Here is a 54975-nt window from a genome sequence, read left to right as displayed (position 1 = left end):
AAGGCCGCCGACACGGTCGTCGGCCCGGACGACACGGTGCTCGTGCCGCGCGGCAGCGAGAAGACGGACTGGGAGGTCGAGCTGGCCGTCGTCATAGGCCGTACCTCGCGCTATCTGCGGACGGACGAGGAGGCGCTGGCGGCGGTCGCGGGCTATGTCTTGACCAATGACGTCTCGGAGCGCGAGTTCCAGAACGAGCGCGGCGGGCAGTGGGACAAGGGCAAGAACTGCGAGACCTTCAGTCCGCTCGGCCCCTGGCTGGCGACCCCCGACGAGATACCCGACCCCCAGGCGCTGGGCATGCGGCTGTGGGTCAACGGCGTGCTGATGCAGGACTCCAGCACGGCACGGCAGATCTTCCCCGTCGCCCATGTGGTGCGGTACGTGAGCCAGTTCATGACGCTCTACCCCGGGGACGTCATCAACACCGGCACCCCTGCCGGGACGGCGCTGACCCGGTCGCAGCCGAAGCCGTCGTACCTGCGGGCGGGGGACGTGATGGAGCTGGAGATCGACGGCCTGGGGCGGCAGCGGCAGCAGCTCAAGGACGCATAGCCGGGCCGTACGGGCGCGGGCGCGGGCACGGCCGTGGGCCGTCCGGGCGCACCGCTGCGTGTGCTGCCGGGTTCCCCTCCGAGCGGTGGGCATATTTTCGGATATGCGCAAGGGAGAGTGCGGCGGAAGACGGCGGCCCACCCGCCCGGCGGCCACGGTCACGGCCACCCTGGCCGCCGTCGGGGGCGTGCTGCTGGCCTGCGCCTTCACCGCCCCGGACCGCTCGGACCCGCTGCCGGGCGGCCCCGGCCCCTGTGTGCCCGGCACCTGCCCGGCCGCCTACCCGGAGCCGAACAGCGGGCCGGTCGCCGGCCGGGACAACGGCGTGAACGTCTTCGTCGGCGGCGACTACCTCGTGCGCCAGGCGGCCGGCGCGGCCGAGGGCCGCGTGGTGACGCTCGGCAGCTTCTCCGTGCTCAAGGGCGCGGGGGCCGAGCGCCTCTACCGCGTGGGCGCGGCGGGCACGGGCTCCCGGGTGCCGCCGGACGACGGCTCGCCGTTCCTGCGGGTGGGGGGTGACATCAGGGTCGCGCCGACGCAGCGGCTGCTGGCGGAGGAGGGCGCGGTCGCCGGGACGGTGGTGTACGCGGGGCGGCTGACGGGCGCGGTGGGGCCCAGGTCCGTACGGGACAAGGAAGCGGTGACCGCCTACCGTCAGCTGCGCGACGACCTGACCGCCGCGAGCACGTGCTACGCCTACGACAAGGGCGTCCCCCGCAAGGCCACGGGCACGGCGGTCAACGAGGGCGCCCGCACGCTCTTCACCGGCGACGGCACCTCCGCCCTCCAGGTCTTCAACGTCCCCTTCGACCTCGCCCGCCGGGACGGGGCACCGCAGGACCTCTCCTTCGCGCGGATCCCGCCCGCGGCCACGGTCCTGGTGAACCTCACGAACCCGCGCGGCGAGAGGCGGACGGTGAACACCTCCGCCGAACGGCTCACCGGGGTGCGGCGGGACCGGCTCCTGTGGAACTTCCCCGACGCGAAGGACGTCCGCCTGGCGGGCGGCGGCCGGCTCGACGGAGCGGTGCTGGTGGGCCGCCGCTCCAGCACGACGCATGTGACGGTGCCCATGGTGAACGGCCGTGTCTTCACGGCCGGTTCGCTGTCCCACGAGTCCGGCGCGGGCGCGGCGGGCCAGTCCGTGCACGCCTACCCCTTCGAGGGCAGGCTCCCCGAGTGCGGCACGGGACCGACGGCCGACCCGGACACGGTGGAGCCGGCCCCGTCCCCGGTGCCGAGCGCCCCGGCGGTCCTGCCCCCGGCCCAGGGCCCGGGCGCCGCCCCCGCGGAAGCCGCCGTTGCAGGGGACGGCCGCGGACCGGCCCACGGCGGACCGCCGATGGGCCGCGCGATGACCGTCGGTGCGCTGCTGACCGCCGCGGGCGCGGCCCTGGCCCTGGCGGTGCTCTACCGGACACGGCGGGAGAGCTGAGCGCCGACCGGGACGGGAGGCGCGCAAGGGGTTCTCCCCAGAAGTGGATGAACGCTGCCCGGCAAGGGGAGAATAGGTGCAGACAGCGACCTAGAGGGATGTGTCCTGACTTCTCTCATGTGTCCTGTGAAATAGGGGGAATTCATGAGTGTCAAGGGCACGAAGGTGACGGTCCTCGGCTTGGGGGCCATGGGCACGGCGCTGGCCGATGCCTTCCTGGCGGCGGGCCACCAAGCGACGGTCTGGAACCGAACACCCGGCAAGGCCGACGCCCTGATCGCCAAGGGCGCCGCGGAGGCGGCCTCGGCAGCCGAGGCGGTGGCGGCGAGCCCGCTGGTCGTGGTCTGCCTGGCGACGAGCGAGGCCGTCCGCAAGGTCCTCGACCCCGCGGCCGGCGCCCTCACCGGCCGCACGCTCGTCAACCTCACCTCGTCCTCACCTCCGGACGCGCGGGAGACGGCCGCCTGGGCGGGCCGCCAGGGCGTCGCCTACCTCGACGGCGTGATCATGACGACCCCGTCCGGCATCGGCAACCACGACTTCCTCCAGCTCTACGCCGGCCCGCGCACCGCCTTCGACGACCACCGCGAGACCCTCGCCGCACTGGGCGACGCGGTGTACCTGGGCACCGACAGCGCCCTGCCCTCCGTGTACGACGTCGCCCTGCTGGCCCTGCTGTGGTCGACGCTCACCGGCTGGCTGCACGGCGCGGCCCTGATCGGCGCCGACGGCCCGGGCGGCAACGTGACGGCGGCCGCGTACACCGAAGTGGCCGGCCGCTGGCTGAAGTCCGTCCGCGCCTTCATGAGCGGGTACGCCCAGCAGATCGACGCGGGGCGCTACCCGGGCGACGGATTCCCGCTCCGCCTCCACCTGGAGATGATGGAACTGCTGACCCACGCGAGCGAACTGCGCGGCGCCGACTCGGGATTGCCGGAGCTGTTCGAGGGGCTCACGCGGAGGGCCGTCGCGGCCGGGCACGGGGACGACAGCTTTGCGCGTCTGGTGGAGTTCGTGCGGAAGGGGAGCCGGGGTTAGGGCGGTTGTTCGGCTCTGCGCCGTCACGCGGAGCATTCCCGGCCTGGGCAACGTCACATCCTTGTAGTTCGGCGGTCCCGGTCAGCGCTCGGGTGAGAACACCGACCGGGGCCAATGGGGGGACCGCGGCTACGTGATCAGGCGCGGTACCGGATTGTCCGGGGAGTCGAGCCAGACCCGCTCGCCGTCTCCGTCCACGGTGAGCCCGAAGCGATCGAAGCCGGGGCGTTCGTTCTCCTCCCACCAGCGGTAGGCCGCTTCCGTCTCGTCCCACAGGCGGCGCGGGCCGGACTGGGCTACGACGTACTCACTCACCCCCGATTCGTAGTCGGCCGACGCCCACGACTGGGTGTCGGTGCTGTACGTCCACAGCGTGTACGTGCCGTCGTCGTACCGCTCGGCACGCCAGAACGCGCCGGGCACGTGCAGCCCGATCACGAACTGTTGGAGCCACTCGCCGATGTCAGCGGGGGAAAGCCTGGACGTGCTCCTGACGCCGCCTGCGGGCCACTCCTGGCCCTTCAGGTAAGCATCGAAGGGCGGGCGCTCCGGGCGCTGCTGCCGCAGGCGCATGAAGGCGCTGGAGCGAGTGAACAGGCCGTTCGCCGTACCGTCCTCGCCGACGACCAGGCGCACGATGTACTCGCCGCCGTACTCCGTGCCCCAGGGGGTGACGATTACCCCGCCGGGGCGGGTCTGCTCGACCCACGTCCTGGGGACCTCCCCGACCGAGCACGTGGCGATGATCCGGTCGAACGGGGCACTGCCGGCGTGGCCCGAGCGGCCGTCCCCCACGAGCGCCAAGGGCGCCAAGCCGGCGCGCCGAAGATTCTCAACGGCGGCGTCGGACACGTCCGCGTCGTATTCGATACTGACCACGTTCGCGCCGCCGAGCCGGTGCGCGAGAAGCGCGGCGTTCCATCCCGTACCAGTACCGATCTCAAGGACGCGATGGCCTTCCCGCACGCCAAGGTCAGCGAGCATCGAGAAGACCATGCGCGGCATGGAACTGGAGCTTGTGGGCGTGGTGCCCAAGCCGTCCCCGCTGTGCCGGCCGTCGTCCCACTGCGTCGTGAGCGGTATATCGGAGTACACCGCCTCCAGCCACGCAGCCGGGTCCTTGGCCCGGTCCACCAAGGCCGTCTGCCGGGTGCCGTCTGCGATACCCGGCCAGATCCGGTCAGGGACGAACAGCTCCCGGGGGACTGCATGGAACGTCGGCAGCCAGTCAGAAGTCAGCGCACCCGCTTCCACGAGCGCAGAGGCGAGCCCCGAAGGGCCCGCCTCCTCCGTGCGTGTGGTCACGTGCGCCGCCTACTTACCTGTCGCGGGGCCGGAACCGTCGGACGTGTTGCCGCCCTCGTCCGAGCCGCCGCCACCGTGCTTGGCACCGCTGTTGCTGTCGTCCTGCCGGCTTCCGCCCTGCCCGTCTCCGGAACCTCCGCCACGCTTACCCATGGATCTCTCCTTCGTAGTCGGATTGGCGATCCGTGCAGGACGCTAGGGAGTCCTGTGGCGCAGTGCCTAACCGCTTCTACGGAATTCCATGCCGATTAGCCGAGGGCCGCGACAGCGGCAGCGATCAGCGTACGGGCCTCGCCTCCGTGCACGGCGAGGCGGGCGTACTCCGTGAACGCCTTCAGGTACTGCTTCACCTCCGACGGGGCGGTCACGTTGACCTGCGCCGTCAGCAGCTCGACCTGAGCGACTTCTTCGTCGTAGACGCTGAACGTCTCGATCATCCACATGCGCCGCTCGGCAGAGAACGGGATGACCCCGAGGGAGACGGACGGAAAGGCCATGACCGACAACAGGTTCCCGAGCTGCCCCGCCATCGTCTCGGCATCACCCACGCGATGCCGCAGGGCCGACTCCTCGACGAGCAGCGCGAAGCGGTGGTCTCCCTCACGTATCACATGCGAGCGAGCCAGGCGGGCTGCTACGGCCTCGGAGACGTCGTTGGGCGTCGCCCGGAAGTCGGCGATGGACGACAGCAGCGCGCGAGCGTACGCCTCCGTCTGAAGGAAACCGGGGATGACATTGGAGCAGTAGACCCGGAACACCCGCGTTCGCTCGAACAGCGGGACGTAGGACTCCTGGAGCCGGCGGAGGCCCGTGCGCTGCAACCGTCGCCACTCGACGTACATGGAGTCTGCCGAGCGTGATGCGGCGATGATGTCGGCTGCCTGATCGTCCGCTCCGCAGGCGCGGCACCACGCACGGATGTCGTCATCGCTGGGCGGGGTGGTTGCGTTCTCAAGGCGAGAGACCTTGGAGGCGTACCACCCCGTCCGTCCGGCGACGTCCTTGGCGTACAGCCCCGCATCCCTGCGGATCTCCCGCAGACGGTCGGCGACGGCTTTACGGGCAGCCTCGACGCTGGATGACGGGGAGACGGGCATGTGCGGTGCGTGCCGTCAGACCCGGTAGTCCTCGTGGGGGGTCGCCCGCTCCCACACGGCTTCGAAGGCATCAGCGCACAGCTTCGCCACGCGCGGCTCGTCGGTCACCTCGTCGCCGAGGTACGCGCCCTCACCGGAGAAGTGCCCGAAGCGCACCAACTGATCGTCGAACACCCAGAAATCATTCCCGGGCAGCGCGATGCCCGACGCCTGGCGGCGAGGGAGCCAGCGGATCTGCTCACCCGCCGCGACATTCGTGAACGTCCCGTCGTACAGGTACCGGGTGTACTCGCTCACCGGCTCCGACACGATCCGGGCGCGGCGGAAGACCACACCACGAGCCGTGGCCTCCTGCACCATGTCCAGCCACGGCCGCCACCACGACGCCCGGTCGTTCGGATCAGGCCGGTGACCGGCCTTCCATGCGGTGACGCGGGGAGCCTCGTCCGGGTCGTCGTAGAAGTCCCTCATCTCCAGATGGACTGCCGATCGCTTGCAGCCCGCCAGCAGCTCACTGAACGGCGGCGCGCTCCGCCTCATCGCATGCCTCCCGAATCGCGGCGACCATGCTCAGAGGCAGCCGCACAACCGTCTCGTAGTCAGGGATCGGACCCGCCTTCCGGCACTCCTCCTCTGTCTCCTGATCGGCCTTGCGGCCCTGGAACAGCAGTTCCCGGCTGTCCAGGTCCACCCACGCCGTCGGGCAGTTCGCGCCGTCGGTCTCGGGGTCCTTGGCGATGAACCGTAGCTTCATGCCTGCCTCCCATGCACAGGGGCTTCTGCAGCCTTCCGTGCACTCTCGCCCTGGTGTGGTGACTCGTCAAGAGTGCACCAATCTATGCCGAGTTGAGACAATCGGCCTCCGTCATCCGGTCAGGAACGCCCGGTCCACCCGGGGGCATCACCGATGCCGGTGAACGAGCTGACAGTTCCCAACCCCAGTTGGATCCTCAGAGCTTGTCCCTTCTCAGGGCGTGAGTGAAAGCGTTGAACTGGGTGGGACTGAAGCGGAGCATGGGGCCATTGGGGTGCATTGAGTCCCGTATATCTACGGCGCGCAGAGCTGAGTGGGCGGATATCTCCACACAGTTCTGACCGCCCGAGCTGTAGCTGCTCTTCTTGAACCTGAACTCGACCTGGTCTGTGGATCCTGTCAAGACATCTCCTCGATGATCTCTCTGATGAAATTCTGGGATTCTTCCATGCTGAGTGCCCGCCTCCTCAGTTGGCTGAACGCGAGGGCGTATCGGCCGACGTGGGCGTCTTCCTCCAAGTAGACGGATGTCGTGAGCGGTTCCAGCGCCACCACGGGCTCCCCCGCATCGAAGTGGAAGATGGTGTACGAGCCGTCGATCCCAGTGTGCGCTCCAGTCCGGAAGGGGAGAACCTGTAGTTCGACGTTCGGCTGCCGTGAAGCGTTGAGCAGGTGCTGCAGCTGAACCTGAAGAGTCGTTCTTCCACCTGTCTCACGCCTCAGGCAAGCTTCGTCCAGGACGCAGTGCATCGCCAAGGGGCTGCCGGAGGGGCCGACCTCCCGCGGGTGGGTGAGTACCCTTTGCCGCTTCATGCGAAGTTCTGTAAATGTCCTTACCTCCCGCGCCGTGCCCCACATGCCGCTGCCGTCGACGACAGCATGGGCATAATCGAAGGTTTGCAGGAGACCCGGAATGGCAAGTGCCGCGTAGGTGTCAGCGCGAGTGGCGATCTCCTCCAGCTCGATGAAGTCGGCGAAGGGTTCGCGGATGGCGTCCCGGTACTGTGCAAACAGGTTCTTCTGGCGAGTGGATGCGGCGAGCTTCGCAATTCCGCGAATCTCGGCAATTTGGGCTTCGTCTTCGACTCCGTATGCATCGAAGAACTTCTCAAGATCCGCTCGATACTTCCCGTTTTCAATCTTGCTCAGTGTCGGTGCGCCGGAGAGGCCCAGCAGCTTGGCGGCGTCCGGGAGATTCAGCCCGGCTCTGATGCGGAGTGTCTTCAGGATCGATCCCAGTCGACGGCGCATCAGGGTGGGTGTGGCATCGGACACTTGATCACCTCCTTGCCTGGTGACTCTACCGACGCCAACTGGCCTGGCATATGCCAGAGTTCACCCTCTCGGGGCAGTCTGAGGCCGCAAGGTTGCGGCTAAATGTTTCGAACCTCCATGGTGATGGGCGTCGGCGGAACGCGGGACCGCTGCTCCGGCGGGAGGCGGGCTCAACGTGGGAGGTGTGGCAGATGACGTACAGGCCAGGCGCATACGTCGTGGACACTCGCGAGAACAGACTCGCGCAGGTGATTGGTGGCACTGGTGTGCACGTACAAGTGCAGGAGCCTGGCGGTGGGTCGAAGTGGGAAGCGCCGGCAAAGGCGCTGCGGTTGGCGACAAGGGCCGAACGCGATGCCGCCGGGCTGTGCAGAAGCGCGTCGCCAATTGACTGCGCCGAGTGCGTCGAGCTGGAGGCTGCTCAGCGCGCAGCCGTTGACGGCGGCAGCAGGGTGAGTGCCGTGGCGGCGACGGTCGCGGTACGGGACCATTTCCGTCAGGCCCACCTGCCGTCCAGTGGGGGCGAGTGGTGAACCGCCTTCTCGCAAGCAATTGCCAGCACCACTTGGGGTGGACCCACGACGGAGGCGTATCGCGCTGCAATCAGTGCGGCGTCCGCCGCTTCGCCGAATATGGAGCGCTGAGGCTTCCCGGTCTGCCCCAGGCCATCACGCTCACCGAACGGGACCGGCCCACCGCCGACAAATTGGCGGCCGGGTACGTCTTGCAGAGCATGGCTACGACCAGGCGCGTTGTTGGATACGCCACGATTGAGGCAGCGAACGGGCCTCGCCTGGGGCGCCGCTCCTGTTGCAGTCGTCCCGCTGGACATTCGGCTGCCGGTGAACAGCGCCCCGAGGGCCGCGCCCCGTGGCTAGTTTTCGACCCATGGGTGATCACTGCACGGTCGAGGTCGGCGGTGTCCGGCTTGCCTACCGGGTCTCGGGGCCGGTCGACGCCCCGGCGCTTCTGCTCCTGCACGGACTGGGCGAGGGCGCGGCCGACTGGGACGGTGTGGTGGCCGCCTTCGTGCGCGACCGGCGGGTGTACGCCCTCGACCTGCGCGGTCACGGGCTGAGCGACTGGCCCGGCGCGTACTCGCTGGAACTCATGCGGGACGACGTGCTCGGCTTCCTCGACGCGCTCGGACTCGAACGCGTGGACGTGATCGGGCACTCGATGGGCGGGATCGTGGCCCACCTGCTGGCTGCTGCACAGCCGCAGCGGGTTGACCGGCTCGTGGTGGAGGACGCCCCGGCCCCCGTACCCCGTGAGCCCACGCCCCGCGCCAGGCCGGAAGGGGAACTCGGCTTCGACTGGGACGTGGTGGCGGCCATCAGGGGCCAGATCGACCGGCCCGAGCCGGCCTGGCTGGCGGACCTGGGCAGGATTTCGGCGAGGGCCTTGGTCCTGGGTGGTGGTCCGCTCAGCCACGTTCCGCAGGACCGCGTCGCTGAATTGGCCCGGCGTATTCCCGGCGGGCAGTTCGTGAGCATTCCCGTGGGGCATCTGATCCACGCCGCGGCGCCGGAGGCGTTCAGTGAGGCGGCCCTGGGGTTTCTGCGCACTCAGGACACCTCCGGGCGATCGTCTGATGCGTGAGTGCCGGATGACTGCAGGTGATCGAAGGGCGCTGTGGCGGTTACGGACGTGAGCGCCAGTTGTGACGTGGCTAGTGCTGTGACCGAGAACCTTCGCCGGGTTGCCGATCGCTCCAGGACCGGCTATCGAACGGGTTCTGGGGCGGTGGCGGCCTGATCATCGAAGTCCTGGCGGGCTGCCAGGATTTGCTGGGCGTGCTCCACGGACCATGCGCCGATGGCGCTGGTCAGTCGTCCGGCCTCGACCCCGAGCTCGGTGAGTCCGTACTCCACGCGAGGCGGAACGGTGGGGTAGACCGTGCGGTTCACGAGGCCGTCCCGTTCCAACGCGCGCAGGGTCTGGGTCAGCATCTTCTGTGTGATCCCGTCCAGGAGGCGCCGCAGTTCGCTGAAGCGCATCGGCCGGTCGTACCGACGGAGCGCCCCCAGGACGTACAACACCCACTTGTTGGCCAACATCTCGACAACGGTGCGCGAGGGGCAATCACGGCGGTAGGTGGCGGCCCAGCCCTCGGAGGCCTCACTCATAGCGGTTTCCATGAGGTACCTAGATATCAATCAGGTGCCTACTTCACAAGAGATACCGATGCCGTTGAGGATAGTGATCGCAGCCGGCCGAGCCCAGCCAACAACCCGAGGAGAGTGCCGTATGACTACCCGTATGCGCGCGGTCAGCCAGCACAGCTACGGCGGCCCGGGAGTTCTGGAGGTCGTCGAGACCGGCCTGCCGACGTCAGGTCCGGGCGAGGCGCTGGTACGCGTCTACGCGGCCGGAGTGAATCCGGCCGACTGGAAGATTCGTTCCGGAATGGTGCGGAAGTTCGGTGCTCCGCCGTTCACCCTGGGACTCGACCTGTGCGGGGTGGTGGAGGCAGTCGGCGAGCAGGTGACACGATTCCGGCCCGGTGATGAGGTATACGGCTGCGCATTTCCGCCGCACGGCGCCTATGCCGAGTACGTCGCCGCACCGGTGGAAGCGCTCGCCGCTGTGCCGGCGAGTATCGACCATGTGCACGCCGCAGCACTGCCGGTCGCGGCGCTAACCGCCTGGCAGCCGCTCGTGCGGGTCGCCGCCGTCGGCACCGGGCAGCGGGTACTCATCCACGCGGCGGCCGGCGGGATCGGCCATCTCGCTGTACAGATCGCCAAGGCACGCGGCGCATACGTCATCGGCACCGCCCGGGAGAGCAAGCACGCGTTCCTGCGCGACCTCGGCGCCGACGAACTTATCGACTACACCACCACCGACTTTGCGGCGGTCGCACGTGACATCGACGTGGTCCTGGACCCCATCAGCGGGGACTACGGACCCCGGTCGCTGGACACGCTCACGCCGGGCGGAATCCTCATCGACGTGCGGGGCTCCGGTCCCGGCCGGGTCGCGGTCCGGGAGCAGGCCAAGGCGCGCGGCCTGCGGTTTGTCGAGTTCGGATTCACCCCCTCCGGCGCCGATCTGGAGAGCATCACCGACCTGGTGGAACGCGGCAGCCTCCGAGTCGCCGTCGATCAAGTCCTGCCACTGGAAGACGCAGCCAAAGCGCACGAACTCAGCGAGACCAACCACGTGAAAGGCAAGATCGTTCTCACTCCCTAGTGCTGTGAGCGCATTGGTTCGCCGGGTTGGTCAGGCTGCCGGCGCGAGGGGGTGTCCGCCCCAGCGCCCTTCTCGCTGCGGATGCGGGCGCGTTCCCTGCGCTGGGCGGCGAGCACGTCGGGGTGGCGGGCGTCGGCGTTGCGCCAGCGCAGGTAGCAGTGCAACGCCAGGATGCCCAGCGGGCCGAACTCGTCGAAGGCGAACACGCGGTCGGGGAAGTGCTCCAAGACGTGCTCGATGCGGTCCGGTTTGCCGTCGCGATCCCGCACATCCAAGCGCGCCGCACACCAGGAAGCCGCCAGCAACCCGGTGAACCTATGCGGTCATAGCACTAGCATGGCGGGATGAGCGACACCACATCCGATGACGCCGTCCCGAGCCGGCCGCCGACTTCGCGGCCCGGAAGGCCCATATCAGTGCGTACGCTCAGGCGTGCGACCCGGTGGGAGACGTTCGCCCTTCTCGTTGTGCTGCTCATCGTCGTCTTCGCTTTCGCCTAGGGTCCGTTGCGAAAGTGTGTGCGGGGACGGAAGGGTCGTAGTACTTCTGGGAAGTCCCAGAGACGCGCCTGCTCACACTTGGAGTCGTCCGATGACCGTTCGTCGTGTCGTGCCCAACATCCAGTCGGGGGCCATGGAGGAGAGCCGGGAGTTTTATGGCCTGCTGGGCTTCGAGGAGGTCATGAACCACGGCTGGATCACGACGCTCGCTTCCCCGTCGAGTCCGGCGGCGCAGGTCAGCTTCATGGCCAGCGACAAGACAGCGCCGGTTACCCCCGATATGAGCGTGGAGGTGGACGACGTGGATGCCGCCTATGCGGTCATGCAGGAGAGCGGTGCGGAGATCGTCCACCCCTTGCAGGACGAGGAATGGGGGGTGCGGCGGTTCTTCGTCCGTGACCCCAACGGTCGTGTGGTCAACGTGCTGAGCCACCGCTGACGCCGCCCCCGTCCCAGGAACGGTGCTGGTTACAGCCACTCACTGTTCCGACGCCGGCAGCGGGACGGCACCTGGCCCACTGGTCATTCGTCAGACACCACGTCCCACAGGTCTTGATCACTTCATGGCCGAGATCCACGTTCGCAACAGACCCTAGCCGTACAGCTGATCTCCGTACCGCGGGCCGTAGTAGCGCTCCAGCTCCTCGAGCGAGTCGTCCGGCCGCTCCAGCGCCTTGGAGATCCGGGCGCGCGAAGGCAGTGCGTCCGGGTTCCAGGTCTCCGGCTTCCACAGGGACGAGCGGAGGAAAGCCTTCGAGCAGTGGTAGAAGACCTCCTCGATCTCGACGAGCAGGGCGAGTTGCGGGCGGTGGCCCTTCACGACCAGCTCGTCGAAGAACGGGGCGTCCTGTACGATGCGGGCCCGGCCGTTGATGCGCAGGGTGTCGCCCCGGCCCGGGGCCACGAAGAGCAGCCCCACGTGAGGGTTGCTCAGGACGTTGAAGAAGCCGTCGGCACGGCGGTTGCCGGGGCGTTCCGGCAGCACGATGGTGGTGTCGTCGAGCACGAGCGTGGAGCCGGGCGGGTCGCCCTTGGGGGAGACGTCACAACTGCCGTCCGTGGCGGACGTCGCCACGAGGCAGAAGGGCGACTGCGCCAGCCACGCCCTGTCGTGCTCGTGGAGCCTCTTGCGGACCTTCTGTGCGGCCGCCTGGTTCGGCGGGCCCAGCAACTCCCGTAGTTCCTCGGCGGAGGTGATCTCCAGTATCTCGGCTGTCCGGGCTGTGCTCATGGTGGTGCGTCCTCCCTGTGGTTCGGGATCGTGCAGCACCGAGCCTAGGTCACGCCCTGTCCACCTGTGATCCCGTCACGTGGCCCCGTCCAGCGTCACCGTGCCGCCCTGCTCCGCCGACTCCTTGGCCGCCTCCAGCACCCGCAGCGCCGCTGCCGCCTCCGTTGCCGTCACCGGTGGGCGGCCGCCCGTGCGCAGCGCCTCCGTGATGGCGGCGTAGTACGCGGGGTAGTCGCCGGGCAGGGTCGGCACGGGGTCGCCGCCGCCGGTCTGCGGGGACTCGCCCGCGCCGAGCCGGCCCCACAGGGTCTCCGGTTCCATGCCCCAGGCCGCGCCGTCGCCGCCTGGGCGCAGCCCCTCGCGCAGGGCGGCCTCCTGGGGGTCGAGCCCGTACTTCACGTATCCGGCCGTGCTGCCCAGCACCCGGAAGCGCGGGCCGAGTTGGGACGTGGTGGCGCTCATCCACAGGTGCGAGCGGACGCCGTTCGCGTGCGTGAGGGCGATAAACGTGTCGTCGTCCGCCTCGGCGCCGGGGCGGCGGATGTCGGCCTCGGCGTACACGCGGACGGCCGGGCCGAACAGGGTCAGCGCCTGGTCGACCAGGTGGCTGCCCAGGTCGTAGAGGATGCCGCCGATCTCGGCCGGGTCGCCGGACTCGCGCCAGCCGCCCTTGGGGTGGGGGCGCCAGCGCTCGAAGCGGGACTCGAAGCGCTGGACGCGGCCCAGGGTGCCGTCGGCGACGAGCTTGCGGACGGTGCGGAAGTCGTTGTCCCAGCGGCGGTTCTGGAAGGCGCTGAGCAGCACTCCGCGGCTGTCGGCGAGTGCGGCCAGCGACTCGGCCTCGGCGGCCGTCGCGGCCAGCGGCTTGTCGACGACCACCGGCAGGCCCGCCTCGAGCGCGGCGCGGGCGAGCGGGACGTGCGTGCGGTTGGGGGAGGCGATGACGACCAGGTCGAGCCCGTCGGCCCCGGCGAGCAGCTCCTCGGCCGTGTCGACCGTACGGGCCCGGGGGTGCTCGGCGAGGGCCTGCCGCTGCCGCTCGGGGTTGGCGGTGACCACCGTGTCCAGCACGAGGCCGTCCGTGGCGGCGACGAGCGGGGCGTGGAAGACGGAGCCCGCGAGGCCGTAGCCGATCAGACCGACGCGGAAGGGGGTGTGCGGGGCTTGCGGGGCGGACGGGGTGCCGGTGGTGTCGTCATCCATGCCCACCACTTTGGCAACGCTGTTGCGTAAGCGCAAGTGGAGGGGAGAATGGGACCTGTGAGCAATCTTGGAGCCAACCTCGCCGCCCTGCGCGACCACAACGCCGCCGTGGTCCTCGGGCTGCTGCGGGACGCGGGCGAGCGCGGTGCGAGCCGTGCCGAGCTGGCCGCGCGGGCCGGGCTGACCCCGCAGGCGGTCAGCAAGATCACGGCGCGGCTGAGGGAGGCCGGGCTGGTGGACGGGGCGGGGCGGCGGGCGTCCACGGGTGGGAAGCCGGCGGTGACGTTGCGGTTGGTGCCGGGGGCGGCTTGTGCGGTGGGGGTGCATGTCGACCGGGATGCGGTGAGTGGGGCGCGGGTGGATCTGGCGGGAGCGGTGGTTGCGGTCTGCGCCGCGCCGCTGGTGCCGGGGGCGGGGGCCGGGGATGTGCTCGATGCGGTGAGTGGGGTGGTGGGGGCGCTGGCGCCGGGGGTTTCTTTTCCCCACCCCGCCCCTTCCCGTAACCGGGGGGCTCTGCCCCCCGGACCCCCCGGTCCTCAAACGCCGGACGGGCTGGATTTTGCGTCGGACGGGCTGAGTTGCTCCCCCCTCGGCGTCGGTGTCGCCGCCCCCGGCCCCCTCGATCACCGTGTCGGCGTGCTCCAGCGTGTCACCGGATTCCCCCGGTGGGACGGGTTCCCGCTCCGGGACGCGCTCGCCGAGCGGCTCGGGCTGCCCGTCGTGCTGGACAAGGACACCAACGCCGCCGCCCTCGGGCTTCTCCGGCGTCGCCCGCACGGCGCCGGGTCCTTCGCCTACCTCCACTTCGGCACCGGCCTCGGCGCCGGGCTCGTGCTCGGCGGGGCCGTGCACCGGGGTGCCCGGACGGGGGCCGGCGAGTTCGGGCATCAGGTGCTCCAGCTCGACGGGCCCGAGTGCCGCTGCGGCCGCCGTGGCTGCCTCGAAGCGCTCGGCCTGCGCGCCGTGGCCGACGGGGACACCGAGCGGGCCGCCCGCCTGCTCGGCGTCGGCGCCGCCAACCTCGTCCAGCTCCTGGACATCGACCTCGTGCTGCTCGGCGGCGGCACCGTGCTGGCCGACCCGGAGCCGTACGTACGCGGCGTACGCGCCGAGGTCCCCGCCACCGTCCCCGTGGCCGTCACCCCGGGCGGTGCCCGCACCGTGGTCGAGGGTGCGGCGGAACTCGTGCTCGCCCCGTTGTTCGGGCGCTCCGGGCAGGGCTTCGCCCTCCGGTCGGACGAAGCGGCCGTGGGCCCATCGGGCGGAATCTGACGCCCGGTCGGGGGCGCGGCCGCGCGTGGTGGGATGACTGACCGGTGACGTCCGAAATGCCCACCCCGCGCCCCCGGCGCCTGCTCCCCGCCGTCGCCGCCGCGTTCGCGCTCGTCGCGGCCGCCGGTGCCGCAGGGTCCGCCGCCGACACCCCGCAGCAGCACTGCGGCGACCCCGGCAGCCTCGACTTCCCGATCACCTCGCGGCTGACCGGCGGCCCGGGCTCGTACGAGCGCGGCGGTGCGCCCCGGACCTGGGACCTGGAGCTGCACAACGCCACCGCCGCCGAGTGCCGGTCGATCCACCCCGTCGCGGTGTTCGTCGACCGCGGCCGCGCGCTCCGGCCCGGCCACTTCCGGCTCGACTTCTACGACAAGGGCGACTCCCGCTGGCTGCCCGTGCGCTTCGAGCGGACCGACGAGGCGGAGAACGTCGGGGTCCTCGACGACCGCGCCACCGACTTCACCGGCTTCGCGATTCCGGCGCACGGCTCGGTCACCGTGCCCCTGCGGCTGGGCTTCGCCGACGACGCCCCCGAGGGGCAGGTCACCGCCAACGTCACCGCCGTGCAGAAGCGCGGCGCCGACGGTGCGTGGGTGGGGGAGTCGGACGACTACACCTTCTCCGTCGGGCCGCGGGAGGCGACGGGGGAGGAGCCTGCGGCCACCGCCTCCGCGGCCGCGGAGCCGGGCCGTGACCCCGAGGCCCACCGGCCCGGCCCCGTGCTCGCCGACACCGGCCGCACCCGGCTCCTGCTCGGCCTGGGCGCCGCCTCCTGCGCCCTGCTCATCGGCGGGGCGGCCGTGGTCGCCGGGGCCCGGCGGCGGGCGCGCTGAGCCGCGCCGGAGCGGGGAGCGGAGCACCGCGGGCCGCCGGGACGACGGGCGGAAGCCGGCCATCGCCGACTGACTAGGCTGGAGGTGTCGGGACGGCGCACGAGCGGTGCCGTCCCGGCGTCCCCGCACCCGTCCCCGGCGAGGGACACAGCACGGCAGGAGTCCCGCAGTGGTGGCAGAGCGCAAGCCGATCGAGTCCTGGCTCACCGACATGGACGGTGTGCTGATGCACGAGGGCATCCCCGTGCCCGGGGCCGACCGCTTCATCAAGAAGCTCCGGGAGTCCGGCAAGCCCTTCCTGGTCCTGACCAACAACTCGATCTACACCCCGCGCGACCTGCAGGCCCGCCTCCAGCGCATCGGCCTCGACGTCCCGGTCGAGAACATCTGGACGTCCGCCCTGGCCACCGCGAAGTTCCTGGACTCCCAGCGGCCCGGCGGCACCGCCTACGTCATCGGCGAGGCGGGCCTGACCACCGCGCTGCACGACATCGGCTACGTCCTCACCGACGCCGACCCGGACTACGTGGTGCTCGGCGAGACCCGCACCTACAGCTTCGAGGCGCTCACCAAGGCGATCCGGCTGATCAACAACGGTGCCCGCTTCATCGCCACCAACCCCGACGAGACCGGCCCCTCCGCCGAGGGTGCGCTGCCCGCCACCGGGTCCGTCGCCGCGCTGATCACCAAGGCGACCGGGCGCGAGCCGTACTTCGTCGGCAAGCCGAACCCGCTGATGATGCGGGCCGGGCTCAACGCCATCGGCGCCCACTCCGAGAGCAGCGCCATGATCGGCGACCGGATGGACACCGACATCCTGGCGGGGCTGGAGGCCGGCATGGAGACCTTCCTGGTGCTGACCGGGCTGACCCGGGCCGAGGAGGTCGACCTCCACCCCTTCCGGCCGTCGCGGGTGGTCGACTCGATCGCGGACCTCGTCGACCTGGTCTGAGCCCGTCCCGGCACCATGGCGTGTAGCTCCGATCGGTGCTGATGATCGCCGTATGGAGCAATACGCGCCATGGTGCGGATGCGGCCCGTGCCCCGGTTGGTGAATCTCTGGAGTACCAGGAGGTTCACCATGGCTTCAGTGGCTTCAGCCCGTTTCGCCCTGTGCGGTGCCCTGGTGGTGGCCGCCGCCGTCTGCGCGGCCCCCGCCCACGCCGCCGACGGCCCCGCCACCATGTCCGGGACCATAGAGCTGACCCCCGTCTCCGCACGGCCCGGCGGCGAGGTGCAGCTGCGGGTCTCGGGCTGCGCGGGCAAGCGGGCGACCGCCACCTCCGAGGCGTTCGTCAGCGACGCCAGGCTCGCCCGGGACGCGGCCGGGCTGTTTGCCGAGGCAACCGTGCGCGAGACCGCGCACGCGGGCACGTACCCCGTCCGGATCCACTGCGACGGCTACGACGGCACCGCCCAGGGGCGGCTCACCGTCGTCACCGACGGCAGCGAGCTGCCCGAGCCCGGCGCCGACGTGTTCGGGGCCGCGGGCCGGGACGGCGACCTCGCCGGCCGCGACCCGCTCGGCGACCGGGACCCGCGCGGCGAGCGCACCGACCGCGACGCCCCGCACCGCTCCCACAGCTCCCCGGTCGCCCCGGTGCCCGCCGGAGGCGGCGGCAGCCGGCACGTGACCGCCGCCCCCGAGGCCCCCGGCACCGCCGGACTGGTCCTGGCCGGCACCACGGCGGCCGTCGCCGGAGCGGTGATCTGGTACCGGCGACGCACCGAATCCGCCCCGCGGTGACGGCGCGGGAAAGCGACCCGACGCCATGTCCGAAACCCCCTCGGGCGGCACCGGCCGCCTGCTGACCGGGCTGGCCTGGACCGCGCTGCTGGTCGCGCTCTGGCTGTGGGGCCGGCACATCACCGACGCCCCGTACGCCCCCGCCCCGGCCTCCGGCGACGTGGCCGCCGTGGGGAACCCCTCGGCCGTCGTGCTGCCCCCGCCCCGCGACCCGCTGCCCCGGGCGCGCCCGCTGAGCCTCGCCATCGGGTCCATGAAGGTCCAGGCCCCCGTCGAGGAGCACGGACTCGACGCCCACGGCGCGGTGGAGCCGCCCGCCTACGACCGCCCCGGCGCCGTCTCCTGGTACCGGGACGGCCCCGGGCCCGGCAGCGCGGGCCCCGCCGTGCTCGTCGGCCACGTGGACACCGACCGCGCCCCGGCCGTCTTCTACGAGCTGGGCAACCTCAAGCGCGGCGAGACCGTCGGCGTCGGCCGGACGGACGGCACCACCGCCGAGTTCACGGTCGAGGAGGTGTCCGTCTTCCCCAAGGACCACTTCGACGCGGCGAAGGTCTACGGGCCGCACCAGAAGGGCCGCGCCGAGCTGCGCCTGATCACCTGCGGCGGCTACTACGACCGGCAACGGCGCTCGTACAGCGCCAACGTCGTGGTCTCCGCCTATCTGACGGGAAGCACGGAGAGCCTCGACACGGACCGGTTCTGAGACCGGTCCGGGACGTCCGGGGCCTGTCCGAGACCCGTCGCCCGGGAGGGCGACCCGGCAACGTGTCGTGGCATGACTGTCCGCGCCCCTGGGCACGTCTGTGCCAGCATGAGAGGGCAACCTCCCTGTGCACATCCATATGCGAAGCGCCACAAGGCACTTGGAGGACACCTCCACAGGCAGTACACCCAAGGGGGAGTGGATGTACGGCACCGATCCCGGCCACCCGCGCCGGGCTGTCCGCAATGTGCCGGCGTGGGCGGGAGCGGCGGCGGGGGTGCTGCTCCTCCTGTCGGTCTCCGGCTGCTCCGACTCGTCCGACGACACCGCGGCGCCCACACAGGGCGTCTCTCTGCAGCCGCCCTCCCAGCAGCCCAGGGCCGTCTCCCCGTACTGGGTCAACCCGGACGGCACCGCCGCCCGCGAGGCCGCCAGGCTCAGCAAGGACGGCAAGCAGAAGGACGCCGAGCTGATCGCGAGGATCGCCGGGCAGCCGATGGGGGAGTGGGTGGGGGCGGACGATCCGGAGGGCCAGACGCGCGGCTTCACGGAGGCCGCCGCCAAGGCCGACCGGGACGCGCTGCTGGTGCTCTACAACATCCCGCACCGCGACTGCGGCCAGTACTCCAAGGGCGGCGCGTCCGACGGCGACTCCTACCGGGCCTGGCTGGACCAGGCCGTCAGGGGCATCGGCGACCGCAGTGCCACGGTGATCCTGGAGCCGGACGCCCTGCCGCACATGGAGGACGGCTGCACCCCGCAGCAGTTCCACGAGGAGCGGTACGCGCTGCTCAAGGAGGCCGTGGGCAAGCTGAAGGCGCTGCCCGGGACCAAGGTCTACCTGGATGCGGGCAACCCCAGCTGGGTGACGCCCGCCGACCGGATGGCCGAGCCGCTGCGCCGGGCGGGCATCGACCAGGCCGACGGGTTCGCGCTCAACGTCTCCAACTTCCAGACCACGCAGGCCAGCAAGGACTACGGGCACCGGCTCTCGGACCTCGTCGGCGGCAAGCACTTCGTGATCGACACCAGCCGCAACGGCAACGGCCCGCTGTCCGGAGCCGATCACGAGAAGGCCTGGTGCAACCCCTCCGGCCGGGCGCTCGGCGAGCCCCCGACCACCCGGACCGGGGACCCGGCCGTGGACGCCTACCTGTGGGTCAAGCGGCCGGGGGAGTCGGACGGCTCCTGCAAGGGCGGGCCGGACGCCGGCCAGTGGTGGGAGTCGTACGCCCTGGAGCTGGCGCGCAACGCCCGCTGACCGGCGGCCCGCCGCCTGCCGTCACTCGCCGTCCGCCGTCACTCGTCCGTCACTCGCCGTCCGCCTCCCCGCCCGGCTTCTCCGGCTGCTTTCCGGGCTGTTCGGCCGGTTCGGCCGCCGGGCCGTCGGCCGCGGGGACCTTGACCCAGACCGCCTCGGAGGGGGTCCCGTTCCGGTCGATCACGTTCAGCATGTACCAGCCGGGCGGGACCAGGGACGGGTCCTTGGGGAGGGTGACGGTCACGCCCCGGTCCGTGCGGCTGAAGTCCAGTGCGATCGAGCGCTGTTCGACGTTGGTGACATGAGTGAAGGAGCCGGGCCGGATCAGCCGGACCCGGTCGATCTGCCGGGGGTCGCTCGTCCCGTACGTGGCCTGCTCGCCCAGCTTCAGGGTCCGCGGGTCCTTGTCCTTGAATGCGGGGCGGCCCTCGCGGAAGAGGTAGGGCGGGGTGTAGATGTCGATCTGCTGCTGGAACGTGCCGGGCTTGGTGTTGTCCTTGTCGCCGAACAGCGAGTCCGAGCCGAAGGTCATGACCCGTCCGTCGGGCAGCAGCAGGGCGCCGGAGTGGTAGTTGCGGCCGACGAGCGGATCGGCCACCCGGTGGGTGGAGCCGGTGCCCGGGTCGTACAGCTCGGCGTCCAGCACGTTGGAGTTGCTGCGGCCCCGGTAGTCGCCCGAGCCGTTGGTGGTCAGCACGGTGTCGTCCGGCAGGATGACGCTGCTGGGGTAGCGGACCTTGGCGTAGAGGTCGGGCCCGTCGTGGAAGCGGGGCTTGCTGTCGTGCAGGTCGACGATGCGGGTCCGGGCGGTGGACTTGCGGTCCTCGCCGACCCCGCCGCCGCCGAGGACCATGTACCGCTGCTGCTGGGCGGGCGGCAGCAGGACGGACATGGAGGTCTCCAGGATGTCCGGGTCGCCGATGCCGGGGATCTCGGTGAACTCGTTGCTCTCCAGGTCCCACAGGCCGGGAGTGCGGCCCTGGTCGGCGGGGCCGTAGCCGGCGTTGGAACCGGTGTAGAAAATCTTGCCCTTGTCGGCGAGGAAGAGCGCGGGGTAGGTGGGGAAGAACCGCTCCTTGGGGAGGTACGTCCACTTCTTGGTGGCCTGGTCGTAGATCTCGTTCTTGCCGGGGACCACCTGTCCGATCTCGTCCAGCCCGGAGACCGAGAGCACCTTGCCGTCCTGCAGGGTGGTCAGCGTGGGGTACCAGCGGGCCTCGTTCATGGGGTCGACCGTGATGTAGCGCTCGGCCACGGGGTCGAATTCGAAGGAGTCCTTGATGCCCTGGAAGTCCTTCTTGTCGAAGGAGAGCTTGTTGGCGATCCCGTAGGAGTTCTGGGCGTCGGCGCCCGTGAGGCCCTCGATGCGGTAGTTGTCGGTCGTCCCGGTCGCGTACTTCTGCCCCTTCGCCAGGGCCTCCACATAGACGCGGGCGGTGCTGCCGGTGACGGTGACCTTGCCGTCCTTGACCTCCTTCTTGGCGCGCGGGACGAGGAGGGCGTCCTTCGACTCGAAGGTCTGGTGGTTCTCCTTGCCGGTGAAGCGGGTGCCCGCCGGGAAGGTCATGGGTTTGTCGGGGTTCTCATTGTGGACGATCATCAGCCCGCCGGCCTTGGTGACGTCGCCCTCCAGCTTCTCGTACCGCTGGGTGCCGCCTGCCACCAGGAGGTTTCCGTCGGCCAGCTGGGTGTGCCCGGCGCAGAACAGGTCCTTGGGTGTGGGGATGTTCTTGAAGGTGTTCTTCGCGGGGTCCCACAGGACCGTGCGGAAGGTCTTGGCCTTGAAATTGCGGGCGTTGTTGCCGGAGCCCGCGACCAGCAGCACCTTGCCGGTGCGCAGCAGGGCGGCGTGAATGGTGTTGATCCGGTATTCCTTGGGAACGTCCACGACGTCCCAGTGCCCGTTCTTCCCCTTGTACGCTGGCTGGTTGATCTTGTAGTCGTGGTACTGGTCGGCGGCGTAGCCCCAGAGTGCGGGTCCGTTCATGCCGGCCAGCGCGACCACGACCGCCGCACCGATCGCCGTGCGGCGGGTGCGGCGGCTCGGAGTGAATCTCATTGCTGCAGCGCCCCCTCGGAGCGTGCGGGCGCCTTCTTGGCCTGGCGCTCGGTCCACCACCAGGCGACGATCGGGGCCACGGTGATCGCGATCGCGAGCGTCGCCCAGGTGCGCATGGCCACATGGGTGTGGCCGAGGACGAAGGACGCCGCCAGCGATCCGCCGAAGACCACCAGGAAGAACAGATGGATGCGGAAGGTGCCGAACAGGGTGTCGGGGCTGGCCGAGTCGCCCTTGGGGGTCACCACGAACCTGCTCTTGCGGCGCAGCACCGCGTCGGTCAGCGAACGGGCGTAGATCGGTGCGGAGAGCGCGGACATCACCATTCCGGCGAGGCCGCCGGATCCCTCGGGTTCGTGCGGCGAGACATTGTGGCGGCGGTTCCAGATGTAGAGGCCGATCTGCAGGGCGGCGGCATCGCTGTAGAGCATCATCCAGATTTCGGAATCGATGGAGATTCCCGAGGCGCCGAGCCCCAGGAACAGGGCGCAACTCAGGGCGCCCAGCATCCAGTTGAGCGCGGTCATCGGGTAATAGATCACCATCAGGGTGTAGTTCAGAAAAGCGCCGGGCGACAGCGTGAACGGGCCCTTCCAGTACTGTTTGAGGATGGTCTCGTAGGTGCCCCGGGACCAGCGCAGCTGCTGGGTGAAGAAGTCCGTCCAGGCGTTCGGCCCTTCACCCACGGCCAGGACGTCCGGGGTGTATACGGACCGCCATCTCTTTCCCGTGGCCGGATTGCGGTGCCGGTGCAGCTCGAAGCCGGTGGCCATGTCCTCGGTGATCGAGTCGTAGAGCCCGCCGATGCCCTTGAGCGCGCTGATCCGCACGGCGTTGTTGGTGCCGACGAACATGGGTGAGCCGTAGCGGTTTCCGGCGCGCTGGATGAGGGCGTGGAAGAGGAACTGCTGGCTTTCTGCGGCCTTGGTGACCGCCGCGTCGTAGTTCCCGTACACCTGGGGTCCAACGACAAAGGCGACATCCGGGTCACGGAAGTAACCGAGCATACGTTCAAGGAAGTTGGGCAGCGGAACGTGGTCGGTGTCGACGGAGGCGAAGAAGTCGTACTCGTCGCCGTGCGCGTCGAGCCAGGCGTTGTAATTGCCGTGTTTGGTCTTCGCGCGGTGCGGGCCCTTCTCCTGATTCCACTCCGGCACGCCCTTGCGGGAGAAATGGCGCACCCCGAGGCGGGCGCAGACGGCCTTGACCTCGGGGTCGTCGCCCTCGTCGAGCAGCCAGACGTGCACCGGACCCCGGTGGCGCACCTTGACGGCCGCCGCCAGCGTGCGGGTCACCATCTCGATCGGCTCCTTGCCGGGCACGAACGAGGTGAGGAAGGCGACTCTGGTGCCCGTCGCGGGGACGACCGGTATCGGGTCGCGGGCCACGAGGGTGGCGTGGGCGTTGGACGTGACGTTCAGCGTGCGGAACAGCTCGATCAGGCCGATGGACACCAGCATCACGGTGTCCAGGACCCGCATCAGCGGGCTGCCGTTCTCCCGCTGGGTCCAGTGCGCGGGCTGCATCAGCCACAGCAGCAGGCCCAGCGAGACCACGGGGGCCGCGCCGAGCAGCAGTGCCGCCTGGATGCGGTGCGGCTCGTCGGCCAGCAGGCTGCGGTAGCGCACGCGGTACGGGCCGGGGCTCGCGCCGGGCGGTGCCGGCTCGGTCAGCGGACCGGCCAGGCGGCTGTAGTGCTCGTAGTCGAAGCGCGGCAGCGGCTTGCGCCGGTGCGGCGGAGACGGCCTGGGCGGACCGGTGAGCTGCGGCCGTTCTCCCGCGCCGGCCGGGGCGGGCACGCGCACGCGTGCGCTCACCGCCGGGTCGTGGGTCTGCTGCCGGGCGTCGGCAGGCGTGGACGTCATGAGTCATTCCCCCCGCACGCATACTGACTGCGTGTATGCCAGTTCTGGCCCCGCCGGCCCCCCTCCGACCGCACGGGCGCGCCGGCGCCGGCTCCCTCCGGCGCCAACCAACTCACTGTTCAGACAGTGACATTGGGTGTAGCTGTGCGTTTCAGGATCTCGGACCCCGCATCATGATCGCAAGGGTGAAACAAGGTGTTTACCGGTCAAAGTGGTACGTCGAACGAATATGCGTGCGAATGTTGCGGAAGTGGTCACTTCTGACGCGTTCGTGTGTTCGTATCGCACAGGGAACGACTCAGGGCTCCTCACCGGTGGTGAGGAGCCCTGAGACTCGCGTGCGCCGCCAGGGACTCGAACCCCGGACCCGCTGATTAAGAGTCAGCTGCTCTAACCAACTGAGCTAGCGGCGCGTGCTGACAGAGAAAACTCTACCCGACCTCCAAGGGTGCTCTCGACCACGGTGGAGCGCCGACGAGGCCCCCTGCGTTGGCCTGCTCGTTTCCCCAGGTCGGGCGACGTGCCCGTTTAGCCCATAAATGATGCGAATGATTCCTACGTATGGTAATCGCTCGGCAACGTGCGGTTTCTCTCCGTCGCTGAGAAGCTGTCCCGAAGCGGTGCCCCAGAAGGAGAAATTTTCCGGAAAGGCGGCGAGGAGATGTCCCATGACATACCCGGCCAGGGCGCCCGCCGACGGCGGAGCGCCGTGCGCGGCAGGATTCTGGCGGCCGTGGGGGCAGTGGTGATCGTGGGGTCGGGCCCGGCCGCGGCGGCCGCGGAGCCGCCCGGCCCGGAGCCTGCGGCTCCGGAGGCTCCGGCTTCCGTGACGGCTTCCCGGCCCGTCCTTCCGGACCTGCCCGCTCCGGCCGCTTCCACGGCCCCGGAGCCCTTGAAGGCTCCGGAGGCTCCAGAGGCTCCGAAGGTATCGAAGGTGCAGAGGGCGGCGGAGAGCCCCGGCGCTCCGGGGGGCTCGCGGGCCCGGAAAGGCTCGCGAGGCAAGGGCGCCGGCCGTTCCGGGGGGCAGGAGCGTGCGGTCGGCTACGCGCTGCGCCATGTGGGCGACCCCTACGTATGGGGCGGGAACGGGCCGCGGCGCTGGGACTGCTCCGGGCTCGTCCAGCAGGCGTACCGCCGGGTGGGGGTCCGGCTGCCGCGCCTCGCCGCCGATCAGTACCGCGCCACCCGGCGCATCCCGCGCGGTGCGCTGCGCCGCGGTGACCTGGTGTTCTGGTCCACCGACGGCCGGGCCTCCGGTGTGCACCACGTGGCGATCTATCTGGGCAGCGGGCGCTATGTGGAAGCGGCCCACTCCGGCACACGGGTCCGCGTCTCCACGCTCTCGTCCCACAACGCCCGCATGTACGGCCGCGTCACCCGTCCGGCCCAGCGGCGTAAATAGCGCGCAGGTCGGCGAGGGCCGGCGCGGGCCCCGACATGGATGAAGACTCAAGTGAAATGGAAATTGGCCTGGACATGACTATTGGCCGGTACTAGCGTCCGTATTGGTCTGGACCGCATGGCACTCAACTCACAGAACCCCCCACGTTCTCGAGGAGTGAAGCAAGCATGCGCAAAAAGATCGGTGCGGCGATCATCGGCCTGGCCGCCGCCTGTGTCTCCGTCCTCTCCACCAGTACGGCGAGCAGTCACGGCTACACCGACTCCCCCACCAGTCGGCAGGAGTTCTGCGCCGACGGCACCGTGAGCGACTGCGGCGAGATCCAGTGGGAGCCCCAGAGCGTCGAGGGCCCCAAGGGCTTCCCGTCCCACGGGCCCGCGGACGGCACCATCTGCGCGGGCGGCAACAGCCGCTTCGCCGAACTCGACGATCCGCGCGGCGGCGACTGGCCGGTCACGGCGGTCACGGCGGGCCAGGACTACACGTTCCGCTGGCGGCTCACGGCCCGCCACGCCACCACGGACTTCCGCTACTACCTCACCAACGACCACTACGACCCGGCCCGGCCGCTCACCCGCGCCGACCTGGACCTCCAGCCCTTCCTGACGGTGCCCTACGGCGGCCGGGTCCCGGACGCCACGGTCACCCACCAGGGGCGGATACCGGAGGGGAGGACCGGCAGACAGCTGATCCTCGCCGTCTGGACCATCGCGGACACGGGCAACGCCTTCTACGCGTGTTCCGACGTCCGGCTCTGAACCGGACGTGCTGAGCCGGACGGCCGGACGGGCCGTGGGGCGGCCGGCGCACCGGCCGCCCCACGGCGCTCACTCCTCCCGGTCCTCCGGATCGCGCCGGAACGCGATGCGCGCCAGCACTCCCGCCACCACCAGCGCGACCACGGCCAGCAAGGCGTAGTCGGGCACGGCGTTCCCCACCCGGGAGGCGGACTCCTCCAGCCGGAACTCCTGGTCGGCGTCCAGGATCCCGGGCAGCCCGGTCGTCCCGTCGTACAGCAGGAACAGCACCCCGATGCCGATGAAGAACAGCCCCGAGGCCAGGGACGTGGTGTGCAGCCTCAGCCGACCCGCACGCAGCTCCCGCCCCCGCAGCCAGCGGCGGCTGCCGAGCCGGTAGCGGTCCCAGAACAGCGCCAGCACGAACAGCGGCAGCGCCATGCCCAGCGCGTAGACGGCCAGCATCGACGCTCCGTACACCGGGTTGCCGTTCACGGCGGTCACGGTCAGCACCGCGCCGAGGATCGGCCCGGCGCAGAAGCCGGCCAGCCCGTAGACGCAGCCCAGCAGGAACGTGGACGCGGCCGAGCGGGGGGTGATGCGCCCGGCCGCCGCCTGGGCCCGCTTCGAGGCGAAGCCCAGGCCCAGGATCTGGGCGGCGCCCATGGCGATCACCACCCAGCCGCCCGCGGTGACCAGCAGCTCGCGGTGGCCGTTGAAGAGCCGGCTGGCGGCGGTGGAGGCGGCGCCGAGCGGTACGAGCGTGGTGGCGAGGCCGAGGTAGAACACGCCGGTGCGGGCGAGCAGCCTGCCCGGGCTCGCCAGCGAGTAGGCGAAGAACGCGGGCAGCAGCAGCGCGCTGCACGGGCTGACCAGGGCAAGGGTGCCGCCCAGGAAGGCGGCCAGGTAACCGATGTCGGTCACTTGCCGGACTTCCCGGCGCCCTGCCGCGCGGCCGCCTCCTTGACCGCCTTGGCCTGCTCGATCGCGGCCTCGAACTCCTTCAGCGGCTGGGCGCCCGCCAGCGGCCGGCCGCCGACCAGGAAGGACGGGGTGCTCTGCACGCCGAGGGAGTAGCCCTCCTCCTGGTCCTTCTTCACCGCGGCCGCGGACTCGTCGCCGTTGATGTCGGCACGGAACTTGTCGAGGTCCTGGACCCCGGCCGTGCGGGCCAGGTCGACCAGCTTGTCCTCGGCGAGCGCGTCGCCCTTGCGGAGCTTGGCGAAGGCCTCGTCGTGGAACTGCCAGAACCGGCCTTGGCGGCCCGCGGCCCAGGAGGCGCGGGCGGCCCGCTCGGAGTCCTTGCCGAAGATCGGGAAGTTGCGGAACTCGATCCGCAGCACGCCCGTGTCCACGTACTTCTTGATCAGCTCGGGCTGGGTCTCGCGGGTGAAGCGGCCGCAGAACGAGCACTGGTAGTCGGCGTACTCGACGAGCACCACGGGGGCGTCGGCCTTGCCGACGGCGAGCGGGTCGCCCTCCGTCCGCCTGCTGGTGGTCTTCTCCAGCTTGTCGTAGGTGATCTGCTGCGGGTCGAAGGAGGGCTGGGGGCCGTCGGCCGCGGCCTCGGACTTGCCGGAGCCGCCCGTGCTCTTGCCTATGGCGATGCCGGCGGCGACGAGCGCCACGACGAGGGCGAGGGCCGCGCCGATGGCCGCGAGGCGGCGGGAGGGCGTGGAAAGGCGTGCGGACATGAGGGAGAACTCCCGGGGTCGTACGAATCTGGGCATGCCTGGGCACGGCCCGGCCGGGCCGTGGCGGGCGGGGCCTAGATCCGCAGGACGGGGAGCAGCTCGGCGCAGCCGGCGAGGGGCAGGGGCGGGGCCCTGGGTGCGGTGGCCCGCGGGGCCCGGGCCCGGGGGAGGGGGCTGCGCGCGGCGGCGGGGGCGGTGAGCGGGTCGGCCTGGGCGTGCGCGACGGCGGCCTCGGCGCCCTTCAGCGGGAGGTCCTGCTGGCGGCAGGTGCCGCCGGTGTCCGCCCGGCCGGCCTGCGGCCGGGCCTCGGGTGCCCGGTCGGAGGTGCCGCTCGCGGCGGCGCGGTCCTGCTGCGCTTGCCGTGTCTGCTGCGCTTGGTGCGCCTGCTGTGCCGCGGGTGCGGCCGTGTACGTGCCCGGGACGGTGCCGGTGCCAGTGCCGGTGCCCGCGGCGTAGACGGGCGAGCCCGCTCCGCACACGACGGGGCCGAAGAGGACCGAGAGGAGGAAGAGCAGCGCTGCGGCTGCCGGGGACCGGCGGTGCTGCGGCACGCGGCTTTCTCCTTTCCGTCCCGGTACGTACGCAAGGGCGGCCCCCATGCTACGGGCCGTGCTCTCGCACCGCCGTTCGGTCGCGGGCCCGTTCCCGCATACGCAGAAGGGCCTCACCTTGCGGTGAGGCCCTTCTGCTGTCTGTGCGCCGCCAGGGACTCGAACCCCGGACCCGCTGATTAAGAGTCAGCTGCTCTAACCAACTGAGCTAGCGGCGCCTGCTGACAGAGAAAACTCTACCTGATGTCGAGGGGTGCTCCGAACCACGAGTCACACCGGCCCCTCCCGGCCCGGCCGGGAAGGGCCGGGCCGGTCTACAAGGTCATCGAGAGCAGCATCGGGGCCGCGTGCCGGTTCAGCGCCTCGGCCGCCTCCCGCAGCCGGTGGGCGTGCCGGACCGGGAGCGAGAGCGCCAGCGAGCCGACCGCGCGCCCGGCGGTCACCGGCACGGCGGCGCAGACCGTGCCCACCGCGTACTCCTGGAGGTCGAGGACGGGGACGCTCGTGGGCTGGGCGTCGAGCTTGTGGAAGAGCACCTGCTCATTGGTGATCGTCCGGGAGGTGAGCCGGGCGGTCCGGTGCCGGGCGAGGTGGTCGCGCCGGTCGTCGTGGCCGAGCTGGGTGAGCAGGCACTTGCCGAGGGCCATGGCGTGCGCGGCGGAGCGGAAGTCGACCCATTCGTTGACCTTGGGGGTGCGGGGCCCGTCCGCGTACTGGGTGATGCGGATCTCGCCGTCGACGTAGCTGCTGAGGTAGACGGCCGCGCCTATGGTGTCGCGCAGGTCGGCCAGCGAGCGCTGGAGCTTGTGCGCGAGGGCGGCCTGGCGGTCGCGGCCGGACGAGAGCAGCACCAGTGCGTCACCGGTGACGTAGCCGCCGTCGGCGGTCCGCGCGACGTACTCCTCGCGGCGCAGCATCAGCAGCAGATGGGCGAGGTGGCCCGCCGGCAGCCCGGTCTCGCGGGCGATCTGGGCCTCGCTCACGCCTCCGGAGTACTTGGCGACCGTCTCCAGCACGCGCAGGGCGTACTGCACCGAGTGGAACGGTGCGGTCGGCTCGGGCTTGAGCGTCACGGCATCCCCTTAGCGGTTTCCTCGGGTGTCCCGGTCTCCACGATAAGGGCGAAAGAGGCGGCGTGGAGCGGAGGTTGAGCAGAAACGTCCGGCCGACGGTGCCTCTGTGCAGGCCCTTGTGACCTTGGCATATGCCAATGCGAGGGGGGTGCGGTGCGGAATAACCGGAGAGTTGCTCCGGTTTCCCCTGGTCGGAGTGCCGGACCGCGCTCCGCACAGAGCACCCACCGACGAGGGAGGCGGGCCACCGTGGCCGATGCACAGGACGACGGAAAGCGGGTTGCCGGGACCGGGGAGGCCGCAGGGGGCCCGGCGGGCCCGGCGGACCCGGCCGGGGACGCCGTCCGGGGCGAGCCCCGGGGCACCGCCCCCGTGCCGCTCTCCGTGCTGGACCTCGCGACCGTCGGCAGCGGCCGCACCGCCCGCGAGGCGCTCGGCACCACGGTCGAGCTGGCCCGGCTCGCCGAACGGCGCGGCTACCACCGCTTCTGGGTGGCCGAGCATCACTCGATGCCGGGCATCGCCAGCTCCTCCCCGGCGGTCGTGCTGGCCCACCTCGCCGCCCACACCGACCGCATCCGGCTCGGCTCCGGCGGGGTGATGCTGCCCAACCACGCGCCCCTGGTGATCGCCGAGCAGTTCGGCACGCTGGAGGCGCTCGCGCCGGGGCGCATCGACCTGGGGCTGGGGCGCGCACCCGGCACGGACGGCGCGACCGCCGCCGCGCTGCGCCGCCAGGACCGGCTCGCCGAGGGGGCCGACGACTTCCCCCAGCAGTTGTCCGAGCTGACGCGCTTCCTCGACGACGACTTCCCCGAGGGCCACCCCTACGCCCGCATCCACGCCGTGCCCGGGCCCGTGCAGGGCCGGGTCCCCGGCGGGGTGCAGCGCGCCGACCGCCCCTCGATCTGGCTGCTCGGCTCCTCCGGCTTCAGCGCCCGGCTGGCCGGGCTGCTCGGGCTCCCGTTCTCCTTCGCCCACCACTTCTCGGCGGCCAACACGGTGCCGGCGCTGGAGCTGTACCGCGACTCCTTCCGGCCGTCCGCGGTCCTCGACCGCCCGTACGCCAAGATCGGCGTCCAGGCCTTCGCCGCGGACAGCGCGGTGGAGGCGCGCCGCCAGGTCCTCACGGGGGCACTGGCGATGCTGCGACTGCGCACGGGCCGGCCGGGGCTGATCCCCACGCCGGAGGAGGCGGAGACGCACGCCTTCGGCCTCGCCGAGCAGGAGTTCGTTGCGGACTGGCTGCGGAATGTGGTGTTCGGGACGGTGGATGAGGTGCGGGAGGGGCTGAACGGGCTGGTGAAGCGGACGGGGGTGGACGAGCTGATGATCACGTCCAACGCGCACGGCCCTGCGGCGCGGCTGCGCAGCTATGAGCTGATCGCGGACGGGTACGGGCTGCCGGGGGTGTGAGGGGGGGTCCCCGATCCCGCCCCTTCCCGCTGTATCCGATATGCGGCTCCGCCGCAGGGCGGGGGCAAGCCCCCGGCCCCCCGGGGTAGGGGGACGGGGCTGCGCCCCAGACCCCGGGAAAAGAACGGGGGCTGCGCCCCCAGCCTCCGGGAAAGGGACCGGGGGGGCTGCGCCCCCGGGGGGGGCTTCGCCCCAGACCCCGGGACCGCGCTGCGCGCGGGCGGTAACCGGGGGGCTTCGCCCCCAGAGCCCCTCGCGCGGGGGCGACGTTCGGGGCTTCGCCCCCCAGGCCCCCGTTCCGGGGGCAAATCCGGCCCCTCCGGCGGGGGCAGTCTCAGCCCCTCCGGCGTTTGAGGAGCGGGGGCCCGGGGGCGGAGCCCCCGAGCTTCACCCCCGCGCGCAGCGCGAGGGGCCCGGGGGTCTGGGGGCGCAGCCCCCGTTCCCTATCCCCCGGGGGGCCGGGGCTTGCCCCCGCCCTGCGGCGGAGCCGCATATCGGATACAGCGGGAAGGGGCGGGATCGGGGAAACAACCCCCTACCGCCGCACCCCCGCGCTCAGCAGGGCCGAGATGCGGTCCGCCGGCACGGGGCGGGAGTAGAACCAGCCCTGACCCGTGTCGCATCCGATCCGCCCCAGCCGCTCCGCCTGCTCCGCACTCTCCACGCACTCCGCCGTCACCGTCAGCCCCAGCCGGTGCGCGAGCTGCACCAGCGCCTCGACGATCGTCTCGTCGGCGGGGTTCGGGTGCTCCTGGGTGCGGAAGCCGTGGACGAAGGAGCCGTCGAGCTTGAGCGTGGAGACGGGCAGTCGGCTCAGGTAGGCGAGGTTGGAGTAGCCGGTGCCGAAGTCGTCGATGGCGATGGCCACACCCATGTCGCTCAGCTCCTGGAGCTGCTGCAGCGGCCGGCCGGCCGAGCCCATCACCGCCGACTCGGTCAGCTCCAGCTGGAGCAGCCGCGGCGGCAGCCCCGTCTCGGCGAGGATCGCCGCCACGTCCGCGACCAGGTCCGAGTCCCACACCTGACGCACCGCCACATTGACGCTGACGACGAGCGGTTCGCCGGGGTGGGCGAGCTGCCAGCGGCGGCCCTGGCGGCAGGCGGTCGCCAGCACCCAGCGGCCGAGCGGCACGATGGCGCCGGTCTCCTCCGCCAGCCCGATGAACCGGTTCGGCGAGAGCGTCCCGAACTGCGGGTGGTGCCAGCGAACCAGCGCCTCGACCCCGCGCACGACACCGTCGCCGAGCCCGACCAGCGGCTGGTACTGGAGGGCGAACTCCTCGCGCTCGACGGCCGGCCGCAGGGTGCTGGACAGGGCCTGCCGGGTCATCCGGTGGGCGTTGCGCTCGGGGTCGAAGAGGGTCCAGCGCGCCTTGCCGTCCGCCTTCGCCCAGTACAGCGTGGTGTCGGCGGCCTGCATCAGCTCGGTGGCGTGCGTCCCGGCCGCCGGGCGCTCGACCACGCCGATGCTCGCCGAGACCGCCAGCCGCTGCCCGGCCACCTCGAACGGCCGGGCCAGCGTGGCCTGTACGGCCGCGGCGAGGTCGACCAGCTGCTCGGTGCCCGCCGACTCCTCGACGAGCAGGGCGAACTCGTCCCCGCCGAGCCGGGCCACCAGGTGCCCGCCGGGCGCCGCGCACTCCGTCAGCCGTCTGGCCACCGCGCCCAGCAGCCGGTCGCCGGCCCGGTGGCCGAGGGTGTCGTTGACCGCCTTGAAGCCGTCCAGGTCGAGGTAGCAGAGGCCGATCCGGCCGCTGCCGCCGCTGCCGCCGCTGCCTCTGCTGCAGCCGCTGCCGCCGCCCCCCGCGCTCCCCGCGGCCGCGGCGGCCAGCGCGGCGGCCAGGCGCTCGAAGAACAGGCTGCGGTTGGGCAGCCGGGTCACCGGGTCGTGCATCCTCAGGTGCCGCAGCCGGGCCCGCAGGTCGCGCCGGTCGCTGATGTCGGCGACCGACAGCAGCGCGTCGCGGGTCTCGGGCAGCGGGGTGACGGTCACCTCCGCCCACACCCCCTGCCCGGCAGCCGGCCTGAGCCTGCGCGTGCAGTGCAGCCGCTCGCGCCGGCCGAGCAGCACGTCGCGGTAGGCGCTCCAGGTGCGGGTGTCCTCGCGGAGGCCGGCGAAGTCGGCCGCGGGGGAGTCCTGGAGCCGGGCGGGGTCGGTCCTCAGCAGGGCGCCCAGAGCGTCGTTGGCGGTGCGTACGAGGCCGTCGCGGCCGACGACGGCCATGCCGAGCTGTGCGGCCCGGAAGGCGGCGCGGAATTCATTCGAAGTGACGTGACGTTGCGTGACGACTGGCGGCTCGGAACCGGGCGTGCCGCCCTTGCCGTCGAGTGTTCCGCTCAACGCTCGCTCCCGCGTGGCATTCGTTCCGCACGGAGATCCCGTGCGGGCTTCGTGTGTCTCGTACGCGTGGTGGAAAAGGCGGTAAATGGCCGCCTGTAGGGGGATTTCCGTGCTGGAAGTGTGGCGAGCATAGAGCCCGCGCAGGGACCGTTCCAGCGGCCCGGCCGCGAGGGGTGGAGCCGTCGGCTTGGGTCCGACCGTTTCTGTCCGTCCATGCGCGTGTGTGCGCACTCATGCCTGAGGCTGGCCGGCGCTTCTTCTCGACTGCTGTTCCCGATTGACCATCCGTGACTGAGTGTGATGTACCCAGAAGTCGGCTTAGTCACTCGACTGGGGTAGTGAAACGGGGCATAACACCGCAAATAACAAGAGGGTGGTGGAGGTCTCCCGATTCCGTCCCCGGAGGTCGACGTGGTGCGTCCGCTGACACCCATGGGAGTGGACCGGCCGCGGCTGCGCTGCTGGGAGCGCTCCCGGCTGCGCAGGCTGGGGGCCGTGCTGACCTGCCTCTGTGCGATCGCCACGACCATCGCCGCGGCTCCCGCGCATGCAGCAGGCCCGGGCGGGCCCTGTGCGCTGCCGCGCTCCCAGGCCCATCACTCCGAGGGCGTCGACACCTGGAATGCGGAGTACCCCCGGCCCGTCGGCCGGCTCGACGCCGTCATGGTCTTCCTGTCCTTCCCGGACTCCAAGCCCTTCGTCACCCCCGAGCGGCTCGCCGCCGACCACTTCCCCGGCACCTCCCGCTTCTTCGAGCGGGCCTCCTACGGGCGCTTCTCGCTGCGCGTCCATCCCGTGAAGCACTGGTTCCGGATGCCGCACCCCTCGGGCGACTACCACATACAGCGCGACTGGGACGGGGATCAGCGCTCCGCCTATCTGCGGGACGCCATCGCCGCGGTCGACGACGAGGTCGACTTCCGGCGCTACCAGCTCGTCTACCTGGTCGCGGACCCGGACGCCCCGGGCGTCGACTCGGATGCGACGAAGGTGGTCAACCTGGACGAGCCCATCCAGGTCGACGGCACCGAGCTGCGCCGCGTGGTCACCGTCTTCGAGCACCACCCGCCGGACCGCAACGTCCTCGCCCACGAGACCGGGCACGTCCTGGACCTGCCCGACCTCTACCACCGGCCGACGGACGGCAAGGGCGACTGGGACACCCACGTCGGCGACTGGGACCTCATGGGCAGCCAGTTCGGGCTCGCCTCGGACCCCTTCGGCTGGCACAAGTGGAAGCTGGGCTGGCTCACCCCGCGCCAGGTCGACTGCGTCAACGGCCCCGGCAGCACCGCGCACACCCTCCAGCCGATCGAGGACCCGATGCACCCCGGCGCGGACGCCCGTACCCGGCTGCTGGTGATCCGCACGGGCGCGAACAGCGCCATCGCCGTCGAGGCGCGCGGCGCCTCCGGCAACGACGCGGCCACCTGCACCGAGGGCGTGCTGGTCTACCGGGTGCGCAGCGACACCCCCTCGGGCTCCGGGCCCATCCAGGTGCTGGACGGGCACCCGGGCGGCCACGCCTGCTGGGGCGAGTCCGTCTACCCGCCGCTGGCGGACGCGCCGCTGGGGGCCGGGGAGTCCCTGGACGCGGCGGCGGACGGGGTGCGGGTGGAGGTGCGCGGGCACCTGCCGAACGGTGCGTGGACGGTGCGGGTGACGCGGGGCTGAAGCGGGAGGGCATACGCAGAAGGGCCTCACCTTGCGGTGAGGCCCTTCTGCTGTCTGTGCGCCGCCAGGGACTCGAACCCCGGACCCGCTGATTAAGAGTCAGCTGCTCTAACCAACTGAGCTAGCGGCGCCTGCTGACGTGGAAGACTCTAGCACCCCGATCCGGTGGAAAGAAAATCCGTATGTTTCAGCCTGCCGTCAGGGTGGGTAGTGGGGCCGTCCGGGCGGCCCGGACACAGGCCCAGAGCAGCACGTCCGCGCCCGGCAGCCAGGGGTGCCGGCTCGCCGGGGCGATCAGCCAGCGGGCCGCCGGGGGCACGGGCTCGGTGTCCTCGGCGGGCGGGCACGGCGGCGGGACGGTCACGGCGTCGCCGGTGCCGAAGCACAGCAGCGGGGGCACGGCCCGGCCCCGGCGGCCCCACTCCTCCCAGGTCAGCAGCGCGGGCAGCCGCTGGGCCGTGCCGGGGGACGCGAACAGCAGCAGCCGGTCGCGCTGGGCGGCCACCGGGCCCGTACCGGGGCCGGACGGCGACCACAGCCGGTCCAGCATCCGGCGCCCGAACAGCGTCGGGGCGCTGATCACGTCGAAGGCGGTGCCGCACGGCAGGACGACGGGGGTCAGCGGGTCGTCCGCCCAGAGGGCGTGCACGCTGTGGGGGAAGCGGGCGGCGGAGGCGAGCCAGTCGGCTCCGGGGAGATTGACGAAGGCCCCGGCGGGCCCGGGGCGGGCGGGGTGCGGCCCGTGGTGCGCTGCGGGGGCCCGGTCGTGCGTCCGGCCCGGCGTCGGGCGGTCCTGGTGCGGCTTGTGCGTCCGGGGGCTCATGGCCCTATGGTCGACGCCCCGGCCGGGGGCGCCGGCGGCACTTGCGGAAACCCGGGACAGGGCGCTGGACGGTGCGCTATCTTCCGCACCGCATATGCCAACGGCCCATGATCGGGGACCATGGGCCGTACGGGTCAGTCGGCGGCGCTGCTGCCGCGCAGCAGGTCACGGCCGAACTCGACCATTTTCTTGGTGTAGTCCTCGCTCCACTCGGCGCGCTCCGCGATCACTGCGGTCGGCAGTCTGTCGAAGCGCCGGGGATCGGCGAGCTGAGCCGCCGCCACCGCCTGGAACTCTGTCGCCCGGTCGGCTGCCGCGCGGAAGGCCAGGGCCAGCTCGGTGGAGCGGGTCAGCAGCTCACGCGGGTCCTCGATCGACTCGAGGTCGAAGAAGTGCTCCGGATCGGCGACGGCCTCGGGTGGCTCGAAGAGCAGCTGCGCGGGCTTCAGGCGGCGCGGACCAGCACCGTCCCGCGCGCCGGGAGCCTGCTTCGGCTCGCACATGTACATACCTCCAGAATCGTCTGCACCGCCATCCATTGTCCTGCCGCGCGCAAGTGCGCCCTTGATCCCCGGCCGCATGCGCCACCGCGGCGGCGGCTCACGGCCGCCAGGAGATGCGGTGCTCGGCGAGGTGCGACAGCACGGCGTGATTGGCCTCCCAGCCGTCCGGGAACTTCACCGTCACGCCCAGCCGGACCGGCTCCGTCGACGGATGGTCGTCCAGCAGCCGGTCGACGCCCGCGCGGCAGACCACGATGCACGCGTGCCGGTGCCGGGAGGCCAGCACGCACAGGCGGCCCGTCTCCAGGTGGAAGGCCGTGGCGTCCGGGCGCCCCGACAGCGGGTGCAGCACGACTGTCACGTCGAACTCCCGGCCCTGGAGGCGGTTGGCCGTGTCCACGGTGACGCCGCCGACCCCGAGCCCGGCGAGCGCCGCGCGCACCGCGGCCGCCTGGTCGCGGTGCGCAGTGCCCACCGCCAGCCGGTCCGCCGTGAGCGGCACCGGGTCCGGGGACCGCTCGCTGGTCACCGCCCCGCCCCGGTCCAGCAGCCGCCGCACGACCAGGGCCACCGCGCCCACCGCCTCCGGGTCCGTGCGGGGCGTGTGGCGGGCGGGCAGCTCCAGCAGGCCCCAGCCCGACTCGGCCGCCTCGTCCAGCACCCGGTCCGGGCCGGAGCCGTCGGACGGCACCCCGAAGGCCAGCTGCCGGTCCCCGTGGCCGGTGCCGCTGCGGAACGGCGTGTACGGGTAGAAGGCGTCCGACACCAGCGGCGCGGCCGAGGCGGGCAGCCGCCACGAGACCGGCAGCCGGTGCTGCGGCAGCCCCGGATTGTGCGCCAGCAGGGTGCTGACCGCGCTCGCCGACGGGTCGTACGACAGCCCCGCCCACTGGGCCGAGCCCTCCGCGCCGACGACGCTGAACGGGTCCAGCTGGCCCGGATCCCCCACGAACAGCGCCCGCTCGAACAGCCCCGCCACGGACAGCAGCGCGTCCGAGCGCATCTGGTACGCCTCGTCGACGATCGCGTGCCCCCACGGCTCGGCGACCTTGGTGTGCGCCCACTTCGCGGCCGTGGAGACCACGACGTCCAGCCCGGCCAGCTCCGCCGCCTTCGCGGAGGTCACGACCGAGCCGAGGGCGTCGAGCGCCGGGTCGTAGGGCTGCCGCTCGCTGCTGTGCAGGCGGCCGACGGGCAACGCGGGATCCTGCTCGGCCAGGCGCAGCACGAGGTCGTCGACCTGGGCGTTGGTCTGCGCCACGATCATCAGCGGGCGGCCCGCGGCGGCCAGCTCCCGGGCGGCGCGGACGACCAGCGTGGACTTGCCCGCGCCGGGCGGGGAGTCCACCACGACGCCCCGGTGCGGGCTGTGCAGGGTGTCGTGCAGGATCGCGTCGGTGGCCGCCGTCGCCGCCCCGGCGGGGTCGAAGCCGGTCCCGCGCGCCATGCGTACGGTCACAGGTGGTCCTCCGCGGTCACCGGGTCGGGAGCGTCGTCGGGGGCGGTCGGCGGACCGCCGTGGGTCCAGGGCGTCCGCTCGGGGTCGGGCAGCTCGGGGCCGCCCCTGGGCGCGTGTTCGAAGAGTGTCCAGCAGACCCGGTCGCCCGGCTCCGGCACGGAGCCCGTGTCGGGCGCCTTGCCGCGCCCCATTCCACCGGTCAGCCGTACGGTCAGGCCGACGCCGTCCGGTTCGTCCGCCGCGTACTCGACGAACTCCGCCGGCTGGGACCTGCCGTCCGGCAGCGCGCGGTGCAGCCTGGCGGCCGGGGCGAGGTGGGGCGCGTCCGCCGTGCGGACGGTCACCAGCGGGCGCGGGCGGGGGACCTTGGCCTGCGAGTACTCCATCACGACCGCGGTGACCTCGCCCGCGAACGCCTCGCCCGCCAGCCGCCGCCCGGCCATCACCAGCGGATCGTCCAGCGCCTCCTGCGCCTCCAGCTGGGCCTGCGCGGTCTCGCGGGCGGCGAGCTTCCGGGCCGCCGTGACGGCGTCGTCCCGCCGCGGCTGCGGCGGCTCGCCCGCCCGCAGGCGGTCGCGGTGCGCGGTGTACGACCAGCGGTCGCGCTTCCAGCGCTCGCCGACGTGCGCCCCCTCGGGGAGCGCCCGCAGCAGGTCGACGCCCCGCCAGACGGCGTCCCAGGTGGGGCGCAGCTGGGATGCGAGGAGGTCGCGGATCTCCTGCTCGGCGCCGGGGACGCCCGCGTCGTACCGGGCGATGGCGGGGGCGAGCCGCTTGTTGTCGAACGCCGGGTCCGTCGCGGGGCCGGCGGGCGGGTGGAGCAGCAGCCCGTCCGCGTCGCGCGCCAGCTCCGCGCGGAGCGCGGCCTCGGCCCCGGACGCACCCTCCGGGGGGTCGATCCAGGCGAGCAGGGCGCCCAGGTGCTGGTCCTCCAGCACGCTCTGGCCCGTCGCCCAGTGGCGGCCGAGCACCTGCGTCACGGCCAGCAGCAGCGAGGACCCGGGCACCCGGGCGCGCTCCCCGTAGTGCGTCAGCCAGCGCCCCAGCAGGGGCACGCGCGGCGGCGCCGGGTACGCGGTCTCGGGGTCCTGTTCGGCCGTGCGGCGGAACCGCATGGAGCGGCCCAGCAGCCGTACGTACTCCACGGCGGCGGCGCCCGGCACGAGCAGCTGCGGCGCGTCCGCGCACAGCTCGACCTCGACCGTCACCCGCTGACCCGTCTCCGGGTCGGTCTCCTTGCGCTCCTCGTGCTCGACGGTGTCGGCGTGCTCCTCGATGCACGGCAGCATCGCCTCGGCCAGCTCGGCGAGGAACGCGGACCGCAGGTCGCGGTCGCGCGGCTGGGGCACGACGAGCAGCCGGGGGGCGTCCCGCTCGGTGCCGACCAGGGCCCCGAGCGGCGCGCCGGTCTCTCCGGCCGTGGTGAGCGGTACGAAGACCAGGGGCCGCTCGGCCAGGTGCCGGTGCCGGACGGTGGCGAGCGGCCGGGCCTGCCCGTCCCGCACGGCCTCGAGCCGCGCGAGCGTGTCGATCAGCGACATGGCGTCAGCGCCTCCGCCCGCAGCGCGGCCGCCCTGCGCAGGGCGGCGACCGTCGGGTCGTCGGGATCGCCGGCCTCGCCCGCCGCCGCGGCCAGCACCGCGCCGATCTCCGTGAGCCCGCCCAGCTCGGCCCGCACGCCGCGCCCCAGCGCCTGGACCGAGCCCGCCGCGCGGGCCCGGGTGCGGCAGTGGAAGGCCAGCTCGCAGGAGGCCAGGCACTCCGGCGCGTACGCGGCCGCCACCGCGTCGACCGCGGCGGCCAGCTCCGCGGTGGGCCGGGTCGGGGTGCGGCCGTCGTCGGCCAGGCACAGGTCGAAGCTGGTGCCCTCGGGCAGCGCGGCGGCGAGGTCCGCGACCTGGGTGAGCCGGGACAGCTGGCGGCGGGTGGTGGCCAGCTGCTTGCGGATGTCGACGAGCGCCGCGGCGGGGAGGTTGGAGAAGTTCCGCGGGCACACCAGCAGGGCCCGGTGGCGCACCGCCACCCCGGGGGCGATGCGCCCGGCGACGCCCTCCAGGGCCAGGACGTACACCGCGGCCTGGCGGGCGGCCGCGCCGACCTTTGCGGAGTCGGCCGAGCCGTCGACCATCGCGAAGGACTTGATCTCCACGACCGTCCAGCCGCCGTCGGGGTGGACGACCACCGCGTCCGGCTCCAGATAGGCGGGGGTGCCCGCGACGGTCAGGGCCAGCAGGGGGTGGTCCAGCAGCGTCCAGCGCTTGGCGGCGGTGGCCTCGCGCAGGGCGAGGGCCGTGCGGGCGGTGCGCCCTTCGAGCCCTGCGGCGGAGAGGTCGGGGGTGTCGACGGCGTCGGGCCCGGGCGGGGGCGTGCCGTCGGCCAGCTGCTCGTGCAGCAGGCGGATCAGCTCCGCGCCGCCGTCGGCCTTGGCCCGGGCCTCGAAGGAGTGGCCGCGCACGAACGCGAACTGCGACTGCCCGAAGGCGGCCGGGGCACCCAGCGCGCGGGCCAGAGCGGACTTGTCCACCCCGGCGCCGTCGAGCAGCGCACGGCGCCGGCAGCCGGGGTTGGACGCCAGCGCCGCGAGCGCGCGGGCATCCAGCGGGACGGGCGCGACGGACGGTCCGCGCAGCTCAGCGAGCCGCTGTCGCAGCGCCGTCGGCGCGGCTGTCTCCGGCACGGCCGCGGGCCTGCTGTCGGGGGATCTGGTCACTGGCGTCCGCCTCGCGAAGTGTCTCCGGCGCTCCCGGGCGGCCGGCCCCGGCCGGGGAGCCGGGGGAGGTCGTCCGGGAAAGCGCTGTACCCGCCGAAGTCTTGCACCCGCCACTGACAGTCGCGGGCGCCTCGGGGGTTTTCCCGGGCTCCCCGGGCACCGTACGGGCGAAGCGGCCCCGGACCCGGTCGGCGAGCCGCAGCACGGGACCGGCCAGCAGGTAGCCGGCGCCCATGACGGCGGCGCCCGCGGCGGCGTCCAGGAAGTAGTGGTTGGCGGTGCCCATCACCACGAGGGTGATGGCGAGCGGGTAGACGATGCCCGCGATCCGCGCCCAGAGGGAGCGCGCGTGGCGCCAGAGCACGACCCCGCACCACAGGGCCCAGCCCACGTGCAGGCTCGGCATGGCCGCGTACTGGTTGGTCATCCCGCCGAGCCCGCGCGGGGCGCTGGCGTCGCCGCCCCACCAGCCGTACTCGGAGTACTGGCGCATCGTGTCGACGAACCCGTGGGCCTCGCCGAGCAGCCGTGGCGGGCAGGTCGGGAGGAGCGTGAAGCCGATGAGGCCGATGAGCGTGGCGGCCATCAGCCAGGTCCGCAGCCTGCGGTAGTGCTCGGGGCGCCGCTTGAAGAGCCAGACCAGGAGCGCGGGGGTCAGCAGGTAGTGGAGGGACGCATAGGCGAAGTCGGCGGGTATGCCGATCGAGGCGTGCTCGGTGAACAGCCGGTTCAGCGGACGCTCGATGTTTATTCGGAACGTTTTTTCAAGGTCGAGTATCGCCACGCCGTGATCCACGGCCGACTGCACGTTGCCCCGGACCAGCAGCCGGCCCGCCGTGTACAGCCCGTACACCACGGCTATCAGTGGCAGTTCGGTCCACCAGCGCGGCCGCTTCCCCAGTGGTGCGGTGCGGTACATCCGGACGCTCTCCATGTGTTCAGGCGGCCAACAAGCGCGATATGCAACCGTACGGTGTACGCCACATTGCTCGCACACCGCCCCGTGACTTCACAGAAACCCCGAGGTGCGGGGGTGAGGACGCCGGGGCCGGGCGCCAGGGTTGCCCGTGTGCGACGTGAGTGATGATGGGGGAGGAACGTCACCGGAAATCTTGGGAGAGGCCCTCGTCATGGCACCGCGCATCCTGCTGGCCCGGCACGGACAGACGGAGTGGTCGCTGTCCGGGAAGCACACCGGCCGCACGGACATCCCCCTCCTCGACGAGGGACGGCGCGGCGCGAAGCTGCTGGGCGAGCGCCTGCACCGCGCGCCCTGGGGCGGCCTGCCGGGCGTCGAGGTCCGTACGAGCCCCCTGGTGCGCGCCAAGGAGACCTGCGAGCTGGCCGGCTTCGCCGACCGGGCGACCGACTGGGACGCGCTGCTGGAGTGGGACTACGGCGCGTACGAGGGCATGACCCCGGCCGAGATCAAGGCCGGCCGCCCCGACTGGCTCATCTGGCGCGACGGCGTCCCCGAGGGGGAGACGATCGCGGAGATCACGGCGCGGGCGGACGAGGTCGTGGCCTGGGCCCGCTCGGCGGACCGGGACGTCCTGGTCTTCGCGCACGGCCACATCCTGCGGACGATCGCGGCACGCTGGATGGGCGAGGACATCTTCTTCGGCTCGCGCATCCGCCTGGAGCCGACGTCGCTGTCGGTCCTGGGCTGGGCGTACGGCGCGCCGGCGCTGGAGCGCTGGAACGACACGGGGCATTTGGGGTAGGGGGTTTCTTCCCCACCCCGCCCCTTCCCGTAACCGGGGGCAATCCCCCGGACCCCCGGGGGGTGAGGGAGCGGGGGCTGCGCCCCCTGCCCCGCGAGCCCCTCGCGCTGCGCGCGGGGGCGAAGTCGGGGGCTCTGCCCCCGGAACGGGGGTCTCGGGGCGAAGCCCCCAGTTCTCGGACCTGGGGTCCGGGGCGCAGCCCCCCCACGCGGCGGAGCCGCAAATCGATACAGCCGGGAAGGGGCGGGGTGGGGAAAGGAACCGCCCTCTCACGCCGACTGCAGAGCCCCCTCGTGCCGGGCCAGGAAGCCCGAGACCACCGGATTCGCCGCATGCCGCCGCAGGCACCGCGCCGTTGCCGTCAGCATCGTCCGGATCCGCGCCGACTGCACCTGCTCCAGCAGCTCCAGCGCCCGCCCGCCCGCCTCCGCCGCCGCATCCGGCTCCCCGCCCCGCGCCAGGTCGCCCGCCAGCTGTGCGGTGTACAGCGCGGTGTTCCGCGCGAAGTGCGGATCCTGCAGGGCGACCGCCCGATCCGCGTGCTCCGCCGCGCGGCGCCAGTCGCCGAGGGCCGACCAGCACTGGGACTCCAGGCCCTCCAGCTCCGCCTCGCCGAAGAACGTCATCCACTCCGGGTCCGCCTCACCGGCCCCCCGTTCGAACAGCGACCGCGCTCTCAGCAGCGCCTCCTCGCACGCCGGGCGGTCCCCCAGCCGGGCCCAGCCGCCCGCCTCCCGCAGGGCCAGCAGGGACATCAGCCGGGCCGAGCCGAGCTGCCGCCCGGCCCGCTGGGCGGCCTGCGCCGCGCGCACCGCCTCGCGCGGCCGCCCCGCGTCCCGGGCCAGGAAGGCCGTGTTGCAGAACGCGTGCGCTTCCAGCGCCGGGTCACCGGAGACCCGGGCCGTCGCCAGCGCCTCCGCGTAGTACGAGCGGGCATCGGCGAAGCGGCCCGAGTCGTGGGCCAGCCAGCCCACCGAGATCGCCAGCTCGCCCGCGCCCGCGTGCAGCCGGTCCACCACCGACTGCCGCCGCGTCTGCGCGTCCAGCAGCTCGTACGCCGCCTTGAGCGGGCGGGCGGCGCGCCGGTAGAGGCCGTCCGCGCCGTGCCGGTCGTCGAGCAGCCGGATGCGCCGCACCGCCTGCTCGACGGCGGCGGCCTCGGCCTCGCCCGCCCGGCGGTGGCCGCGCGCGTCCGGGGCGACGCCGCCCAGGGACGCGGCGGCCACGGCGGCCGGGCCGGAGGTCATGAACGCGCGACGCAGCACGTCGCTCTCCTTGCTGCTCCCGGTGGAGCGGTCAGCCGCCCCGGGGGTACGGCTTTCGGCGGGGCTCTCGGATGACCCGGGCGGCGCGGAGCCCTTCTTGCGCGCCCCCCGTCCGCGCACTGTCTCGCGCGGGGCGAAGCCCATGTCCGCCGGTTCGCGGCCGGGGAACATATGCCGGAACACCCGCTCGTAGGCGTAGTTGGGGCAGCGGATCTCGCCCGACTCGACGCGTCCGATGTAGCGCGCGTCGCACGAGACGTGCTCGCCGATCTCCCGGGCGGCCCGGCGCACGGCCGCCGCGAACTCCCCAGGTGAGCGCGGACCGCGCAGCTCCCGGAAGGCCTGGTTCGGGCGGGGGGACGAGGAAGCGCGGGACGACGCCATGGCGGGGCCCTCTCCGTGGCGAGCCGCCCCGCGGGCGCCCCGCGGGACGGGCGGCTGTGCTGCCGTGTGGCGTGATGACCGTACCGGCTGTGGCGGAGCCACTACATCTGGTTTGGCTACAAAACGGATATCCCACCTGTCATCCGCCATGAACTGCCATCCTTTGCAGCGGCATGGCGCCGTAGCCGTTGACGCGCCCGGGCGTTGAACCCCCCGAGCCGCTCGACGCGGAGCGGCACGGCGTGAGGAGGGGTTTCCCGTGGTGGAGGCCGGAGTGGACATCGGCGGCTCGCGGACGACTGCCCTGCACCAGCCGCGCCAGGACCACAGCCCGTCCCCCTGCCCGTCCCCGCGCGGGGCAGGGCAGGGCTCCGACGGCGGGCCGTGCGACCTGGTGACGGTCCCCGCGCGGCAGGGGCTGGAGGCCGTCGACATCCTGCGGCTGCGGGACGGCGTCGGCCCCGTGCTGCACGACGGCGACTGCGACACCCTCGGCTTCCTCGTGCCGCCCGGCACCGCCGACGCCTGGGACGTGCCGGGCAGCGCCTGCACCCAGACCTACGGCCGCGACCCGCACCCGGGCGCCGTCGACGCGCCGCCGGTCACCGGCACCGGCTGGCTGGTCGCGCCGGAGGCCGCGTACGCCGCCGCGACCGACCCGGCCGTGCTGCGCGCCGCACTCGGCGAGGCCGCCCGCACCATCGAGGCCGTCGACCGCTGCCGGTAGGAGCCGCCGGCAGAGCCGCCGGCAGGGAGGGCGCTCCGGCTGCGGCGATACTGGACGGGTGGCGAAGGGCAGACGGAAGCAGGACCGCGGGCGCGCGGCGGAAGCGATATCCGCACAGGTGGCGGGCGGTCTCGCGGAGATCGTCCCGGACCGCGACCGCCCCCGCGGCCGGACGCTGCTGATCGACGGGGCCCCGCAGTCCCATGTGGACCTCGACGACCCCGCCTACCTGGACTTCGCCTACCAGCGCCGGCTCGGCCACATCGCCGACCTCGTCGCGCCGCCCGGAAAGCCCGTCCAGGTCGTCCACCTGGGCGGCGGCGCGTTCACGCTCGCCCGCTACATAGCGGCGACCCGCCCCCGGTCGACCCAGCAGATAGCCGAGATCGACGAGGCGCTCGTCCGGTTCGTCCGGGCCGAGCTGCCGCTGGAGGCCGGCTGGCGGATCCGGGTGCGCGGCGGCGACGCCCGCGAGGTGCTCGGCAAGGTGCCGGACGGCTGGGCGGACCTGATCATCGCCGACGTCTTCAGCGGCGCCCGCACCCCCGCCCACCTGACCAGCACCGAGTTCACCGGCGAGGTCCGCCGGGCGCTGCGGCCGGGCGGCTTCTACGCCGCCAACCTCGCCGACGGGCCGCCGCTCGCCCACCTCAAGGCCCAGATCGCCACCGCGGGGACGGTCTTCCCCGAACTCTGCCTGACCGCCGACCCGGCCGTGCTGCGCGGCCGGCGCTTCGGCAACGCGGTGCTCCTGGCCTCCGACCGGGAGCTGCCGGTCGCCGAGCTGACCCGGCGCGCCGCCACCGACCCCCACCAGGCGCGGGTCGAACACGGGCGTACGCTCGCCGACTTCACGGGCGGCGCGGCACCCGTCACCGACGCGGACGCCCGGCCGTCCCCGGCGCCGCCGCCCTCGGTCTTCAGCTGACGCCGCCGGGCGGCGGCAGCTGCCCGGTCCGCACCAGCCGCGCGTACCACCGCGCGCTGGACTTGGGAGTACGGGCCAGGGTCGCGTAGTCCACGTACACCGCGCCGAAGCGCTTGCCGTAGCCGTACGCCCACTCGAAGTTGTCCAGCAGCGACCAGAGGAAGTAGCCGCGGACGTCGGCGCCGTCGCCGAGGGCGCGCAGCACGGCCTCGACGTGGGCGTGCAGATAGGCGATGCGCTCCGGGTCGTGGACCGTGCCGTCGGCGCCGGGCTTGTCGTCGTAGGCGGCGCCGTTCTCGGTGACGACCAGGGGCAGGCCCGGGGCCTCCCGGGTGAAGCGCATCAGCAGGTCGTACAGGCCGGTGGGGTCGACGGCCCAGTCCATGGCCGTCCGCTTGCCGGGCGGTTGGTGGAAGGCCACGCCTCGGGCACCCGGCCAGGGTGAGCGCACGCCGTCGCCGTGGCCGTCGGCGCGCGGCGGGGGATTGTCAGTGGCGGCTGATACCACTGTCGGTGCGTAGTAGTTGATGCCCAGTGCGTCGAGGGGGTGCCGGATGACGTCCGTGTCGTCGTCGCGTACGAACGACCAGTCCGTGATGGCCGCCGTGTCGGCGAGGAGGTCCTCGGGGTATGCGCCGCGCAGCATGGGCCCGGTGAAGATACGGGTGGCCAGGGCATCGATGCGCCGGGCCGCGTCCTGATCCCCGGGTGAGGGCGTACGGGCGCGCACGGCTGCGGAGTTGAGGGCCACGGACAGCCGGGCCCGGGCGGGCAGGACGGAGCGCAGTGCCTGTGCGCCGAGCCCGTGCGCCAGGTTGAGGTGGTGCGCGGCCCGCAGCGCGGCCTCGTCGTCCGTGCGGCCCGGGGCGTGCACCCCGGCCGCGTAGCCCAGGAAGGCGCTGCACCAGGGCTCGTTGAGGGTGGTCCACAGCTCCACGCGGTCGCCCAGCGCCTCCCCGACGAGCCGGGCGTAGTCGGCGAAGCGCCGGGCGGTGTCGCGCTCCGGCCAGCCGCCGGCGTCCTCCAGCTCCTGGGGGAGGTCCCAGTGATAGAGCGTCAGCACCGGGCGGATGCCGTGGGCGAGGAGGTCGTCGGTGAGCGCCCGGTAGAAGTCCAGCCCGCGCCGGGAGGCCGGGCCGCGCCCGGTGGGCTGGACCCGGGGCCAGGAGACGGAGAAGCGGTACGCGCCCAGGCCCAGCCCGGCCATGAGGCGCACGTCCTCGGCGCGGCGGTGGTAGTGGTCCGTCGCCGTGTCCCCGGTGTCGCCGTTCCGCACCCGCCCGGGGGTGCGGGAGAAGGTGTCCCAGATCGACGGGGTGCGCCCGTCCTCGGCGGCCGCGCCCTCGACCTGGTAGGCGGCGGTCGCGGCGCCCCAGAGGAAGCCGGGCGGGAAGTCCATGGTCATGTCCGCACGCTCCGGGAGAGAAGAAGGAGGGGAGACGGTGGAGTCAGCCCTTGACCGCACCGCGCATGATGCCGCCGGTGATCTGCCGGCCGAAGAGCGTGAAGGCGAGCAGCAGCGGCAGGGTGCCCAGCAGCGCGCCCGCCATGACGACGGCCTGGTCGGGCACGTACCCCCGGCCCAGGCCGGTGAGGGCCACCTGCACGGTCGGGTTCTCCTGGGTCAGCGCAATCACGGGCCAGAAGAAGTCGTTCCACGCCTGCACGAAGGAGAGCATGCCCAGCACGGCCATCGCGGGCCGGGCGGCGGGGAAGACGATGTGCCACACGACGCGCAGGCTGCTCGCCCCGTCGACCCGGGCCGCCTCGATCAGCTCGGTGGGCAGCGCCTCGGTGAAGTACTGCCGCATGAAGAAGACGCCGAAGGCACTCACCAGCAGGGGCAGGACGACGGCCTGCAACCGGTCGGTCCACCCCAGGTGGGCGACGACCATGAAGAGGGGGACGACGCTCAGCTGCGGCGGCACCATCATGGTGCCGACGGTCAGCAGGAGCAGCGCCCGCCGGAAGCGGAACCGCAGCTTGGCGAAGGCGTAGCCGGCGACCGTGCAGAAGAGCACCGTGCCCAGCGCCACGGTCCCCGCGACCAGCGTGGTGTTGGCCAGGGCGAGGCCCATGCGGGCGTCGGTCCAGGCCGTGGCCAGGTTCGCGGGCAGCCGCTCGCCGAACCACAGCGGCGGCGGGGTGCCCGCCAGCCGGGCGCTGTCGCCGGACGCGGCCACCGCCGTCCACACGAGCGGGAAGAGCGAGCCCGCGGTGAACAACGTCAGGATCGCGTAGGCAGCGGGCCCCGCGTGCAGCTGCCGCCCCGCGCGCCGGGCCCCCGGCGCCCGCGGTCCGCCGATGCCGATGCCGATGGTCACGGTGCCCTTTCACCGGTCCTTCCCCAGCCACCGTGCGATCAGCATGTTCACGGCGGCGATCAGCAGCAGGATCAGGAACATCGTCCAGGCGACGGCCGAGGCCCGCCCGAGGTGGAAGTCGAACCAGCCCTGCTCGTAGAGGTAGAGGCCCAGCGTCTGAAACTGGTGCGAGGCCCCGCCCTTCTGCCCGCCCGCCCCGCCGAACAGCAGGGGCTCGCCGAAGAGCTGCGTCGCCCCGATCGTCGAGACGACGACCGTGAAGAGGATCGTCGGCCGCAGCGCCGGGACGGTGATGTGCCGGAACTGCTGCCGGCGCGAGGCGCCGTCCAGCGCGGCCGACTCGTACAGCTCGTCGGGCACCGCCTGCATGGCGGCGAGATAGATCAGCGCGTTGTAGCCCGTCCACCGCCAGATCACGATGGAGGAGACCGCGAACCGTGCGCTCCAGGTGCCGTTCTGCCAGTCCACCGGGCCGATCCCCGCCGCGCCCAGCGCCCAGTTCACCATGCCGTGGTCCCGCCCGTAGAGCAGGACGAACACCAGCGTCGCGGCGGCCACCGAGGTGGCGTACGGAGTGAGCAGCGCGACCCGCCAGAACGTCGCGGCGCGCAGCCGGTGGTGCAGCAGGTGGGCCAGGCCCAGGGCCATCAGCAGCTGGGGCACGGTCGACAGGACGCCGATGGTGAAGGTGTTGCGCAGGGCGTTCCAGAAGAAGTCGTTGCCCAGCAGCCGGGCGTAGTTGTGCAGGCCGGCCCACTCCATGCGGTCCGGGGCCGTCAGCTCCACCCGATGCAGGGAGGCCCAGCCCGTGTAGAGGAGGGGGAAGAGGCCGAACGCGGCGAAGAAGAGGAAGAACGGGGCGACGAACGCGTACGGGCTGTAGCGCAGGTCCCAGCGGTAGAGGCGGCTGCGCCAGGGGCCTGGCCGGTCCCGGGCGTGCGCACGGTCCACGGGTGCGGCGCGGGCGTCCTCCACCGCCTGGGGCGTGGCGGTCATTCGTCCACCGCGTTCTCGATCTCCCGCTGGGCGGCCAGCCAGCCCTGGCGAGGCGACTTCCCCTGCTGCTCGACCTGGGGGATGCCGACGTCGGTGAAGGCGAGCCCGATCTGCTGTTCCCCGGGGCCGAAGACCAGGGTGGGGACGGAGCGGGCCGCCGCGGTGAAGATCTCGCCGATGGGGGCGTCCCCGAAGTAGGGGTTCCGGGCGTCCCTGACCCGGGGCATGGCGTACGAGGCCGGGGTGGAGGGGATGCCGGCCTGCCGCTCGAAGAGCTTGGCCTGCTGCTCGGGCGCGGTCAGCCAGACGGCGAGGGCGATCGCGGCGGCCTTGTGCCGGGCCACCCTGGGCACGCCGATGAAGGAGCCGCCCCAGTTGGCGGGCCGGGGCGCCGCGGCCACGTCCCACTGGCCCCGGCCGGCCGCGCCGGACTTCTCCTTGATGTAGCCGAGCATCCAGGGCGGGCAGGCGACGGTGGCGAAGCGGCCGTTGGCGTACGCCTGGTCCCAGCCCTTCTCGAACTGCTTGAGCCGGGCGGTCAGCCCGCCCCGGACCGCCGCCATGGCCAGGTCCCAGGACTCCCTGACCGCCGGGCTGCTCGCGTGGACCGGCTTGCCGCCGCGGGTGTAGTACCGCTCGGAGTAGCCGTGGACGGAGGCGTTGTAGAGACCGGCCGCGGAGTCGGTGAAGACCGTGCCGGCGGGGGCGCGCGCCCGGTAGGCCGCGCCCACGGCGAGGTACTTCCGCCAGTCGCCCGCCCAGAGGCGGCCCACGGCCGCCCGGTCGGTGGGCAGCCCGGCCCGCCGGAAGAGGTCCTTGCGGTAGCACACGGCGATGGGGCCGATGTCGGTGCCGAGGCCGATGGTCCGGCCCGCCGGGGTGGTGGCCTGGGCCCACTTCCAGGGCAGCCAGTCCTCTTTGCGGACGCCCCGGGCCCGGGAGAGGTCCTCGAATAACTCGCCCTGGCCGGCGGCCAGCTCGTGGACGTTGCCCACCTCCATGGCCTGGATGTCGGCCAGGCCGCTCCCGGCCACGAGGTGGGTCAGGAGCTGGGGGTAGTAGGCGTCGTTGCGCTCGATCACGCTCTCCTTGATCACCACGTCCGGGTGCAGCCGCTCGTACTCCGCGTAGAGCCCGGCCTGCTTGTAGCCGAACACCCCGAAGGTGCCGATGGAGACCGTGGTCCTGCCGCTCCCGCCGGGTCCGCCCCGGCCGCCGTCCGCGCCGTCCTGGGCGCAGCCGCCGAGCAGGCTCGCGGCGAGGACGAGCGCGATGCCGACGAGGAGGACCACCGCCCGCCTCCGGTAGGGCCCGCTCGACCACGCGGTCACGTCACGACTCGAGGATGACGACGTTTTCCGCCTGCGGCCCCTTCTGCCCCGGGGTCACGTCGTACTCGACCCGCTGGTTCTCCTCCAGCGACTTGAAGCCGGAGCTCTGGATGGCGGAGAAGTGGACGAACACGTCCGGGCCGCCGTCGTCCTGTGTGATGAAGCCGAAACCTTTTTCGGCGTTGAACCACTTCACTGTGCCTGTTGCCACGGTCATGACCCTTCGTCCGGTTGCCAGCACCTCAGCTTTGCCCGGACGGGCGGCGAACTTCCCCCATCCGCCCTGTGTGTCACTCCTGGGGACTACAAAACGACAAGAGCCCGGCCGCTTTCGCGGACCGGGCTCTTGCTCGATCAGGGTGAGTAACGGGACTCGAACCCGCGACATCCTGGACCACAACCAGGTGCTCTACCAGCTGAGCTATACCCACCACGTCCGGCGCTTGTTTCCGTTGTTTCCCACCGGCCGAGAAAAAGTGTACAGGGTCCGGAGGGGTGCTCGCTCCCGGCTTTCGCCGTACCGGGAGCGAGCTGCGTCACTCTCTCCGGGAAGGCCCCTCAGGCGGGCAGGACGTACCTGGCCGCGATCGCCTTCGCCGTGTCGGAGTCCGGGCCGGGCTGCGGGACGAAGACCGCCTCGCGGTAGTAGCGCAGCTCCGCGATCGACTCGCGGATGTCGGCGAGCGCCCGGTGGTTGCCGCTCTTCTTAGGGCTGGCGAAGTAGGCGCGCGGGTACCAGCGGCGCGCCAGCTCCTTGATCGAGGACACGTCCACGATCCGGTAGTGCAGATGGCCCTCCAGGGCGGGCATGTCCCGGAGCAGGAATCCGCGGTCGGTGCTGACCGAGTTCCCGCACAGCGGGGCCTTGCCCGGCTCCGGGACGTGCTTGCGGACGTACTCCAGGACCTGCCGCTCCGCGTCCTCGAGCGTGGTCCCGTTGTCCAGCTCCGCCAGCAGCCCGGAGGCCGTGTGCATCTGGCGCACCACCTCGGGCATGGTGGCGAGCGCCTCGGCGGGCGGCCGGACGACGATGTCCACGCCGTCGCCGAGGATGTTCAGCTCGGAGTCGGTGACCAGGGCGGCCACCTCGATGAGCGCGTCGTTCGACAGCGAGAGCCCGGTCATCTCGCAGTCGATCCACACCATGCGATCGTTCATGCGTCTCACCCTACGGGGCGTTCCCGCTGGCCGGGCAGGCGTGGGGTGTAGAGGTCGGACTCCGGCTTGCCCGGGTCCGGGGTGGTGACCCCCGGGCCGGCGGGATGAGCCGACGCATGACCGATATGCCCGCTATGTGGCGGTGGGGCGCCCAGCGGTGCGCCCGTCACGGCATGGCTGGCGGCCATGGCCGTGCGCCGCATCGCCATCAGCGACGCCTCCCCGGGGCGCGGCTCGACCGGCTCCGGCCGGTCGAACCTGTCCCCGCGGTCGCCCCGCTCCGCGCGCTCCGCCCGCTCGCTCCGCTCCGGCCGGTCCGCGCCACTCTGCGGCCGGCGGGCCCGGTAGGCGGCCCGGTAGGCGGCGGGGGAGGACCCCAGCTGCCGCCGGAAGTGGCCGCGCAGCGCGACCGGCGAGCGGAAGCCGCAGCGGCCGGCGACCTCGTCCACGGAGTAGTCCGAGGTCTCCAGGAGCCGCTGCGCCTGGAGCACCCGCTGGGTGATCAGCCACTGGAGCGGCGCGCTGCCGGTGAGCGAGCGGAACCGCCGGTCGAAGGTCCGGCGGGACATGTACGCGCGGGCGGCGAGCGTCTCCACGTCGAACTGCTCGTGGAGGTGCTCCAGCGCCCAGGCGACGACCTCGGCGAGCGGGTCGGCGCCGATCTCCTCCGGTAAAGACCTGTCGAGGTAGCGCTCCTGCCCGCCGCTGCGGCGGGGCGGCACGACGAGACGGCGGGCCAGGGCCCCCGCGGCGTCGGCGCCGTGGTCGGTGCGGACGATGTGCAGGCACAGGTCGATGCCTGCCGCGGTGCCCGCGGACGTCAGCACGTCACCGTCGTCCACGAAGAGCTCCCGGGGGTCCACATGGACCGACGGATAGCGCTTCGCGAGCGTGGGCGCGTACATCCAGTGGGTGGTGGCGGGCCTGCCGTCGAGCAGTCCCGCGGCGGCCAGTACGAAGGCGCCGGTGCACAGCCCGACGATGCGGGCGCCCTCCTCGTGGGCCCGGCGCAGCGCGTCGAGCGCGGCGGCGGGCGGCGGCTGGGTGATCGATCGCCAGGCCGGCACCACGACGGTGCCCGCCCTGGAGAGCGCCTCCAGGCCGTACGGTGCGGTCAGTTCCAGGCCGCCGGTCGTTCGCAATGGCACATCTTCACCGGCGCACACCAGCAATCGATAACGCGGGACCCCGGCATCCTGCCGGTCGATCCCGAATACGGAGAGCGGAATGGAGCTTTCGAAAATGGGGCCGCCGCTGAAAAGCAGTACAGCGACAATCTCCCGGCGGCGGCGTCCGGAGAGCTTGCGCGCGGTCTCCGGCAAGGTCGTGGAGTCCTGGCTCATGGCGCTAAGCCCCCCTCGGCGGTCGAGTCCTCTCGGTCCTGCACGTTTCCCCTCGGTCCTGAACGGTTCCCCCGCCGGTCATGGCCAAGATCGAATCTACTGCGTCGTTTGGTGACGCGATGACCAGTTCACCACCCGCCTCTAAGTCGACATGACAACTTGGCGCGAAGCGTTCGATCACGAAGCGTTGCACTTGCAGGGCTCGGTGAAAAGTACGCCTCTCGCCCATGCCCACTCTCCGTAGGCGGCAACCGCCCTGTGGGGCGCTTTCCTTGCTGGTCGACCGGCTGTTGGGAGGCCCTCCGGACAGGGTGTGAAGTTCGGCCTGAACTTGGCTGAAAACCATCGGGTCCAGGCGTGCGAGAGGGTCGTTCCAGGGGGTGGCGGCGGCTCGTTCCGAGGGGTGCCGGGAGGCGGCGGAGGGGGTCAGTCCAGAGGGTGCCCGGCGCCCGCGCGCCGGCCCCCGCGATGGCTGCCGGCGCCGGTGCGGCCGTGCCTGCCGCGGTGGGGCGCGGACTGCTCGGCCGAGACCCGGGCGGCAGTGCGCTCGGACTGGCGCAGCAGGGCCCGGCAGGCGCAGGTGAGGGCCACCAGACCGGCCGCGGTACCGGCCGCGCCGCCGAAGGACTGACCGCACATCAGCAGGACGACCGGTACCAGGGCGCAGCTGAACGCCGCCCAGCGGACCACGTCGCTCACCGGATCGGGGGACGCCGTCTCGGCGGGGTCCTCGCGGGCGTCTTCACGGGTTCCGGGCACGGAGCGGCTCCCTGCTGGCGGCTGCTGGCGGTACTACAACGGCGGGCCCGGGGTCCGGGTCACTGGGGGAGCCGGTGGCAGGCGGAGGAGCCGGGGCCATTGCGCTACGCGCCGCGCTCGTGCATGCTCCGGGGAACGCCCGCGGGGGCCGTGCCCTGCACGGCAGCCTCTGGGCAGGCGGCGACTGTCGCCGTACCCTGGGGGGTAAGCACTTGAAAAGATGAATCCCGGACGGATTTCGCCGTCCAAGATCCATCAGCTGGCGCGCCCCTCGACAACTCCAACCAGCCCACCGCCGATCCCCTCAGCACGAGGACTTCCTTCGCCGAGACACCGATGGCCGGTCACGAATTCTCCGAACCCGCGGACCGCAAGCGGATCGCCGATCAGACGGCGAATCCAGAAGCGGCGGAAGAAACACGTCGTTCCTGCGATCCGGCATTCCAGCACGGCGTCGTGGTGGGCTTCGACGGTTCCATGTCGAGCGAGCGAGCGCTTGCGTATGCAATCGGTATGGCACGTCGCGCCGGCTCCGGCCTGATCATCGTCCATGTGGCCAACCGGCTGCCGACGACCGTCTGGGCGGGCTGTGAGCCGCCGGTCTTCGTGGACGTCCCCGATCACCGCACGGAGGTCCTCGGCCTGGAACTGGCCTGTGCGGACCATCTGTCCGAGGTGCCGTGGATCCTGGTGGAGCGCGGTGGGGACATCTGCCACGAACTCGAAGAAGTCGGGCGGGAGTACGCGGCGGACGCGATCGTGGTGGGTTCCACGCACGGCCTGGTGGGCCGGATCTTCGGCTCCGTGGCGGGCCGGCTGGCGCGGCGGGCGCAGCGGCCCGTGGTCGTCATTCCCTGACGGCTCCCGGCGGCTCCCGGCGGCTCCTGCGCCTCTTGCGAAGTCTCAACTCCCGTGCGCCACAAGGGTTTGGCGCACCGCGCGGCATGGTGCGGCCCCGGAATCTACTCGTGCGTAGAGGTGGGCCGGGCTCCGGCGGCGGGTAGAACACCGGCACAGGACGCTGTGCGTGCTGCCGGGCGGGAGGTGACGGTTCCCGTGACCGGCGGCATCACCGCCGGCGCGAGGGCGACGCCGGCGCAGGGGAGGCGGCTCCCCGCCGCGTGGTGGCACGGCGGGGAGCCGTCCTCTCGGACCTGTCGCGGACAGGTGCGGACAGGTACGAGAGTCGGTGCGGCCCGTTGCGGGCCGGGGCGGCCTACTCGACCGTGACGGACTTCGCCAGGTTGCGCGGCTTGTCGATGTCGCGGCCCATGGCCTTGGCCGTGTAGTAGGCGAAGAGCTGCAGCGGGATGCCCATGAGGATCGGGTCCAGCTCGTCCTCGTTCTTCGGCACCACGATCGTGTGGTCGGCCTTCTCCTGCTCCTGGTGCGCAACGGCGAGGATGCGGCCGCTGCGGGCCTTGATCTCCTCCAGCGCGGCGCGGTTCTTCTCCAGCAGCTCGTCGTCCGGCACGATCGCGACGGTCGGCATTGCGGGCTCGATCAGGGCCAGCGGGCCGTGCTTCAGCTCGGAGGCCGGGTAGGCCTCGGCGTGGATGTACGAGACCTCCTTGAGCTTCAGCGAGGCCTCGCGGGCCACCGGGTAGCCGCGGACACGGCCGATGAACATCATCGACTTGGCGTCGGCGTACTCCTTGGCCAGCTCCTCGATCTGCGCCTCGTTCGCCAGGATCTCCTCGATCTGCGCGGGCAGCTTGCGCAGGCCCTCGATGATCCGCTTGCCGTCGGCGACGGACAGGTCGCGGGTGCGGCCGAGGTGCAGGGCGAACAGGCCGAAGGCGACCACCATGTTGGTGAAGCACTTGGTGGAGACGACGCAGACCTCGGGGCCGGCGTGCACGTAGATGCCGCCGTCGGTCTCCCGGGCGATCGCGGAGCCGACCACGTTGACCAGGCCCAGGACGCGGGCGCCCTTGCGCTTCAGCTCCTGGACGGCCGCGAGGACGTCGTAGGTCTCACCGGACTGGGACACCGCGATGTAGAGGGTGTCGGGGTCCACGACCGGGTTGCGGTAGCGGAACTCGGAGGCGGGCTCGGCGTCGGCGGGGATCCGGGCCAGCTCCTCGATCATCTGGGCGCCGATCTGGCCGGCGTGGTACGAGGTGCCGCAGCCGAGGATCTTCACCCGGCGCACGGCGCGGGCGTCGCGGGCGTCCAGGTTCAGGCCGCCGAGGTGCACGGTGGAGAAGCGGTCGTCGATGCGGCCGCGCAGCGCGCGGTCCACGGCGTCGGCCTGCTCGTGGATCTCCTTGTGCATGTACGTGTCGTGGCCGCCCATGTCGTACGACTCGGCCTCCC

55 protein-coding genes and 4 tRNA genes (2 of these 59 running past the window's edge) are annotated in these 54975 nt (G+C 72.2%); 21 read left to right on the top strand and 38 right to left on the bottom strand.

Features of this window, described 5'->3' with window-relative positions; translation table 11 throughout:
• From AC1Z4A_RS10990 to AC1Z4A_RS10980, 3 genes are all read left to right on the top strand, one after another.
• Positions 1-555, top strand: the 3' portion of a protein-coding gene (locus tag AC1Z4A_RS10990) for a fumarylacetoacetate hydrolase family protein (RefSeq protein ID WP_483677776.1). 306 nt of this gene lie to the left of the window's left edge; 555 of the gene's 861 nt are visible here — the last part of the coding sequence; its start codon lies off the left edge, out of view; it ends in the stop codon at positions 553-555.
• Between the two features lie 103 nt (positions 556-658).
• Entirely contained in the window at positions 659-1990 is a 1332-nt protein-coding gene (locus AC1Z4A_RS10985) for a choice-of-anchor A family protein (protein ID WP_483677774.1), read from the top strand.
• Positions 1991-2134: 144 nt separating this feature from the next.
• Complete coding sequence (locus AC1Z4A_RS10980; protein WP_483677773.1) at positions 2135-3028, top strand: NAD(P)-dependent oxidoreductase; 894 nt, start codon at positions 2135-2137, stop codon at positions 3026-3028.
• Between the two features lie 129 nt (positions 3029-3157).
• Here AC1Z4A_RS10980 and AC1Z4A_RS10975 read toward each other — a convergent pair whose 3' ends face one another.
• The 7 genes from AC1Z4A_RS10975 to AC1Z4A_RS10945 all read right to left on the bottom strand — a co-directional run bounded on the left by AC1Z4A_RS10975 (position 3158) and on the right by AC1Z4A_RS10945 (position 7459).
• A complete protein-coding gene (locus AC1Z4A_RS10975) occupies positions 3158-4333 on the bottom strand; it encodes a methyltransferase domain-containing protein (RefSeq protein WP_483677771.1) in 1176 nt (391 codons plus the stop codon).
• 9 nt (positions 4334-4342) lie between these two features.
• Positions 4343-4486 (bottom strand): hypothetical protein, encoded by a 144-nt coding sequence (locus AC1Z4A_RS10970; RefSeq protein ID WP_483677769.1) that lies wholly within the window; start codon positions 4484-4486, stop codon positions 4343-4345.
• Between the two features lie 95 nt (positions 4487-4581).
• A complete protein-coding gene (locus AC1Z4A_RS10965; protein WP_483677766.1) occupies positions 4582-5430 on the bottom strand; it encodes a helix-turn-helix domain-containing protein in 849 nt (282 codons plus the stop codon).
• Between the two features lie 15 nt (positions 5431-5445).
• On the bottom strand, positions 5446-5970 hold the full coding sequence (locus tag AC1Z4A_RS10960) for a DUF6879 family protein (protein ID WP_483677763.1): 525 nt from the start codon (positions 5968-5970) through the stop codon (positions 5446-5448).
• Entirely contained in the window at positions 5942-6184 is a 243-nt protein-coding gene (locus AC1Z4A_RS10955) for a hypothetical protein (protein ID WP_483677762.1), read from the bottom strand. Before AC1Z4A_RS10955 ends, AC1Z4A_RS10960 begins: the two co-directional genes overlap by 29 nt.
• Before the next feature lie 196 nt (positions 6185-6380).
• The gene (locus AC1Z4A_RS10950) at positions 6381-6587 is read right to left on the bottom strand and encodes a DUF397 domain-containing protein (protein WP_483677761.1); all 207 of its coding nucleotides are present in this window, start codon (positions 6585-6587) and stop codon (positions 6381-6383) included.
• On the bottom strand, positions 6584-7459 hold the full coding sequence (locus tag AC1Z4A_RS10945) for a helix-turn-helix domain-containing protein (protein WP_483677759.1): 876 nt from the start codon (positions 7457-7459) through the stop codon (positions 6584-6586). The genes AC1Z4A_RS10950 and AC1Z4A_RS10945 overlap by 4 nt, the downstream gene beginning before the upstream one ends.
• A 526-nt stretch (positions 7460-7985) precedes the next feature.
• Here AC1Z4A_RS10945 and AC1Z4A_RS10940 point away from each other — a divergent pair.
• Both AC1Z4A_RS10940 and AC1Z4A_RS10935 read left to right on the top strand, forming a co-directional pair.
• Positions 7986-8537: a DUF6255 family natural product biosynthesis protein gene (locus AC1Z4A_RS10940; protein ID WP_483677757.1), complete on the top strand. Its 552-nt coding sequence runs from the start codon at positions 7986-7988 to the stop codon at positions 8535-8537.
• On the top strand, positions 8429-9061 hold the full coding sequence (locus AC1Z4A_RS10935) for an alpha/beta fold hydrolase (protein ID WP_483683560.1): 633 nt from the start codon (positions 8429-8431) through the stop codon (positions 9059-9061). The genes AC1Z4A_RS10940 and AC1Z4A_RS10935 overlap by 109 nt, the downstream gene beginning before the upstream one ends.
• Before the next feature lie 122 nt (positions 9062-9183).
• Here the strand turns inward: AC1Z4A_RS10935 and AC1Z4A_RS10930 are convergent, their stop codons facing one another.
• The gene (locus tag AC1Z4A_RS10930; protein WP_483677755.1) at positions 9184-9588 is read right to left on the bottom strand and encodes a winged helix-turn-helix transcriptional regulator; all 405 of its coding nucleotides are present in this window, start codon (positions 9586-9588) and stop codon (positions 9184-9186) included.
• 121 nt (positions 9589-9709) lie between these two features.
• Here AC1Z4A_RS10930 and AC1Z4A_RS10925 point away from each other — a divergent pair, with 121 nt between their 5' ends.
• Positions 9710-10654 (top strand): NADP-dependent oxidoreductase, encoded by a 945-nt coding sequence (locus tag AC1Z4A_RS10925; protein ID WP_483677753.1) that lies wholly within the window; start codon positions 9710-9712, stop codon positions 10652-10654.
• Here the strand turns inward: AC1Z4A_RS10925 and AC1Z4A_RS10920 are convergent.
• The gene (locus AC1Z4A_RS10920) at positions 10651-10929 is read right to left on the bottom strand and encodes a hypothetical protein (RefSeq protein ID WP_483683796.1); all 279 of its coding nucleotides are present in this window, start codon (positions 10927-10929) and stop codon (positions 10651-10653) included. The two genes, AC1Z4A_RS10925 and AC1Z4A_RS10920, sit on opposite strands and share 4 nt — an antisense overlap.
• A gap of 316 nt (positions 10930-11245) precedes the next feature.
• Here AC1Z4A_RS10920 and AC1Z4A_RS10915 point away from each other — a divergent pair, with 316 nt between their 5' ends.
• Positions 11246-11593: a VOC family protein gene (locus tag AC1Z4A_RS10915; protein ID WP_483677752.1), complete on the top strand. Its 348-nt coding sequence runs from the start codon at positions 11246-11248 to the stop codon at positions 11591-11593.
• A gap of 153 nt (positions 11594-11746) precedes the next feature.
• On the opposite strand, the gene AC1Z4A_RS10910 is transcribed toward AC1Z4A_RS10915, so the two are convergent.
• Both AC1Z4A_RS10910 and AC1Z4A_RS10905 read right to left on the bottom strand, forming a co-directional pair.
• Entirely contained in the window at positions 11747-12385 is a 639-nt protein-coding gene (locus tag AC1Z4A_RS10910) for a pyridoxamine 5'-phosphate oxidase family protein (RefSeq protein WP_483677751.1), read from the bottom strand.
• A gap of 75 nt (positions 12386-12460) precedes the next feature.
• Positions 12461-13588: a Gfo/Idh/MocA family oxidoreductase gene (locus tag AC1Z4A_RS10905; protein ID WP_483677749.1), complete on the bottom strand. Its 1128-nt coding sequence runs from the start codon at positions 13586-13588 to the stop codon at positions 12461-12463.
• Between the two features lie 48 nt (positions 13589-13636).
• Here AC1Z4A_RS10905 and AC1Z4A_RS10900 point away from each other — a divergent pair, with 48 nt between their 5' ends.
• From AC1Z4A_RS10900 to AC1Z4A_RS10875, 6 genes are all read left to right on the top strand, one after another.
• A complete protein-coding gene (locus AC1Z4A_RS10900) occupies positions 13637-14860 on the top strand; it encodes an ROK family transcriptional regulator (RefSeq protein ID WP_483677748.1) in 1224 nt (407 codons plus the stop codon).
• 44 nt (positions 14861-14904) lie between these two features.
• Positions 14905-15696: a hypothetical protein gene (locus AC1Z4A_RS10895; RefSeq protein ID WP_483677746.1), complete on the top strand. Its 792-nt coding sequence runs from the start codon at positions 14905-14907 to the stop codon at positions 15694-15696.
• A 172-nt stretch (positions 15697-15868) separates the two neighbouring features.
• On the top strand, positions 15869-16648 hold the full coding sequence (locus AC1Z4A_RS10890; RefSeq protein WP_483677745.1) for an HAD-IIA family hydrolase: 780 nt from the start codon (positions 15869-15871) through the stop codon (positions 16646-16648).
• Between the two features lie 138 nt (positions 16649-16786).
• Complete coding sequence (locus AC1Z4A_RS10885; RefSeq protein WP_483677743.1) at positions 16787-17443, top strand: hypothetical protein; 657 nt, start codon at positions 16787-16789, stop codon at positions 17441-17443.
• Positions 17444-17468: 25 nt separating this feature from the next.
• On the top strand, positions 17469-18149 hold the full coding sequence (locus AC1Z4A_RS10880; RefSeq protein ID WP_483677742.1) for a class F sortase: 681 nt from the start codon (positions 17469-17471) through the stop codon (positions 18147-18149).
• A 202-nt stretch (positions 18150-18351) separates the two neighbouring features.
• On the top strand, positions 18352-19410 hold the full coding sequence (locus AC1Z4A_RS10875; RefSeq protein WP_483677740.1) for a glycoside hydrolase family 6 protein: 1059 nt from the start codon (positions 18352-18354) through the stop codon (positions 19408-19410).
• Between the two features lie 49 nt (positions 19411-19459).
• On the opposite strand, the gene glxA is transcribed toward AC1Z4A_RS10875, so the two are convergent.
• The 3 genes from glxA to AC1Z4A_RS10860 all read right to left on the bottom strand — a co-directional run bounded on the left by glxA (position 19460) and on the right by AC1Z4A_RS10860 (position 23747).
• Positions 19460-21469, bottom strand: a complete 2010-nt coding sequence (gene glxA, locus AC1Z4A_RS10870) for a radical copper oxidase GlxA (protein WP_483677737.1) — start codon at positions 21467-21469, stop codon at positions 19460-19462.
• Complete coding sequence (locus tag AC1Z4A_RS10865) at positions 21466-23334, bottom strand: glycosyltransferase family 2 protein (protein WP_483677735.1); 1869 nt, start codon at positions 23332-23334, stop codon at positions 21466-21468. Before AC1Z4A_RS10865 ends, glxA begins: the two co-directional genes overlap by 4 nt.
• A 339-nt stretch (positions 23335-23673) precedes the next feature.
• Positions 23674-23747, bottom strand: a tRNA-Lys gene (locus tag AC1Z4A_RS10860).
• Positions 23748-23995: 248 nt separating this feature from the next.
• On the opposite strand from AC1Z4A_RS10860, the gene AC1Z4A_RS10855 reads away from it, so the two are divergent.
• Complete coding sequence (locus tag AC1Z4A_RS10855; RefSeq protein WP_483677733.1) at positions 23996-24736, top strand: C40 family peptidase; 741 nt, start codon at positions 23996-23998, stop codon at positions 24734-24736.
• A 167-nt stretch (positions 24737-24903) separates the two neighbouring features.
• Complete coding sequence (locus AC1Z4A_RS10850) at positions 24904-25494, top strand: lytic polysaccharide monooxygenase auxiliary activity family 9 protein (RefSeq protein WP_483677731.1); 591 nt, start codon at positions 24904-24906, stop codon at positions 25492-25494.
• 69 nt (positions 25495-25563) lie between these two features.
• Here AC1Z4A_RS10850 and AC1Z4A_RS10845 read toward each other — a convergent pair whose 3' ends face one another.
• The 5 genes from AC1Z4A_RS10845 to AC1Z4A_RS10825 all read right to left on the bottom strand — a co-directional run bounded on the left by AC1Z4A_RS10845 (position 25564) and on the right by AC1Z4A_RS10825 (position 28791).
• Complete coding sequence (locus tag AC1Z4A_RS10845) at positions 25564-26397, bottom strand: cytochrome c biogenesis CcdA family protein (RefSeq protein WP_483677729.1); 834 nt, start codon at positions 26395-26397, stop codon at positions 25564-25566.
• Positions 26394-27167 (bottom strand): DsbA family protein, encoded by a 774-nt coding sequence (locus tag AC1Z4A_RS10840; RefSeq protein ID WP_483677727.1) that lies wholly within the window; start codon positions 27165-27167, stop codon positions 26394-26396. Before AC1Z4A_RS10840 ends, AC1Z4A_RS10845 begins: the two co-directional genes overlap by 4 nt.
• A gap of 74 nt (positions 27168-27241) precedes the next feature.
• On the bottom strand, positions 27242-27718 hold the full coding sequence (locus AC1Z4A_RS10835) for a hypothetical protein (protein WP_483677726.1): 477 nt from the start codon (positions 27716-27718) through the stop codon (positions 27242-27244).
• Between the two features lie 144 nt (positions 27719-27862).
• Positions 27863-27936: transfer RNA gene (locus AC1Z4A_RS10830), tRNA-Lys, on the bottom strand.
• 96 nt (positions 27937-28032) lie between these two features.
• Positions 28033-28791 carry an IclR family transcriptional regulator gene (locus AC1Z4A_RS10825; protein WP_483677725.1) on the bottom strand — a complete coding sequence of 253 codons (759 nt, stop codon included), beginning with the start codon at positions 28789-28791 and terminating at the stop codon, positions 28033-28035.
• Positions 28792-29040: 249 nt separating this feature from the next.
• Here AC1Z4A_RS10825 and AC1Z4A_RS10820 point away from each other — a divergent pair, with 249 nt between their 5' ends.
• On the top strand, positions 29041-30207 hold the full coding sequence (locus tag AC1Z4A_RS10820; protein ID WP_483677723.1) for an LLM class flavin-dependent oxidoreductase: 1167 nt from the start codon (positions 29041-29043) through the stop codon (positions 30205-30207).
• A 535-nt stretch (positions 30208-30742) separates the two neighbouring features.
• Here AC1Z4A_RS10820 and AC1Z4A_RS10815 read toward each other — a convergent pair.
• Entirely contained in the window at positions 30743-32548 is a 1806-nt protein-coding gene (locus AC1Z4A_RS10815) for a putative bifunctional diguanylate cyclase/phosphodiesterase (protein WP_483677722.1), read from the bottom strand.
• 432 nt (positions 32549-32980) lie between these two features.
• Here AC1Z4A_RS10815 and AC1Z4A_RS10810 point away from each other — a divergent pair, with 432 nt between their 5' ends.
• Positions 32981-34222 (top strand): M6 family metalloprotease domain-containing protein, encoded by a 1242-nt coding sequence (locus AC1Z4A_RS10810; protein ID WP_483683559.1) that lies wholly within the window; start codon positions 32981-32983, stop codon positions 34220-34222.
• 57 nt (positions 34223-34279) lie between these two features.
• Here the strand turns inward: AC1Z4A_RS10810 and AC1Z4A_RS10805 are convergent.
• The 7 genes from AC1Z4A_RS10805 to AC1Z4A_RS10775 all read right to left on the bottom strand — a co-directional run bounded on the left by AC1Z4A_RS10805 (position 34280) and on the right by AC1Z4A_RS10775 (position 40651).
• Positions 34280-34353: transfer RNA gene (locus AC1Z4A_RS10805), tRNA-Lys, on the bottom strand.
• Between the two features lie 56 nt (positions 34354-34409).
• Positions 34410-35045 (bottom strand): bifunctional DNA primase/polymerase, encoded by a 636-nt coding sequence (locus AC1Z4A_RS10800; protein ID WP_483677721.1) that lies wholly within the window; start codon positions 35043-35045, stop codon positions 34410-34412.
• Between the two features lie 134 nt (positions 35046-35179).
• Positions 35180-35548 (bottom strand): hypothetical protein, encoded by a 369-nt coding sequence (locus AC1Z4A_RS10795; RefSeq protein ID WP_483677720.1) that lies wholly within the window; start codon positions 35546-35548, stop codon positions 35180-35182.
• A 97-nt stretch (positions 35549-35645) separates the two neighbouring features.
• Positions 35646-36995, bottom strand: coding sequence for an AAA domain-containing protein (locus AC1Z4A_RS10790; protein ID WP_483683558.1), 1350 nt, complete (start codon positions 36993-36995; stop codon positions 35646-35648).
• A gap of 8 nt (positions 36996-37003) precedes the next feature.
• Positions 37004-38548 carry a hypothetical protein gene (locus AC1Z4A_RS10785; protein WP_483677719.1) on the bottom strand — a complete coding sequence of 515 codons (1545 nt, stop codon included), beginning with the start codon at positions 38546-38548 and terminating at the stop codon, positions 37004-37006.
• Positions 38539-39717 carry a hypothetical protein gene (locus tag AC1Z4A_RS10780; protein ID WP_483677718.1) on the bottom strand — a complete coding sequence of 393 codons (1179 nt, stop codon included), beginning with the start codon at positions 39715-39717 and terminating at the stop codon, positions 38539-38541. The genes AC1Z4A_RS10785 and AC1Z4A_RS10780 overlap by 10 nt, the downstream gene beginning before the upstream one ends.
• Positions 39638-40651, bottom strand: coding sequence for a phosphatase PAP2 family protein (locus tag AC1Z4A_RS10775; RefSeq protein WP_483677717.1), 1014 nt, complete (start codon positions 40649-40651; stop codon positions 39638-39640). Before AC1Z4A_RS10775 ends, AC1Z4A_RS10780 begins: the two co-directional genes overlap by 80 nt.
• Before the next feature lie 196 nt (positions 40652-40847).
• On the opposite strand from AC1Z4A_RS10775, the gene AC1Z4A_RS10770 reads away from it, so the two are divergent.
• Complete coding sequence (locus AC1Z4A_RS10770) at positions 40848-41441, top strand: histidine phosphatase family protein (RefSeq protein ID WP_483677716.1); 594 nt, start codon at positions 40848-40850, stop codon at positions 41439-41441.
• Between the two features lie 269 nt (positions 41442-41710).
• On the opposite strand, the gene AC1Z4A_RS10765 is transcribed toward AC1Z4A_RS10770, so the two are convergent.
• Positions 41711-43090, bottom strand: a complete 1380-nt coding sequence (locus AC1Z4A_RS10765) for an NsdA family TPR-like regulatory protein (RefSeq protein WP_483677715.1) — start codon at positions 43088-43090, stop codon at positions 41711-41713.
• Positions 43091-43349: 259 nt separating this feature from the next.
• On the opposite strand from AC1Z4A_RS10765, the gene AC1Z4A_RS10760 reads away from it, so the two are divergent.
• Together AC1Z4A_RS10760 and AC1Z4A_RS10755 are read left to right on the top strand one after the other, a co-directional pair.
• On the top strand, positions 43350-43817 hold the full coding sequence (locus AC1Z4A_RS10760) for a hypothetical protein (protein ID WP_483677714.1): 468 nt from the start codon (positions 43350-43352) through the stop codon (positions 43815-43817).
• Between the two features lie 58 nt (positions 43818-43875).
• A complete protein-coding gene (locus AC1Z4A_RS10755; protein ID WP_483677713.1) occupies positions 43876-44745 on the top strand; it encodes a spermidine synthase in 870 nt (289 codons plus the stop codon).
• Here the strand turns inward: AC1Z4A_RS10755 and AC1Z4A_RS10750 are convergent.
• From AC1Z4A_RS10750 to AC1Z4A_RS10710, 9 genes are all read right to left on the bottom strand, one after another.
• Positions 44738-46150, bottom strand: a complete 1413-nt coding sequence (locus AC1Z4A_RS10750; RefSeq protein ID WP_483677712.1) for a GH1 family beta-glucosidase — start codon at positions 46148-46150, stop codon at positions 44738-44740. The genes AC1Z4A_RS10755 and AC1Z4A_RS10750 overlap by 8 nt on opposite strands.
• 43 nt (positions 46151-46193) lie before the next feature.
• Positions 46194-47069 carry a carbohydrate ABC transporter permease gene (locus AC1Z4A_RS10745; RefSeq protein WP_483677710.1) on the bottom strand — a complete coding sequence of 292 codons (876 nt, stop codon included), beginning with the start codon at positions 47067-47069 and terminating at the stop codon, positions 46194-46196.
• A gap of 9 nt (positions 47070-47078) precedes the next feature.
• Positions 47079-48065, bottom strand: a complete 987-nt coding sequence (locus tag AC1Z4A_RS10740) for a carbohydrate ABC transporter permease (protein WP_483677708.1) — start codon at positions 48063-48065, stop codon at positions 47079-47081.
• Positions 48062-49396: an ABC transporter substrate-binding protein gene (locus AC1Z4A_RS10735; protein ID WP_483677707.1), complete on the bottom strand. Its 1335-nt coding sequence runs from the start codon at positions 49394-49396 to the stop codon at positions 48062-48064. The genes AC1Z4A_RS10740 and AC1Z4A_RS10735 overlap by 4 nt, the downstream gene beginning before the upstream one ends.
• Position 49397: 1 nt before the next feature.
• Positions 49398-49607: a transcription antiterminator/RNA stability regulator CspE gene (gene cspE / locus AC1Z4A_RS10730; protein WP_483677706.1), complete on the bottom strand. Its 210-nt coding sequence runs from the start codon at positions 49605-49607 to the stop codon at positions 49398-49400.
• 147 nt (positions 49608-49754) lie between these two features.
• Positions 49755-49827: transfer RNA gene (locus AC1Z4A_RS10725), tRNA-His, on the bottom strand.
• Between the two features lie 127 nt (positions 49828-49954).
• Positions 49955-50554, bottom strand: a complete 600-nt coding sequence (gene orn / locus AC1Z4A_RS10720; protein ID WP_483677705.1) for an oligoribonuclease — start codon at positions 50552-50554, stop codon at positions 49955-49957.
• 5 nt (positions 50555-50559) lie between these two features.
• A complete protein-coding gene (locus tag AC1Z4A_RS10715; protein WP_483677703.1) occupies positions 50560-51897 on the bottom strand; it encodes a helix-turn-helix domain-containing protein in 1338 nt (445 codons plus the stop codon).
• A gap of 426 nt (positions 51898-52323) precedes the next feature.
• Positions 52324-52656 carry a hypothetical protein gene (locus AC1Z4A_RS10710; RefSeq protein ID WP_483677702.1) on the bottom strand — a complete coding sequence of 111 codons (333 nt, stop codon included), beginning with the start codon at positions 52654-52656 and terminating at the stop codon, positions 52324-52326.
• Between the two features lie 336 nt (positions 52657-52992).
• Between AC1Z4A_RS10710 and AC1Z4A_RS10705 the strand changes: the two genes are divergently transcribed.
• The gene (locus AC1Z4A_RS10705) at positions 52993-53514 is read left to right on the top strand and encodes a universal stress protein (RefSeq protein WP_483677700.1); all 522 of its coding nucleotides are present in this window, start codon (positions 52993-52995) and stop codon (positions 53512-53514) included.
• A 358-nt stretch (positions 53515-53872) separates the two neighbouring features.
• On the opposite strand, the gene glmS is transcribed toward AC1Z4A_RS10705, so the two are convergent.
• Positions 53873-54975, bottom strand: partial view of a glutamine--fructose-6-phosphate transaminase (isomerizing) gene (glmS, locus tag AC1Z4A_RS10700; RefSeq protein WP_483677699.1) — the 3' portion only. The gene runs 718 nt beyond the window's last position; only the last 1103 of its 1821 coding nucleotides appear in the window; its start codon lies beyond the right edge, outside the window; it ends in the stop codon at positions 53873-53875.

This window comes from Streptomyces sp. 17_S59 (assembly GCF_056930295.1).
Note: the sequence above shows the minus strand (reverse complement) of the source record. Positions and strands in the feature narration are given on the sequence as shown.

Excerpts from the sequence above, each read along its gene's own strand:
- AC1Z4A_RS10985 (WP_483677774.1), top strand. The coding sequence starts at position 659 with ATGCGCAAGGGAGAGTGCGGCGGAAGACGGCGGCCCACCCGCCCGGCG.
- AC1Z4A_RS10980 (WP_483677773.1), top strand. The coding sequence starts at position 2,135 with ATGAGTGTCAAGGGCACGAAGGTGACGGTCCTCGGCTTGGGGGCCATG.
- AC1Z4A_RS10970 (WP_483677769.1), bottom strand. The coding sequence starts at position 4,486 with ATGGGTAAGCGTGGCGGAGGTTCCGGAGACGGGCAGGGCGGAAGCCGG.
- AC1Z4A_RS10965 (WP_483677766.1), bottom strand. The coding sequence starts at position 5,430 with ATGCCCGTCTCCCCGTCATCCAGCGTCGAGGCTGCCCGTAAAGCCGTC.
- AC1Z4A_RS10960 (WP_483677763.1), bottom strand. The coding sequence starts at position 5,970 with ATGAGGCGGAGCGCGCCGCCGTTCAGTGAGCTGCTGGCGGGCTGCAAG.
- AC1Z4A_RS10955 (WP_483677762.1), bottom strand. The coding sequence starts at position 6,184 with ATGAAGCTACGGTTCATCGCCAAGGACCCCGAGACCGACGGCGCGAAC.
- AC1Z4A_RS10930 (WP_483677755.1), bottom strand. The coding sequence starts at position 9,588 with ATGAGTGAGGCCTCCGAGGGCTGGGCCGCCACCTACCGCCGTGATTGC.
- AC1Z4A_RS10925 (WP_483677753.1), top strand. The coding sequence starts at position 9,710 with ATGACTACCCGTATGCGCGCGGTCAGCCAGCACAGCTACGGCGGCCCG.
- AC1Z4A_RS10915 (WP_483677752.1), top strand. The coding sequence starts at position 11,246 with ATGACCGTTCGTCGTGTCGTGCCCAACATCCAGTCGGGGGCCATGGAG.
- AC1Z4A_RS10910 (WP_483677751.1), bottom strand. The coding sequence starts at position 12,385 with ATGAGCACAGCCCGGACAGCCGAGATACTGGAGATCACCTCCGCCGAG.
- AC1Z4A_RS10905 (WP_483677749.1), bottom strand. The coding sequence starts at position 13,588 with ATGGATGACGACACCACCGGCACCCCGTCCGCCCCGCAAGCCCCGCAC.
- AC1Z4A_RS10900 (WP_483677748.1), top strand. The coding sequence starts at position 13,637 with ATGGGACCTGTGAGCAATCTTGGAGCCAACCTCGCCGCCCTGCGCGAC.
- AC1Z4A_RS10880 (WP_483677742.1), top strand. The coding sequence starts at position 17,469 with ATGTCCGAAACCCCCTCGGGCGGCACCGGCCGCCTGCTGACCGGGCTG.
- AC1Z4A_RS10875 (WP_483677740.1), top strand. The coding sequence starts at position 18,352 with ATGTACGGCACCGATCCCGGCCACCCGCGCCGGGCTGTCCGCAATGTG.
- glxA (WP_483677737.1), bottom strand. The coding sequence starts at position 21,469 with ATGAGATTCACTCCGAGCCGCCGCACCCGCCGCACGGCGATCGGTGCG.
- AC1Z4A_RS10865 (WP_483677735.1), bottom strand. The coding sequence starts at position 23,334 with ATGACGTCCACGCCTGCCGACGCCCGGCAGCAGACCCACGACCCGGCG.
- AC1Z4A_RS10855 (WP_483677733.1), top strand. The coding sequence starts at position 23,996 with ATGTCCCATGACATACCCGGCCAGGGCGCCCGCCGACGGCGGAGCGCC.
- AC1Z4A_RS10850 (WP_483677731.1), top strand. The coding sequence starts at position 24,904 with ATGCGCAAAAAGATCGGTGCGGCGATCATCGGCCTGGCCGCCGCCTGT.
- AC1Z4A_RS10840 (WP_483677727.1), bottom strand. The coding sequence starts at position 27,167 with ATGTCCGCACGCCTTTCCACGCCCTCCCGCCGCCTCGCGGCCATCGGC.
- AC1Z4A_RS10810 (WP_483683559.1), top strand. The coding sequence starts at position 32,981 with ATGGGAGTGGACCGGCCGCGGCTGCGCTGCTGGGAGCGCTCCCGGCTG.
- AC1Z4A_RS10800 (WP_483677721.1), bottom strand. The coding sequence starts at position 35,045 with ATGAGCCCCCGGACGCACAAGCCGCACCAGGACCGCCCGACGCCGGGC.
- AC1Z4A_RS10795 (WP_483677720.1), bottom strand. The coding sequence starts at position 35,548 with ATGTGCGAGCCGAAGCAGGCTCCCGGCGCGCGGGACGGTGCTGGTCCG.
- AC1Z4A_RS10790 (WP_483683558.1), bottom strand. The coding sequence starts at position 36,995 with ATGGCGCGCGGGACCGGCTTCGACCCCGCCGGGGCGGCGACGGCGGCC.
- AC1Z4A_RS10785 (WP_483677719.1), bottom strand. The coding sequence starts at position 38,548 with ATGTCGCTGATCGACACGCTCGCGCGGCTCGAGGCCGTGCGGGACGGG.
- AC1Z4A_RS10775 (WP_483677717.1), bottom strand. The coding sequence starts at position 40,651 with ATGGAGAGCGTCCGGATGTACCGCACCGCACCACTGGGGAAGCGGCCG.
- AC1Z4A_RS10770 (WP_483677716.1), top strand. The coding sequence starts at position 40,848 with ATGGCACCGCGCATCCTGCTGGCCCGGCACGGACAGACGGAGTGGTCG.
- AC1Z4A_RS10765 (WP_483677715.1), bottom strand. The coding sequence starts at position 43,090 with ATGGCGTCGTCCCGCGCTTCCTCGTCCCCCCGCCCGAACCAGGCCTTC.
- AC1Z4A_RS10750 (WP_483677712.1), bottom strand. The coding sequence starts at position 46,150 with ATGACCATGGACTTCCCGCCCGGCTTCCTCTGGGGCGCCGCGACCGCC.
- AC1Z4A_RS10740 (WP_483677708.1), bottom strand. The coding sequence starts at position 48,065 with ATGACCGCCACGCCCCAGGCGGTGGAGGACGCCCGCGCCGCACCCGTG.
- orn (WP_483677705.1), bottom strand. The coding sequence starts at position 50,554 with ATGAACGATCGCATGGTGTGGATCGACTGCGAGATGACCGGGCTCTCG.
- AC1Z4A_RS10715 (WP_483677703.1), bottom strand. The coding sequence starts at position 51,897 with ATGAGCCAGGACTCCACGACCTTGCCGGAGACCGCGCGCAAGCTCTCC.
- AC1Z4A_RS10705 (WP_483677700.1), top strand. The coding sequence starts at position 52,993 with ATGGCCGGTCACGAATTCTCCGAACCCGCGGACCGCAAGCGGATCGCC.